Annotated in this window: 45 protein-coding genes, 1 tRNA gene and 1 rRNA gene (1 of these 47 running past the window's edge); 16 read left to right on the top strand and 31 right to left on the bottom strand. The window is 34.6% G+C overall.

Annotated elements, in window-relative coordinates; all coding sequences use genetic code 11:
• Positions 1-163: the 3' portion of an MlaE family ABC transporter permease gene (locus ACNQGX_RS13695; protein ID WP_315211282.1), read on the top strand. 587 nt of this gene lie to the left of the window's left edge; only the last 163 of its 750 coding nucleotides appear in the window; its start codon lies beyond the left edge, outside the window; its stop codon occupies positions 161-163.
• A complete protein-coding gene (locus ACNQGX_RS13690) occupies positions 160-921 on the top strand; it encodes an ABC transporter ATP-binding protein (RefSeq protein WP_417977128.1) in 762 nt (253 codons plus the stop codon). The genes ACNQGX_RS13695 and ACNQGX_RS13690 overlap by 4 nt, the downstream gene beginning before the upstream one ends.
• A 153-nt stretch (positions 922-1,074) precedes the next feature.
• Here ACNQGX_RS13690 and ACNQGX_RS13685 read toward each other — a convergent pair whose 3' ends face one another.
• The 3 genes from ACNQGX_RS13685 to ACNQGX_RS13675 form a co-directional block, all read right to left on the bottom strand.
• On the bottom strand, positions 1,075-1,869 hold the full coding sequence (locus ACNQGX_RS13685; protein WP_417977126.1) for a hypothetical protein: 795 nt from the start codon (positions 1,867-1,869) through the stop codon (positions 1,075-1,077).
• Between the two features lie 264 nt (positions 1,870-2,133).
• On the bottom strand, positions 2,134-2,736 hold the full coding sequence (locus ACNQGX_RS13680) for a SprT-like domain-containing protein (RefSeq protein ID WP_131916970.1): 603 nt from the start codon (positions 2,734-2,736) through the stop codon (positions 2,134-2,136).
• Positions 2,737-2,838: 102 nt separating this feature from the next.
• Complete coding sequence (locus ACNQGX_RS13675) at positions 2,839-3,516, bottom strand: SDR family NAD(P)-dependent oxidoreductase (protein WP_417977124.1); 678 nt, start codon at positions 3,514-3,516, stop codon at positions 2,839-2,841.
• Between the two features lie 133 nt (positions 3,517-3,649).
• On the opposite strand from ACNQGX_RS13675, the gene ACNQGX_RS13670 reads away from it, so the two are divergent.
• On the top strand, positions 3,650-4,219 hold the full coding sequence (locus ACNQGX_RS13670; protein WP_417977122.1) for a GNAT family acetyltransferase: 570 nt from the start codon (positions 3,650-3,652) through the stop codon (positions 4,217-4,219).
• Between the two features lies 1 nt (position 4,220).
• Here ACNQGX_RS13670 and ACNQGX_RS13665 read toward each other — a convergent pair whose 3' ends face one another.
• Genes ACNQGX_RS13665 through ACNQGX_RS13635 form a run of 7 tightly spaced genes read right to left on the bottom strand, consistent with a single transcriptional unit; the run spans position 4,221 to position 9,644 of the window.
• Positions 4,221-5,192, bottom strand: coding sequence for a M28 family peptidase (locus tag ACNQGX_RS13665; protein ID WP_417977120.1), 972 nt, complete (start codon positions 5,190-5,192; stop codon positions 4,221-4,223).
• Positions 5,193-5,244: 52 nt separating this feature from the next.
• The gene (locus ACNQGX_RS13660; protein ID WP_417977118.1) at positions 5,245-5,898 is read right to left on the bottom strand and encodes a hypothetical protein; all 654 of its coding nucleotides are present in this window, start codon (positions 5,896-5,898) and stop codon (positions 5,245-5,247) included.
• Positions 5,899-5,902: 4 nt separating this feature from the next.
• Positions 5,903-6,952, bottom strand: a complete 1,050-nt coding sequence (locus tag ACNQGX_RS13655) for an ATP-grasp domain-containing protein (RefSeq protein ID WP_417977155.1) — start codon at positions 6,950-6,952, stop codon at positions 5,903-5,905.
• A 24-nt stretch (positions 6,953-6,976) separates the two neighbouring features.
• On the bottom strand, positions 6,977-7,687 hold the full coding sequence (locus ACNQGX_RS13650) for an NRDE family protein (RefSeq protein WP_417977116.1): 711 nt from the start codon (positions 7,685-7,687) through the stop codon (positions 6,977-6,979).
• Positions 7,675-8,163, bottom strand: coding sequence for a DinB family protein (locus ACNQGX_RS13645; RefSeq protein WP_417977114.1), 489 nt, complete (start codon positions 8,161-8,163; stop codon positions 7,675-7,677). Before ACNQGX_RS13645 ends, ACNQGX_RS13650 begins: the two co-directional genes overlap by 13 nt.
• 9 nt (positions 8,164-8,172) lie before the next feature.
• Complete coding sequence (locus ACNQGX_RS13640; RefSeq protein ID WP_417977113.1) at positions 8,173-8,463, bottom strand: DoxX family protein; 291 nt, start codon at positions 8,461-8,463, stop codon at positions 8,173-8,175.
• A gap of 41 nt (positions 8,464-8,504) precedes the next feature.
• Positions 8,505-9,644, bottom strand: a complete 1,140-nt coding sequence (locus ACNQGX_RS13635; protein WP_417977111.1) for an acyl-CoA dehydrogenase family protein — start codon at positions 9,642-9,644, stop codon at positions 8,505-8,507.
• A gap of 88 nt (positions 9,645-9,732) precedes the next feature.
• Here ACNQGX_RS13635 and ACNQGX_RS13630 point away from each other — a divergent pair, with 88 nt between their 5' ends.
• The 4 genes from ACNQGX_RS13630 (at position 9,733) to ACNQGX_RS13615 (ending at position 14,048) form a co-directional block, all read left to right on the top strand.
• On the top strand, positions 9,733-10,800 hold the full coding sequence (locus ACNQGX_RS13630; protein WP_417977109.1) for an anhydro-N-acetylmuramic acid kinase: 1,068 nt from the start codon (positions 9,733-9,735) through the stop codon (positions 10,798-10,800).
• 77 nt (positions 10,801-10,877) lie between these two features.
• Positions 10,878-11,456 carry a chalcone isomerase family protein gene (locus ACNQGX_RS13625; protein WP_417977107.1) on the top strand — a complete coding sequence of 193 codons (579 nt, stop codon included), beginning with the start codon at positions 10,878-10,880 and terminating at the stop codon, positions 11,454-11,456.
• Between the two features lie 86 nt (positions 11,457-11,542).
• Positions 11,543-12,769, top strand: a complete 1,227-nt coding sequence (locus ACNQGX_RS13620) for a Glu/Leu/Phe/Val dehydrogenase dimerization domain-containing protein (protein WP_417977105.1) — start codon at positions 11,543-11,545, stop codon at positions 12,767-12,769.
• A 379-nt stretch (positions 12,770-13,148) separates the two neighbouring features.
• Complete coding sequence (locus tag ACNQGX_RS13615) at positions 13,149-14,048, top strand: energy transducer TonB (RefSeq protein ID WP_417977103.1); 900 nt, start codon at positions 13,149-13,151, stop codon at positions 14,046-14,048.
• A 497-nt stretch (positions 14,049-14,545) separates the two neighbouring features.
• On the opposite strand, the gene ACNQGX_RS13610 is transcribed toward ACNQGX_RS13615, so the two are convergent.
• Both ACNQGX_RS13610 and ACNQGX_RS13605 read right to left on the bottom strand, forming a co-directional pair.
• Complete coding sequence (locus tag ACNQGX_RS13610) at positions 14,546-14,941, bottom strand: ExbD/TolR family protein (protein ID WP_417977101.1); 396 nt, start codon at positions 14,939-14,941, stop codon at positions 14,546-14,548.
• Between the two features lies 1 nt (position 14,942).
• Positions 14,943-15,638 (bottom strand): MotA/TolQ/ExbB proton channel family protein, encoded by a 696-nt coding sequence (locus ACNQGX_RS13605; RefSeq protein WP_417977099.1) that lies wholly within the window; start codon positions 15,636-15,638, stop codon positions 14,943-14,945.
• A 129-nt stretch (positions 15,639-15,767) separates the two neighbouring features.
• On the opposite strand from ACNQGX_RS13605, the gene ACNQGX_RS13600 reads away from it, so the two are divergent.
• The gene (locus ACNQGX_RS13600) at positions 15,768-16,988 is read left to right on the top strand and encodes a bifunctional folylpolyglutamate synthase/dihydrofolate synthase (RefSeq protein ID WP_417977097.1); all 1,221 of its coding nucleotides are present in this window, start codon (positions 15,768-15,770) and stop codon (positions 16,986-16,988) included.
• An 86-nt stretch (positions 16,989-17,074) separates the two neighbouring features.
• A tRNA-Val gene (locus tag ACNQGX_RS13595) sits at positions 17,075-17,149 on the top strand.
• A 313-nt stretch (positions 17,150-17,462) separates the two neighbouring features.
• On the opposite strand, the gene ACNQGX_RS13590 is transcribed toward ACNQGX_RS13595, so the two are convergent.
• The 12 genes from ACNQGX_RS13590 to ACNQGX_RS13535 form a co-directional block, all read right to left on the bottom strand.
• Positions 17,463-18,008, bottom strand: a complete 546-nt coding sequence (locus ACNQGX_RS13590) for a DUF3575 domain-containing protein (protein ID WP_417977096.1) — start codon at positions 18,006-18,008, stop codon at positions 17,463-17,465.
• A 26-nt stretch (positions 18,009-18,034) separates the two neighbouring features.
• Positions 18,035-18,589, bottom strand: coding sequence for a porin family protein (locus ACNQGX_RS13585; RefSeq protein WP_417977094.1), 555 nt, complete (start codon positions 18,587-18,589; stop codon positions 18,035-18,037).
• An 88-nt stretch (positions 18,590-18,677) separates the two neighbouring features.
• Complete coding sequence (locus ACNQGX_RS13580) at positions 18,678-19,814, bottom strand: helix-turn-helix domain-containing protein (protein WP_417977092.1); 1,137 nt, start codon at positions 19,812-19,814, stop codon at positions 18,678-18,680.
• A gap of 758 nt (positions 19,815-20,572) precedes the next feature.
• Positions 20,573-21,328 (bottom strand): NUDIX hydrolase, encoded by a 756-nt coding sequence (locus ACNQGX_RS13575; protein WP_417977090.1) that lies wholly within the window; start codon positions 21,326-21,328, stop codon positions 20,573-20,575.
• A 273-nt stretch (positions 21,329-21,601) separates the two neighbouring features.
• Positions 21,602-23,830 carry a glycoside hydrolase family 3 N-terminal domain-containing protein gene (locus ACNQGX_RS13570; RefSeq protein ID WP_417977088.1) on the bottom strand — a complete coding sequence of 743 codons (2,229 nt, stop codon included), beginning with the start codon at positions 23,828-23,830 and terminating at the stop codon, positions 21,602-21,604.
• 2 nt (positions 23,831-23,832) lie between these two features.
• Complete coding sequence (locus ACNQGX_RS13565; protein WP_417977086.1) at positions 23,833-25,290, bottom strand: glycoside hydrolase family 30 protein; 1,458 nt, start codon at positions 25,288-25,290, stop codon at positions 23,833-23,835.
• A gap of 28 nt (positions 25,291-25,318) precedes the next feature.
• Positions 25,319-26,755, bottom strand: coding sequence for a glycoside hydrolase family 30 protein (locus ACNQGX_RS13560; RefSeq protein WP_417977084.1), 1,437 nt, complete (start codon positions 26,753-26,755; stop codon positions 25,319-25,321).
• 24 nt (positions 26,756-26,779) lie between these two features.
• The gene (locus ACNQGX_RS13555; RefSeq protein WP_417977082.1) at positions 26,780-27,625 is read right to left on the bottom strand and encodes an endonuclease/exonuclease/phosphatase family protein; all 846 of its coding nucleotides are present in this window, start codon (positions 27,623-27,625) and stop codon (positions 26,780-26,782) included.
• 97 nt (positions 27,626-27,722) lie between these two features.
• Positions 27,723-28,781: a family 16 glycosylhydrolase gene (locus ACNQGX_RS13550; protein WP_417977080.1), complete on the bottom strand. Its 1,059-nt coding sequence runs from the start codon at positions 28,779-28,781 to the stop codon at positions 27,723-27,725.
• Between the two features lie 70 nt (positions 28,782-28,851).
• Positions 28,852-29,727, bottom strand: a complete 876-nt coding sequence (locus ACNQGX_RS13545) for a hypothetical protein (protein ID WP_417977078.1) — start codon at positions 29,725-29,727, stop codon at positions 28,852-28,854.
• A 14-nt stretch (positions 29,728-29,741) separates the two neighbouring features.
• Positions 29,742-31,250: a RagB/SusD family nutrient uptake outer membrane protein gene (locus ACNQGX_RS13540; RefSeq protein WP_417977076.1), complete on the bottom strand. Its 1,509-nt coding sequence runs from the start codon at positions 31,248-31,250 to the stop codon at positions 29,742-29,744.
• Between the two features lie 14 nt (positions 31,251-31,264).
• Complete coding sequence (locus ACNQGX_RS13535; RefSeq protein WP_417977074.1) at positions 31,265-34,375, bottom strand: SusC/RagA family TonB-linked outer membrane protein; 3,111 nt, start codon at positions 34,373-34,375, stop codon at positions 31,265-31,267.
• Positions 34,376-34,720: 345 nt separating this feature from the next.
• Here ACNQGX_RS13535 and ACNQGX_RS13530 point away from each other — a divergent pair, with 345 nt between their 5' ends.
• Positions 34,721-37,591 carry a triple tyrosine motif-containing protein gene (locus ACNQGX_RS13530; protein WP_417977072.1) on the top strand — a complete coding sequence of 957 codons (2,871 nt, stop codon included), beginning with the start codon at positions 34,721-34,723 and terminating at the stop codon, positions 37,589-37,591.
• A 63-nt stretch (positions 37,592-37,654) separates the two neighbouring features.
• Here ACNQGX_RS13530 and ACNQGX_RS13525 read toward each other — a convergent pair whose 3' ends face one another.
• Positions 37,655-38,941: a UDP-N-acetylmuramoyl-tripeptide--D-alanyl-D-alanine ligase gene (locus tag ACNQGX_RS13525; RefSeq protein WP_417977070.1), complete on the bottom strand. Its 1,287-nt coding sequence runs from the start codon at positions 38,939-38,941 to the stop codon at positions 37,655-37,657.
• A gap of 63 nt (positions 38,942-39,004) precedes the next feature.
• Entirely contained in the window at positions 39,005-40,690 is a 1,686-nt protein-coding gene (gene gldJ, locus ACNQGX_RS13520; protein ID WP_417977069.1) for a gliding motility lipoprotein GldJ, read from the bottom strand.
• Positions 40,691-40,899: 209 nt separating this feature from the next.
• On the opposite strand from gldJ, the gene porU reads away from it, so the two are divergent.
• The 5 genes from porU (at position 40,900) to ACNQGX_RS13495 (ending at position 49,347) form a co-directional block, all read left to right on the top strand.
• Complete coding sequence (porU, locus tag ACNQGX_RS13515) at positions 40,900-44,736, top strand: type IX secretion system sortase PorU (RefSeq protein WP_417977067.1); 3,837 nt, start codon at positions 40,900-40,902, stop codon at positions 44,734-44,736.
• Between the two features lie 39 nt (positions 44,737-44,775).
• Positions 44,776-45,945: a type IX secretion system outer membrane channel protein PorV gene (gene porV, locus ACNQGX_RS13510; protein ID WP_417977065.1), complete on the top strand. Its 1,170-nt coding sequence runs from the start codon at positions 44,776-44,778 to the stop codon at positions 45,943-45,945.
• A gap of 53 nt (positions 45,946-45,998) precedes the next feature.
• The gene (cdd, locus tag ACNQGX_RS13505; protein ID WP_394346062.1) at positions 45,999-46,514 is read left to right on the top strand and encodes a cytidine deaminase; all 516 of its coding nucleotides are present in this window, start codon (positions 45,999-46,001) and stop codon (positions 46,512-46,514) included.
• 156 nt (positions 46,515-46,670) lie between these two features.
• A complete protein-coding gene (gene pdhA / locus ACNQGX_RS13500; protein ID WP_131996060.1) occupies positions 46,671-47,669 on the top strand; it encodes a pyruvate dehydrogenase (acetyl-transferring) E1 component subunit alpha in 999 nt (332 codons plus the stop codon).
• Between the two features lie 7 nt (positions 47,670-47,676).
• Positions 47,677-49,347 carry a pyruvate dehydrogenase complex dihydrolipoamide acetyltransferase gene (locus ACNQGX_RS13495; RefSeq protein WP_417977063.1) on the top strand — a complete coding sequence of 557 codons (1,671 nt, stop codon included), beginning with the start codon at positions 47,677-47,679 and terminating at the stop codon, positions 49,345-49,347.
• A 56-nt stretch (positions 49,348-49,403) separates the two neighbouring features.
• On the opposite strand, the gene ACNQGX_RS13490 is transcribed toward ACNQGX_RS13495, so the two are convergent.
• Positions 49,404-50,645 carry a glycosyltransferase gene (locus ACNQGX_RS13490; protein WP_417977061.1) on the bottom strand — a complete coding sequence of 414 codons (1,242 nt, stop codon included), beginning with the start codon at positions 50,643-50,645 and terminating at the stop codon, positions 49,404-49,406.
• 111 nt (positions 50,646-50,756) lie between these two features.
• On the opposite strand from ACNQGX_RS13490, the gene ACNQGX_RS13485 reads away from it, so the two are divergent.
• Positions 50,757-51,338, top strand: a complete 582-nt coding sequence (locus tag ACNQGX_RS13485) for a MiaE family protein (RefSeq protein WP_417977059.1) — start codon at positions 50,757-50,759, stop codon at positions 51,336-51,338.
• A 73-nt stretch (positions 51,339-51,411) separates the two neighbouring features.
• Here ACNQGX_RS13485 and ACNQGX_RS13480 read toward each other — a convergent pair whose 3' ends face one another.
• The 4 genes from ACNQGX_RS13480 to rrf form a co-directional block, all read right to left on the bottom strand.
• Complete coding sequence (locus tag ACNQGX_RS13480) at positions 51,412-53,541, bottom strand: OmpA family protein (protein WP_417977057.1); 2,130 nt, start codon at positions 53,539-53,541, stop codon at positions 51,412-51,414.
• Positions 53,542-53,551: 10 nt separating this feature from the next.
• Entirely contained in the window at positions 53,552-54,487 is a 936-nt protein-coding gene (locus tag ACNQGX_RS13475; protein WP_417977055.1) for a PorP/SprF family type IX secretion system membrane protein, read from the bottom strand.
• 31 nt (positions 54,488-54,518) lie between these two features.
• The gene (locus ACNQGX_RS13470) at positions 54,519-57,158 is read right to left on the bottom strand and encodes a gliding motility-associated C-terminal domain-containing protein (protein WP_417977053.1); all 2,640 of its coding nucleotides are present in this window, start codon (positions 57,156-57,158) and stop codon (positions 54,519-54,521) included.
• Between the two features lie 399 nt (positions 57,159-57,557).
• Positions 57,558-57,667: ribosomal RNA gene (gene rrf, locus ACNQGX_RS13465) — 5S ribosomal RNA — on the bottom strand.
• Positions 57,668-57,671 lie beyond the last annotated feature (4 nt).

Here is a 57,671-nt window from a genome sequence, read left to right as displayed (position 1 = left end):
GATTTTTGCCATGTTATTAGCAACTATTCCTTCTTTTCACGGATATTATATGAAAGGTGGCGCACTTGAAGTAGGGCGCGCAAGTACCGTATCCTTTGTTTGGACATCAGTTACCATAATTACTTTTAATTACATATTAACTCAATTGTTACTTGGCTCATGATAGAAGTAAAAAACATAGAAAAATCATTTGGCGGTATCAAAATCCTTAAAGGCGTTTCCACTGTTTTTGAAACAGGAAAAACGAATTTAATTATTGGACAAAGTGGATCCGGAAAAACCGTGATGCTAAAAAGTCTTTTAGGAATTCATACTCCTGAATCTGGAACCATTTCATTTGACGGGAGGATATATTCTGAGCTCGCTCCAGATGAAAAACGTGATTTACGAACTGAAATCGGAATGGTTTTTCAAGGAAGTGCCTTGTTTGATTCCATGACAGTTGCCGAGAACGTAGGCTTTCCATTAAGAATGTTCACCAAAGACAATAATTCAAAAATTCAGGAGCGTGTAGACTTTGTATTAAAAAGAGTCAACCTAACTGATGCACATAAAAAACTACCTTCGGAAATTTCAGGAGGAATGCAAAAACGGGTAGCTATTGCGCGCGCGATTGTAAACAATCCAAAATACTTGTTTTGTGATGAACCAAACTCTGGTTTAGATCCAAATACGGCTATTTTGATTGATAATCTTATCAAAGAAATTACCGAAGAATACAATATCACGACAGTAATAAATACGCATGATATGAACTCCGTGATGGAAATTGGAGAGAAAATCTTGTTTCTTAAAGATGGTTTAAAAGCTTGGGAAGGAACTAAAGAAGAAATTTTCAGAACCGATAACGAAGCTGTTGTGGCCTTTGTTTATTCTTCGAATTTATTCAAAAAAGTACGGGAAGCGTATCTGAAAGAGTAAACTAATACGTTTAATGCTATACTCCTTTAAACTACTTTTTTTGATTTGTTTTGTTTTATTGCAAATAAATCATTTCCATAATTTTAAGATTCAGGGTTAAAATTGTAGTTTTCATAAGTTCGGTTTTTAAAAAATAGTTTTTAAAAATATTTTTTACTGCATATTAAATCGATATTGAATTCCAAATCTCAGAATTGGGCTTATAAGATACCCCGAGTTGTAATAGGTAGAATTCCCATTGACTGATTGACTTTCCAGATTATTCAGTGCGGTTGAAACTCCAATTTGTGAGGTTAATACTAAATTCTTTTTAGGCAAAAATTTATAATTGAAATTCAAAGTTGGATCTAATAAAAAGACTGATTTATTGTTAAAGTAATTTTCATTATTATATTCAAAGTGGGTAAACTTTAGATAGGAGAATTTTAAAGAATATCCAAAATCGAAATTTTCTCTACACTTCATCATATTAAATTGAGTAAAAATCTTGAAATATTTTTGCTTCAAATGATCTTTTTCTTCTGGAAGATCGTTGGTGAAAAAATCAAAATTATTTACTTTTTGTGATTCAAAACCCGCCAATAATTCTAAATTTTTGTAATTGCCAATTCTTCCTAATTCTTGAATACCAACCCCTAAACTAAATCCTGAATTTTGTTTTTCAAGAGTGCGATTAGAGCCCAATAGTGGAGTGTAATTTAAACTGGAATTATCAAAGTTATAGGTTCCAAAAGCAAAATACTTTTTAGTCAAATTATAAATCATCTGTGCTTGTACGCTTTGAAACTCATAATTAACTCCCAAATTAAAGGTTCCTTTTTCACTGTCAGCAACAACTATATTGGATACTGCCTTATAATACGATTCTCCGTAATCAAAAAAAAGATCTTGTGCTGCTAACGATTTTGAGAGGAAGATAAATACGAAACAAATGATTGTATTTTTCATATTTCTATTATTTAAAATGATGGAGTTTTAAAGAATGTGAGCAGAGTTGCAAATAGGAATAGTAGGTTTTTCATGATTATATTGTTTTACATGAAGGTGAGACAATATTGTAAATATAAGATAAAATTTACATAAAATTACCGTAAAACACCTGTTCCACATTTACATGCATGAAAAAGCAACTATTAACCAAGTGATTATAGAATATGTTTATTCTTCTAATGTATTCATAAAAGTACGGGAAGCGTATCTGAAAGAGTAAAGCTAGCTTGATTTCAATAACTCCACCTCAGCATTTGGGTTGAATAAATAGGTTCTTCCAGAACTCATTTCGAGGCACTCAAAACGCTTGGTTCTTATCGCTACTTTCTTGAAAATCTTTCCGTTTTGGATTCGAAAAACACTACCATACGGAATTTCGAATACATAGTTTTTATCATTTTGTTGGTCAAATTGTTTCAGTGCCAAAGCCAAAGTAGCATCAGTGTCGCTGCTGGCTGTTGGATTTTTGAAATGTCGAGCCAACAAAGGCAACAAGTGATTCGGGAAAATTTCTGGTCGAATGTAGGGAATCATCAACCTTTGAAAAGAATATTTCCACTCATTCCCATGAGGTTTGATATGTCGCCCAAATTTTTCAAAAGCCACCAAATGAGAAATTTCATGAATCAACGTAATCAAGAACTTGTATTTATTCAGATTTGAATTTACCGTGATTTCATGCTTCCCATTCAACCCTTTTCGATAATCTCCATGACGCGTCTGCCTTTCGTTAACAATCTTAAGATGTACTTGATTGGCAACAATAAGTTCGAAAACGGGTTTTACCGCATGCTCTGGAATGTATCTGGCTAAGGTTTCGCTCAAAGTAGTTGGAGGTTAGGAGTTAGACTTAAAAGTTAAGAGTTCTGTGTTGGAATAGCCGTTTAACGTATAACGTCTAACAAACAACACGTAACGAATAACCTATTACGGATTAGTAGAAGAAACTTGCAGCACTTTGCCATTGAAATATTTATTTCCAGTCAAAGTGAAATCATAAATATAATTGGCCATTTCACCCGCTGATATTGGTGCTTGGTAACCTGGAAAAGCTTCCGCCAGCATTTCTGTTTGAACAGAACCCAAAGCTAAAACATTGAAAGAAATCCCACGCTCTTTGTATTCTTCTGCTAACAACTCTGACAACGTAATAACAGCACCTTTACTGGAACTATAAGCTGCCAATCCGGCAAACTTCAAACTTCCCTGAATCCCGCCCATAGAACTTATCGTTACTACGTGGCTTCCTTTTTGTAAATAAGGAAGGCAAATTCGAGTTAAATTAGCGACTCCAAAAACATTGACTTTATAGATATTTTCAAAATCTTCCTGAGTGGTTTCTGAAAAGGGTTTCAACAATAAACTACCTGCGTTATGAATGACTGCATCTATTTGTTTCCAAGACTTGGAAAGAAAACCGCTTACTTTTTCCAATTCAGATTCATTGGATAAATCAACTGAAAGACACGTGATATTTTCGTTCCCTAATAAAGCTTGAGGGATTTTTCTGGAAATGGCTAATACTTGGTGTCCTGCATTGGCAAATTGCAATGCCAACTCAAATCCTATTCCCCTACTCGTTCCTGTGATGATGATATTTTTCATGAAACAAAAATAAACAAAAACAGTAAAAAAGTAGCGCTTTACGCAAAGGATTGTTGCCACAATAAAAATTAAAAATCCCTATAATTTTACTTATTTTTGACAAAGTAAATTAACATCTGAATTCCAAAAAAAAATGACAGAGAGCATACAATTTGAAACTGCAAAAATGAGTGACATTGATGGCGTATTGGCATTACAGGAATTGTATCTTGTAGCTAATTTATCCGAAGAAGAAAAAGCTTCCGGGTTTGTTACCACGCCATTTACAATACAGCAACTAACCGAAGTTATCAATGAAAACGACTTATTTATTGCCAAAGACAATACCAAAATCATTGCTTACATTTTTGCAGGAAGTTGGGATTTTTTCAAACAATGGCCCATTTTCAATTACATGAGTTCATTGTTTTCCGACCTGACCTTTTTAGATTTTGAAATTACCACAACCAATAGTTTTCAATATGGTCCTATTTGCATTCACAAGGAATATCGAGGAAAAGGATTGATAACGCCACTGTTTGAATTCATGAGAACACACATGGTGCAAAAATACCCATTGAGTTTGACTTTCATCAACAAAATTAATATCCCATCAACCAAGGCGCATACCGAAAAATTAAAATGGACCATTATTGGGGATTTTCAATTCAACAATAATGACTATTTTATTTTGGCGTACGATATGAAACAGGCCGTTTCTTAAACTATTTAAGCATTATGATTTCTTGTGTCGGCGTGTTTACCATTTGCGTTACAGCAGGCAATAATTCCTGAATAAAGGAAGTCATGTGGGGAATATCCATCGCTTTGAAATCATCCGAAACATGATGGTAAAATTCAAAATTTTCAAAATCAAACGTACTCACAGATTGACAAGGCACTTTGAAAACATCATAAAAAGAAAAGTTATCTGATCTGTAAAACAATTGAAATTCAGCTTCTTTTGGAAGAAAACCAATCGTGTTTTTTCCGGTATATTCATTGATTTTACCCGCCATATTGGATTTATCAAAACCAGTAATATAAGCTAGATAATCTCTTTTCATTGGCACACCAATCATTTCAATATTGAACTGGACGTACAATTTAAAATCTTGTGCTTTCAGTTTTTTGGCTAAATGTTTAGACCCTAACAACCCTTTTTCTTCTCCTGCAAAAAACACAAAAAGAATACTTCGCTTATTATTTTTGGCGATGCTAAAATATTTCGCCATTTCAGCAACTGCAGTTGTTCCTGAAGCATCATCATTCGCACCATTGTTTATGAAATCTCCATTTACACCTTTTTTACCCAAACCAATATGATCGTAATGAGCGCTTAGAATTATAAATTCATCTTTAAGAACTGGGTCGCTTCCTTCAATAAAACCTACAATATTAAAAGCTGGTTCCTTGAAAGTTGATAACGTATCGCGATACGACTTGAAATAAGGCTTAACATTGTTATTCTTAAAAAACTGCTCCAAATAATCCGCAGCTTTTACCATTCCTATTGTACCGGTTTCTCTGCCTTCCAATTCATCCGAAGCTAAATATTTCAATGTTTCGGCAACATCATTTTCTTTTACTTTATACGCAATTGACGACGGATAACTTGTTGCGGTCTCATTTACAACCGAAGTAATTGGTTTACAACACAAGAAAAGAAATGGAAGTAACAGAAAAATTTTTTTCATAATTAAAGTGGATTATTGTTGATAAAGACAAATGTGAATTAGCATTAAACTTTTATGTTTCGATTCTTTTTCGATAATATTTCTTGTAGACTTTACCCATTTGGACAAGAGCCAAAACCACAAAAAATGACGGAATTATTACTGGCATTACATATTTAGAAAAGCCGGTTGTGTTTTGAGATAAGGCATTTAATATCAAAACTAAAGTCAGCATTCCAAGAAATGTACCTATTAAAGTCCCTGCAATATAATACTGTTTTAGCTTATTTACAATGGAAATATAATTCCCATTCATCAAATAGAGATTCCAACCTGTCCAAAATGGCAATTGAAGGAAATTGATACAATTCAAAAACACGCCAATCAGGAAAGGAGAATACATCGCATATTTCTCTAAAATTCCTTGTTGCTCTATTGTTTGATTGGAATGAGCATAAAAAGAATAGCCTAAAATCAACAGAAAGAAAACGGAAAAAAAATCAATGATCTTCATTAATTTTTTATTATTGACCAGTTGCTTTGCGAAAATTAAAGTAAAATAAATCACAAACATCTCCACGAAAATCACTCCTAACAAAAAGAAAATCAAACTGTTCATCCCTAGTTTTGAATAAATTTCAAAACCAATAACATTCAAATATCCTAAGGGTATCGAACCGACAAAGCTCACTAAAAAACCAACAAAAATGTTCTTTAATGCCTTCATGATTTTAGAAATTTACAATTTTATTGCTTTGTTCCAAATGCATTCTATATTCCTTCATACCATCTTTATGCAGTAAATACGGAGCTCCATTTTTATGGTTTGCCACACTTATTTCATACATATACGTAATGTGACGCGCGAGTTCTTTCCATGCAAAAAGCAAAGAATGCTTTGGATCATAAATATGTGTGGGTTCACTTGCAGCGCCATTCAACTCCACGACTGAAAAGTTTAATCCTTGTTCTAATTCTTCAATTGTATTGTACATCACATCCAATCTGCCAAAGTAGAAACCAGGAATTTGCAGACACATTTCGTTAATGGTTTGCGTCAATTTTGATGTTATCCAATGGCTTCCGTCAATGAATTTTGCACCTCTTGCATGATTTCCATAAGGCACCAAATTCAATTTTTCTCCTTTTGGAAGAATATCGAGTAGTTTTCTTCCGTATTCCTGTTTCAAAACCTTTAATTGCAGTTCGTATCGAGGATTTTCTTTGATCAATTCTTCTACGGTAGAGAACCCATTTCCGGTAATGATGAGAAATTCTTTAGAAACGATTCCTGTAATTCTGCCGGCTTTTTCATGAGGATAACGCACATAAAAAATTCCAACTTCGTTCTCGTAAGGAATTAAATCCTGCACTACATAATCGAAATTTGCTTTGTCAGCATATCCTTTTAAATCGGCAATCGTATTAATTTTTTTAACCCCCGATCCTCGCAGTCCAATATCTGGCTTTGCAATCAAAGGGTATTTTATTTTTGCTTCTTCAATAGAATTTAAAATTTCTTCAAGAACAGTTCCTTCTTTTATTAATTCCGTTTTTGGATAATATTGTTGTGGAATCAAATCGTAAATTTCTTTTTTGGACTCCATTATAAACCCGCCATTTTTTATGGTTGGATTAGAGGCATTAAAGAAAAAAATGGATTTTGCCTTGATGGAATAATAGGACCATAAAAAATAAATAGGAATATAAACAATCTGGAAGGGCCAATATTCCCAATGCGTAATTTTATGAAAAAATAGTTTGCTTCGCCTGTTCGTCATAACTCGGGTCAATATATTTTTTTTTTAAACGGTGATAAATGAGGTAGAAAAATCCTGCTGTGCAATCAAATCGTAATGCAATATAGCTACTTTATTTTTTTCAATAACCGATTGCGTGATACTTAACGTTTTCATCTCGTCATTTCTATTGATAACCAAACCGTTTTCATCATTCCCCTCTTCGGTATAGCGATGAAAATCGTGCATTTTTGATTCAGAAATTTCAGAATTGTCATCCATAAAAGCATGAAACCAATTGGCACGTTTTTCACGAATCGCTGATGGATACAATGTTGACGAAGACCAAATATGATTTTCACGAATATCCAAAGGAGTTGTTTCTTTTTCTTTTCCGTTCCAGCGCAATTGAAAAAGAGCGTTATTTTGAAATAAAACTAACGTAAAAGGTTCTATGTTTTCCAAATCAATTTCGGTCCAGAAATCCTTTGGCGAAAAGCTGCTGATCATATCTAAAACAATCAAACCACGGCTTTTTCGATAGGGAAGTTGCACTTCATGCTTTTCGTCGGCACCATTTAACAGCACCAAAATTGTTCCGTCTGTATTAGCAACAAACCAAGTCCCTCCCGCTTTTGGATCTTTTGGAAAAATAAGATTTTTTCCGTTTACGGTATAATTTCTTGGAGGTATTGCACTCGGTCTTACTGTTTTTTCATCCCGATTGGAGGTAATGATAATTTTATCATTCGTTGTTACAAAACTTACTGTGCACATTGTTTTCTATATTCTATTGTAGATCGTGCAACACCAAAATTAGAATCAATTGTCACTGTTTCACATTGTAAAATAGCCACTTTTATAAGCGCCTGATGATGAATACAATGTTCTAAATTATACAGTAATTCTCTGAAATAGTTGCTTTCAATTCGAATTTCCTCTCCATCAATAACTTGCAACAACTCGATGTTTTTATTTTTTTTATCTAAATTTTGTTGAATCAACACAATATTTTCAATAGCAAAATCGGTATCCGTTTGAATACAAGTATTTCGTTCTCTTTTATCATAATTCACAAGACCTGAATCATATTGATTTTCTAAACACTGAAACATCTCTATAATATGCCTTGTATGCTCTCCTATAGTTGCATTACTTAATTCTGCACAAGAATTTGAATATTCATTTTGTGACAATTGATTCAGCAAATCAATTAGTTCGTTTAAACTATTATTTATAGAAGGTATTAGCATATTTAAGTTTTAATTCAACAAATTCATTACTTTATTTCTATCCTTAAAAACTAAAGTAGCACAACAAAGAAAGGTAATTAGTGCCAAAATAAAAAGTGTACCACCATCATTTTTCACTTCAATCCCAAGTACGAACAGATGAACAAAAATCGCACCAACCATAACGCCACAACCCATTATAGCTCCAAAAAGTGAAGTTTTTGGTATTAAAATCAAAATTGCCGTAATCAACTCCGCTATTCCAGTACCAATTCTTCCATAAGGCTCTACACCCAAAGCAGAAAAACAAAACCCTTTCAAATCAGAACTTGAAAGGGTTTATAAAATCTTATGAATTTTATTTATGAAACTAATGTTCTTGAAATTACAATTCTTTGTATTTCAGAAGTTCCTTCATAAATTTGAGTAATTTTAGCATCACGCATCATACGTTCCACATGGTATTCAGCTACATATCCATTTCCACCGTGAATTTGAACAGCTTCAATTGTAGTATCCATAGCGGTTTGCGAAGCAAACAACTTAGCCATGGCGCCTGATTGTGAAATATCTTTCCCTTCATCTTTTTCAGAAGCTGCTTTCAAAACTAGCATTTTTGCAGCCATAATTTGAGTAGCCATATCCGCTAATTTGAAAGCGATTGCTTGGTGTTTGAAAATTTCTTTCCCAAAAGCTTTTCTTTCTTGTGAATATTTCAATGCCAATTCAAAAGCTCCGGTTGCAATTCCCAATGCTTGAGATGCAATACCGATTCTTCCGCCATTTAAAACTGACATTGCGAAATTAAACCCAAATCCATCAGCTCCAATTCGGTTTTCTTTTGGAACTTTTACATCAGTGAACATTAAAGAATGCGTATCTGATCCACGGATTCCCATTTTCTTTTCTTTTGGTCCAATATCAAATCCGGCCCAACCTTTTTCAACGATAAAAGCATTGATTCCTTTGTGTCCTTTTTCAATATCCGTTTGAGCAATTATAATATAGGTAGATGCCGAAGAACCATTGGTTATCCAGTTTTTAGTACCATTTAATAAGTAATGATCTCCTTTATCTATTGCAGTTGTTTTTTGAGAAGTGGCATCTGAACCCGCTTCTGGTTCTGATAGACAAAATGCTCCAATCACTTCCCCTTTTGCAAGTGGAACCAAATATTTCATTTTTTGCTCTTCATTGCAATATTTTTCTATACCGGCACAAACTAATGAATTATTTACAGACATAATTACTCCAGCAGAAGCATCAACTTTTGAAATTTCGGTCATAGCCAAAACATACGAAATACTATCTAAACCGGATCCGCCATATTTAGGATCGACCATCATTCCCATGAAACCCAAATCAGCCATCATTTTCACTTGTTCAGTAGGAAACTTTGAATGTTCGTCTCTTTCTATAACTCCAGCTAACAATTCAGCATTTGCGAAATCTCGTGCCGCTTGTTGAATCATTAAATGCTCTTCAGTCAGATTAAAATCCATATTTTTATAGTAAATTAAATGTTCTTAAATTTGTCGACAAAAGTAATTATTAAAAATCAGATTTCAAACGATTTCGTAAATTTAGCCAATGTTTAAAAAAAAGTATACCATTATCGGTGTTATGTCTGAAACTTCTCTCGATGGAGTAGATTTGGCGCATATTGTCTTTACTGTAAAAAATAATAAATGGGAATTTCAAATCTTGGAATCCGAAACCGTTTCGTATAGCATTGATTGGTTAAACAAATTGAAAATAGCGGTAGGTTTTTCTGAAGCTGCTCTCGAAAAATTAAATCAAGACTACACCCAACTTCTGGCTACCATTATTTCTGGTTTTATCGAAAAACACGAAATAAAAAATCTCGATGCCGTTTGTTCCCACGGACATACTATTCTACACCAACCACAAAACGGATTTACTTTACAAATTGGCAACTTACCCGAAATCGCGGCTTTAATTAACCAAACTGTAGTTTGTGATTTCAGAGTTCAGGATGTACAACTTGGCGGTCAGGGCGCTCCTTTGGTTCCTATTGGCGACCGAATTTTATTTTCTGAATACGATTACTGTATGAATTTAGGTGGTTTTTCGAATGTCTCTTTTGAACAAAACAACAAAAGAATCGCCTTTGACATTTCGCCTGTAAATACCGTTTTGAATTTTTATGCGAATCAATTGGGTTTGGACTATGATGACAAAGGCAGTATTTCAAGAACCGGAATTTGTAACGAAGACCTATTGAATGAATTAAATGCTTTGGATTTTTATCAAAAGAAACATCCTAAATCATTGGGTTTTGAATTTGTAAAAGAAACAGTTTTACCAATTATCGGCAGCTATTCCATTCCAATTGAAGATAAATTATGTACTTTTACGGAGCATGTGGCATTGCAAATTGCTTTGGCTTTGCCAAATAAAAACGGAAGCCTTTTTATCACTGGCGGCGGCGCTTACAATGATTTTCTTATGGAGCGCATTCAATTTCATTTACCGGAAATGACAATTATTATTCCGTCAACTAAAATCCTGGAATTCAAAGAAGCGTTGATTTTTGCTTTACTCGGCGTTTTAAAACTTAGAGGTGAAATTAATGTCTTATCAAGCGTTACTGGTGCCAAAACTGATCACAGTTCAGGAGTCGTTTATGATAATTGAAACATTTTAACTAAACTATATTTTCCTCATCGCTTAAAAAGACTAATTTTGCCAAAAATTTTAAACCTACACAACTCATGAGAAAGATCTTATTACCCTTATTTACACTGTTTTTACTTATTCAATCCAATATCACTACAGCGCAAACCCAATTTGATGTTAATGGTGTTATTGTTCCAAGAGAAATAAAATTCCAAAATAAAACGCTTCAGCTTAACGGATTTGGAACCAGATCAAAAATGATGATCGAAGTATACGTTCAAGCATTATACTTAACAACACTTTCTCAAGATGCAAAAGATATTATTGATAGTGATACTGAAATGGCTATCAGAATACAAATCACCTCTTCAATGGTTTCATCAGGTAAATTAACCCGAAATTTAAATAAAGGTTTTGAACTGTCTTCTAAAGATATTCTTGATACATTATTACCAAGAATGGAACAACTTAAAGGTATGTTAAGCGATGAAATTGTAGAGAATGATGTTTTTAATTTGATTTATAATCCTACTGACACTTCTGTTTGGGTTTACAAAAACGATAAATTAAAAGGCAAAATAGCAGGATTTGATTTCAAAAAAGCATTCTTTGGAATTTGGTTGTCGGACAATCCTGTGGGTGAAAATCTTAAAAAGAATTTATTAGGCCAGTAAAAATTATTGTCCGAAATTATTCCAGAAACACATAATTCGCATTATTCTATTTTTTATATTTGTCAAAAATAAACATATCGCAATAAATGAAAGATTTATTAAAGAAATTCGAAAATAAGGAACCTGAGATAGTTTTCCATTGGAAAGATGCCGAAACCGAAGCTGAAGGATGGACTGTCATCAATTCCCTTCGTGGTGGTGCAGCCGGTGGTGGAACTCGTATGAGAAAAGGCTTGGATATGAATGAAGTTTTGTCTTTGGCAAAAACTATGGAAGTGAAATTTTCGGTTTCTGGACCTGCTATTGGCGGTGCTAAATCCGGAATTAATTTTGATCCAAATGATCCAAGAAAAAAAGGCGTTTTACAACGTTGGTATAAAGCCGTTTCTCCTTTATTGAAAAGTTACTACGGAACTGGCGGTGATTTGAATGTAGATGAAATTCACGAAGTGATTCCAATGACGGAAGAATGTGGCGTTTGGCATCCGCAAGAAGGTGTTTTTAACGGTCACTTCAAACCAACCGAAGCGGACAAAATCAACAGAATTGGACAATTGCGTCAAGGTGTGGTGAAAGTGATTGAAAATCCAAAATTCTCTCCTGATGTTTCCAGAAAATATACTATTGCTGACATGATTACCGGTTATGGCGTTGCCGAAGCCGTTCGTAATTATTACACTATTTATGGTGGAGACGTAAAAGGGAAGAAAGCAATCGTACAAGGTTTTGGAAATGTAGGTTCAGCTGCTGCTTTTTACTTAGCCGAAATGGGTGCTAAAGTAATTGGTATCATCGACAGAGATGGTGGATTAATCAACGAAGATGGATTCACTTTTGAAGAAATAAGAGCCTTATTCCTTGCAAAAGACGGAAACAAACTGGTTGCCGAAAATATGATTCCTTTTGAAGAAATCAATCAAAAAATCTGGACAATTGGCGCTGAAATATTCACTCCATGTGCCGCTTCCAGATTAGTAGCTCAATCTCAAATTGACAGCTTAATTGCTAACGGTCTTGAAGTAATTTCTTGTGGTGCGAATGTTCCTTTTGCCGACAAAGAAATCTTTTTTGGTCCAATTATGGAAGATGTAGATCATAAAGTGAGTTTAATTCCTGACTTTATTTCTAATTGTGGTATGGCGCGTGTTTTTGCTTACTTCATGGAAAAGAAAGTACAAATGACAGATGAAGCTATTTTCCAAGACACTTCGGAAATCATTAAAAAAGCAATTGAAAAAGCACATAATTTGAATCCAAGTAAAACAAATATTAGTGCTACTGCTTTTGAAATCGCATTGAAGCAGCTTACTTAAAATAAAATAGCATTCTTTATATTTATCGGAAAAGGGATTAAGCAGATTTTAAAATCTATTTAATCCCTTTTCTCATTTCTAGTTTTAAGCGAAAAGGTAGTTTTTACCGCTAATTCGTTGATTTTAATGAAAATTTCTATCTAAAATTAACCACTTTAAGCGGAATTCCCACACACGAGTGAAGCGAACTGACGAAGTAAATTAGTTTCTCTAAAATCTCAAAATTCAAGTTTTCAAAAAATAAATTTGCGGATCTGCGGTTATTTTAAAAACTCATGTGTTAACCGTGTTATATTACGGCAGTAGCTTTTTACTCTTAACAATTTTTAGTACTTTTCAACGTTTTTTAGTAATACACTTTTTAAAATTTAAAATACAAATGAGTTCCACCATTTCATCAGATCAAAAGAAATCCTTAGCACTATCCATTCTTTTGTATGCGACAATGTTGTTAATTTTATTTTTCATCCGATTTTGGCCACCTGCAAACATGGATGAACTTGCTGGCGGCGGAGGTGGCGGTGGCGTTACCGTAAATTTTGGCGACAGCGATTTCGGTTCTGGAGCAAATTATAAAAGTGAAGTTTTGGAAGTAAAAAATCAAACCAGACAAACGCCTGCAAAATCAACTCCGGAGGAAGCTATTTTATCTCAAGAAAATAGCACTGAAGAAAGTGTTGTGATTCCGCCGAAAGAAAAAACTAAAAAACCAACAGTAGTTGTAAAAGAAGAAACAAAACCAGTGGTTGTAAAACCTAAAGTTTCTAATAATACAAATGATGCTTTATCCAGTATATTAAAAGGTTCTAATAAAGGCGGCGATGGCGATGACAAAGCAGCCGGAAACAAAGGAAAAGCTAACGGAAGCTTGAGTTCTAACGGTTATTATGGAACGGGTGGTTCCGGTGGAGGAACTGGCGGAGGAAACGGAACTGGAACTGGAATAGGAACTGGCAGCGGATATGGCTCCGGAAGCGGTGGAGGAACCGGAAGTGGTTCTGGCGGAGGAGTTGGATATTCGTTAGGAAACAGAAAAGCATTATCTAAACCCGCACCAAAATACACTTGCAACGAACAAGGAAAAGTCGTAGTAGAAGTTTCTGTTGACAGAACCGGAAGGACTGTAAATGCAGTTGCCGGCGTAAAAGGAACAACAAATACTGCAAAATGTTTATTAGATCAAGCCAGAATTGCTGCGATGAACACAAGATGGGATGCGAGCAGTGATGCCCCAGAAAAACAAGTCGGTAAGATTGTTTACAATTTCAATTTGAATTAAAACAATTAGGAGCACCACTTTTTCGTTTTTTAACAACACTTGTCCCGCTGTACGTTCTATCTTTTTATAAGGTGAAGAAAAATCACCTTATAAAAAAGGATGCCACTCCCATCGGGGCTAGGTTACAGCTCTATTTTTCATAACATCTTTCCCTGGGTTGGAACAAATTAGTAATGGATTTTGTCATTGCGAGGAACGGGCGCCATCGCATAACGGGAGCAACAACTGGGATTGCTTCGTTCCTCGCAATGACAGTTAAGGCTATGTGCTTTGCACTATACATTTGGTGGTTTACGAATTTGCGTGAGGGATTACTTCACATTATATTTTTTCTCATAGGAGTTCAGTGAATTTCATTTGGAGCAAGTACCGAAGTACTGCGGATAGCCCGACCGCAATAGAAAAAGGGGCTAATCAGCTTAGTGTTGATTAGCCCCTTTTTCTATTGTGGTCACACCCAAATGATGCGATTGCTTCGTAAAAACTCGCAATGACAGTTACTTGGGACTGGTAGCAATCACAAACTTCAGATTATTCTTCACTCCTATTTGCAGTACGTCAACTAAATCTTGTACTTGCAAGTTAAATGGAATTCTCACAATAACTGTTTGATCTTTCTCTGAATTCATCTTAGACATCAAAGCCGTTTCGAGTTCTTCAAATGAAACCGCTTGCTTGTCTATGTAGAATTTTTTATCCTCAGTAACAGATAAACTGATGTATTGCTTGTTTGTTTTCTCGTTAGATTTGGCTTTTGGCAATGTCATTTTGATAACATTAGGATTGGCCAACGTTGATATAATCAAGAAAAACAACAACAAGAAAAACATAATATCACTTAATGACGAAGTAGCCACCTCGGCATGAAATCTTCTTTTTCGTTTTATAGACATGTTACGATCTTTGAATAATATTTACAAACTCTAATATTTGTTTTTGAATTTTTAAAGCAAAATTATCAATCTTGCCGTTTAATAAATGATATCCGCTATACGCAATAATACCAACGATTAATCCAGCACCACTACTGATCATTTTCTCATACAATCCTCCGGAAATGTTACCAATACTAATATTTTCAGTTACCGAAATACTATAAAATATTTTAATTACTCCTGAAATAGTTCCAATAAATCCAAGTGTAGGCGCAATTCCCGCAATAAGTCCCAAATGACCTAAATGCTTTTCCATCCCTCCTATTTCGATATCTGCAGCACGATCCATATTGGATTCAATCTCAATAATTGGTCTCCCGATAACCAGAATCCCTTCTCTTACAATATTTCCCGAAGCGGTATTGTTTCTTTCTGCAATAGATCGAGCCAAATCAAGATTTCCTGAATTTAGATTATCGCGCACATCGCGCATCAAAAGAGTATCAATTTTTGATGCTTTAATGATATACAAATAGCGTTCAATAATCAGATAAAAAGTGTAAAATAATAGAATCCCGATTGGGATAAGCCACACACCACCTTTTAAAAGGAATCCTAAAGTGGATATTTCGGTATTTGGAGCAATTTTTTCAATAACTACGTTTGAAGCAGCGTTGGTAATGGTGTCGGCCTGTAATTGTATAAAACTAAACATATAATATTATTGTATTTTAATCATTAATTCTAAAAATTATTTCAATTTTGCACTAAAGATACTTTTCGATGTACTATTAAACTAAAAAAATCGAGAAATATTTTAAACAACGACTATTTTATTACAAAAATGAACTATCAGGAAACCATAAATTGGATGTTTAACCAGCTCCCGATGTACCAACTTCAGGGCGCTTCGGCCTATAAAAAAGATTTAACCAACACGCATTTACTCATAGCTCATCTTGACAATCCACAAGAAAAAATAAAGTGTATTCATGTTGCGGGAACCAACGGAAAAGGTTCCACTTCGCACATGTTGGCATCCATACTTCAAGAATCGGGTTATAAAGTTGGGTTATATACTTCACCCCATTTAAAGGATTTCCGGGAACGTATAAAAATTAACGGAAAAGATATTTCTGAAGAATTTGTTACTGATTTCATCAATGAACACAAAAGTTTTTTCGAATCAAACGACATGAGTTTTTTCGAAATGACCGTTGGATTAGCCTTCGATTATTTTGCCAAAGAAAAAGTAGACATCGCCGTTATTGAAGTGGGTATGGGCGGAAGATTAGATGCCACTAATATCATCACTCCATTAGTTTCGGTTATTACCAATATAGGATTGGATCACACGCAATTTTTGGGCAACACACTTGAAGCTGTCGCTTTTGAAAAAGCGGGAATCATAAAGCCAAATATCCCCGTAATTATTGGAGAATACACTCCTGAAACCAAACCTGTTTTTTTGGCAAAAGCCAAAGAATGCAATTCAGAAATCTATTTTGCTTCTAATTTAGTTTCAGAAACCTATCCTTCTGATTTAATTGGCGATTATCAAATACACAATAAAAAGACGGTATTACAAACTGTTTCTGTTTTAAATAGTCAGAACGAATTTAAAATCACTCCGGAAAATACAAAATCCGGTTTATTAAATGTGGTAAAAAACACCGGACTTCAAGGAAGGTGGCAACAATTGAATGAGTTCCCAAAAGTTATTTGCGACACGGCACACAACAAAAACGGACTGGAAATTGTTTTAAAACAAATACAAAAAGAAGATTTTGATACTTTACATATTGTTTTGGGAGTAGTAAATGACAAAGATTTAGATGAAATTTTGCCTTTATTCCCTAAAAAAGCAAATTATTATTTCTGTAAACCCAATATTCCTCGCGGGCTGGATGTTCTAATTCTAAAACAAAAAGCAGCAACTTTCGAACTAAAAGGCGAAGTATATATTTCTGTTTCAGAAGCTTATCAAAAAGCAATTGAAAACGCTGCAAAATCTGATTTTATATACATTGGCGGAAGCACCTTTGTCGTAGCAGAAATTTTATAATTTTTTTGATTTTTACTTGCAAATCTAGAAAAGTGGCGTATATTTGCACACGCAATAACGGAAACGAAAGTAACTAAATTGCATTAGGGCGATTAGCTCAGCTGGTTCAGAGCACCTCGTTTACACCGAGGGGGTCGGGGGTTCGAACCCCTCATCGCCCACATAAAGACAAATAAAGCCACTGGAAGACAGTGGCTTTTTTTTTCAATATACTTTCATATATTAATATTACCTAGCTAAATTTTACTGTCTCAAAAAAACAGATCTCGATTTACCCCAAAAAAAACAATCTTGTATACTTTTTGTGAAGTATTAAAACTTTACCGATAACACAAACAAAGCCACTGAAAGACAGTGGCTTTGTTTTTTTTTAGAGTAGCGGGAAGCATTAAAATATCTAACCAATTTATTGAAGATTTTTATAAAGTTGCAACAAGAATTTGAATTCTTTTTTAGATTGAAACATAAATGGTATTAAAATCTATATCCAGCACTCAGTCCAAATTTAGCACCAATAGTATGGTCTGTTTTATCTGCATTGAATAATATACCGCCATAACCAACATTTGCTTCAAAAAGAAATCCGCTTTTACTGACCCATTTCCAGCCTCCGCCGGCACCGAGAGCAAAATTAATAACGTCGGGATTTTCGGTATATATTGAATGATCTTCTGAAGCGTATATTTTTTTGCCATCTGTTGAAGCCAGCATTCCAAATCCTTCAACAAACCAGCCTGATGCGTATTTTTTACCAAAATATCTTCTGTAATACGGAGATATTGAATAATTTAAATCTTTTTCATTCTTTGTATTGTCAAACACATAATAAAAAGAAAGCCCTAATGACGAATTATGATTTAAATGTCTTTCGTAACCAACCTGAAAAGATTGCCATAAAGGAGCAATCGCATTTAACTTAATTTCATTATTTTTCTGATAAGGATTTGCATCAGTTTCATTTTGAGCATTCACAGAATAAAAGGCAAACAAAAGGATAAGTAGTAAAAAGTTTTTTTTCATAAAAAGTGATTTTTAATTATTAAGTTTTAGAAAAAGAAATAACCAACAGATAATTGAAGTACTCCATTTTTATTTTTACCAGAATAATTATCTAAATTATTAATGTCAGTTAATCCCAGATTATATCTTACACCAAAATTAAGTCCGTTGTCAAGTTTATAGCCTAAGCCAAAATTAACACCAAAATCAAAAGTATTAAACGAATCTTTTACATCTGTCTTTTCATTTTTAGCAGAAAGTAAAAAACCTATTTGCGGTCCGGCCTCAACACTCAATCCTTTTGTTAAATAATATTTTCCCATTAAAGGAATGTTCAGATAACTTAAGGCAATTGTATTATCATTGAAACTATATCCCTGACCGGAATACATTAATTCTGGTTGAAAAGAAAATTTATCTGAAATGGGAATTTCTGATAAAACACCAAAATTAAATGATGTTACGGCACCAATACCTTTGGTATTATCTCCGCTGATAGATGCAAAGTTTAAACCTCCTTTAGCGCCAAATTTAATTTCTTGGGCGTTAACATTTGCAAATCCTAAAACTGTAACAACAGCTAGCAATAAAAATTTTTTCATAAAAAGTGATTTGAATTATTTAAGTGCAAAATTGGCATACGAAAAACTAGAAAAGGTTTCAAAAGCTTAAAAATGGATAAATCGGTACTTATTTGCTGTTGTTTTTATATTCATTTGGTGTCTGACCAGTAACTTTTTTAAAGGCTTTATAAAAAGTCGTTTTTGAAGTAAACCCAGATTCTAATCCCATCGCCAGCAAATTATAGTTTTCATATTCAGAATTTGAGATCATTTCCTTGACAGCTTCAACCCGGTATTGATTGATGTAATGGGCAAAGTTGTCTCCTGTTATCGTGTTTATAATTTGTGAAACATATCCCGCGCTTATGCCTAGTTTTTCAGCGACTTTTTCTCTGTTTAATGTGCTGTCAGTATAAATGTGCTGATCTTTGCAAAGAAGTTCTAGTTTTTGAAAATAAAGATTGTCTGCCGTGATAGATTCCCTATATTCTTCGGGCGTATTATTTTCTACAATTTGCAGATTGGTATGCGAAATAGCTAAATCTTTATTTAGAAAACTGTAGATAGCATCTTTGTTTTTGGCCAGTTTGTATTTGTAAATGCCTATGTAAGCTGTCCAGTGCATTATGAATGTTGCCGATAAAGCCAGACCACTCATAGTAGAGGAAATGTCTGAATGAAAAAACAGACCAACCAAATAAGTAGTTAGCCAGACAAATAATAGCAAATACATGATAGTTAATAAGGTAATAACCCATTTTTTCTCTTGAGGGTCTTTTAAATACCTTATCATAAAATAAGAGTAAAGAGGTAGAAACAGGATGATGGTAACGGCCAGTAAAAGCTGAATCAGCTGAAGTATATTGATTAGGTACATGTAGGACTCAGGAATTTTATAAATTCCTGCTACATTGTCAAGACAGACTGTAATATTAAGAATACTGTTATAGGCAAATGGAATATAACACAAATAAGTTTTTTGTTTGTTTTTTACCGAATCATCAATGCGGTTTATAATAAACAGAAATGTGAAAACAGGTAATAGAAATATCCAATCGATAGCGTCTATAAAGCGTAATAAGGGATAGGATGTAAACACATCTTCAATTTCAAAAACATAATTTAGTAAAACGATTGAAAGTGCAAATAGTAAGCCTGCCAGATATCTATTTGATTTACTATTGAATAAGGAAGACTTTAAAATAATTAAACCTAAGACTATTCCCTGGAAAATCGCAATATTTAAAAGTGTTGTATAAATCAATTTTTTAATATAAAAGTTATTTTTAAGATTTGTTTTGGGATATCATGGTAATTAGTTTTTTTAAAAACATAACTTATTTCATACGAATTGATAAGGCGAATTTATAGTAATACTGATGACTTTCTTAAGGGATTAAGAAATGATTAACTAAATGATTTATTAATTTATATAAAAAAATAACTTAAGGATTTTTTTTAAGAGTCTGATTTGTAAAGGCTGTTACAAAAATATTTTTGGATTTCTACCTGTTGAAATACTACTGTATAAGGACGGATTTGTTCAGTTTTAAGGAATTGAAACTTTAGCTGTTTTTTCTACCTGTTTTTTTGACGATACGAATCAACTTAATCATTTTGAAATTTATATGAAATTAAATTGTTTGCTTTTTACTGCTGAGATTTTGTTTGCGGTATCTGAATCTGAATGAATTTTAGAGTGGTTCTTCTCAGGGAATATGTAGTTTGTTAGAAAGAGTGAAATATATAATAAAAAAAGCTCCAGATTTCTCTGAAGCTTATACTTAGTAGCGGGAACAGGACTCGAACCAATTTTAGTATAATCCATGAAGTCTGGGAAAGACAAACAAGACTAATTATGAACATTACTTTGTTATAATTAGCATTTGAATGTTTAACGGGCTTACTTTAAGGCGTCAAAAAATGTCAAAACAGGTATTAAGTGTTCGATTGCTATCTCTGTCACTCCACAAAAAACTCCATTAGAAATAATGGAGTTTTTTTTATGCCTTTTTCTTTAAATCACCAACCTTGGGTCAATCCGTTCTTGACGACTTCTTCGTATTTTTCTTTATCGAAACTATATAAATTTGGAGCTTTATGGGCTACATTACTTTTCTTCTCGTCCAGCTTGGTCAAAATCCCGATTGCCGTTATTTTGCGCAGAAAATTTCTTCGGTCGAGTTTTCTACCCAATATAGTTTCATATAGTTTTTGTAGTTCCGGGATGGTAAATTTTTTAGGAAGCAAATTAAATCCTACTGGCATTAAATTCAATTCCATACGAAGTGTTTCCAATGCTTTGTCCAGAATTTGCCTGTGATCTAAAACTAATTCCGGCACTGCATTATGGTCAATCCACTCCACAATTTCATTTTTTCCATCTGGTTGCGGAATCGTTTTTAAAAAATCAACTAAGGCATAATAACCAACTGTTACAAAACGGCTAGCAAACCATTTTCCTTGGTCTAAAGGTATTCCGTAAAAGTCCAGAATACCATTACTAAAATCAACATCACACCTTCTAGCAGCTCCGAATGTGGAAAACTGCCTTAGAAAAATTCCTTTTAGTCCTGTTCTACCATGCAAAACGGTAACTGCAGCCTGATCAATATCTTCGTTTACAGATACAAAACCTCCAGGCAAAGCCCATTTATCACTGTACTTTGTTTTGATCAATAACACTTTAAGCTGATTGTCATGAAATCCGAAAATCACACAATCTATTGACAAACCCGGCTGATAATTTTCCTTGTTATCTAAAATGGCTTTTAACATGCGATCTATCTAGTAATTAAATTATACCCTTTGAAAGACGCAATTTAGTTCATTTTTTTAAGAAAATAAAGGAGCATACAATTTTAAAAATTTATCATTTTTTGCTTTCAGTTTAAAACAACTTCTAAACTAAATTCCCTTTTATCAAATTTGTGTTCCTAATTTAAATAGCATAACTACAAGTTCGTTAGAAAACAGATCTGGAGTCAATACTTTTTTCATTTAAAACTCAATCGATAGTACTTCTAAGAATACTGTCGATTGGTTTTTTATTTATTTCACTAATTCGAAAGAGTCTTTCAAACGGATGTCTGCCGAAGATGAACCAATCATTAAATCAAAATCTCCTGGTTCAGTAATCCATTCTAATGCGGCATTGTAAAAAGATAATTTTTCTTTGTCTATGATAAATTTCACCACTTTAGTTTCACCCGCATTCAGTTTTATCTTTTGAAAATCTTTCAACTCAATTATCGGACGAACAACTGAACCTACTTTGTCTCTCAAATACAACTGAACTACTTCTTCACCTGCCACTTTTCCTGAATTTTTCACATTTAACGAAACAACAATCTTTTCAACACTTTTAATTTTATTTTTGGATAATGTCAAATCAGAATATTCGAAAGTAGTATAACTCAATCCATAGCCAAAAGGAAATCTAGGGCTGTTTTTTAAATCGGTATACGCCGAAACATAATTTATTTCCGTTTCATTTTTAGCCGGTCTTCCTGTGTTGAAATGATTGTAGTAAATAGGAATCTGACCTTCCGCTCTAGGAAAAGACATGGGTAATTTCCCCGAAGGATTATAATCCCCAAATAAAACATCAGCAATGGCATTTCCTGCTTCGCTGCCCAACCACCACGTGTAAGCAATTGCAGGAATAGTATCTGCAGTCCAATTAAAAATAAGCGGTCTTCCGGCGTTAATCAAAACTACAACTGGCTTTCCAGTCGCTTGAATCGCTTTTACCAATTCTTCCTGAACGCCAGGTAAATGAATATTGCTGCGGCTTTTAGCTTCACCACTCATATCAGCTCTTTCACCAATACTCAAGATTACAACATCGGCCTGATTGGCAACAGCAATTGCTTCCGCAAAACCATCCTTATTATCACCTTCAATTTCACAACCTTTGGCGTAAAGCAATTTAGTTGAATTCCCTATTTTATTTTGTACACCTTCCCATTGGGAAACAACTTGTTTGTCATAATCCAGCCCTGGCAATTCCACTGCCCAAAAACCCATGTTTTGCTTGTGTTCTTTAACCAAAGGTCCAATAAAAGCTATCTTTTTTGTGTCTTTAGAAAGTGGTAAAATGTTTTTATCATTCTTCAATAAAACGATACTTTTTGCTGCAATATCTCTGGCTACTTTTCTGTGCTCCGGATTGTTCAACGCAGCTTGCTCTCTTTCCGGATTGGAGTATTTATAAGGATTTTCAAAAAGTCCTAATTCAAATTTCTTGCGTAAAATTCTTTTTACGGCATCATCAATCAAGGCAATTGGCACTTTGTTTTCTTTAACTAATTCCGCTAAATGGTATCGATATGCATTGCTTTCCATATCCATATCGCTTCCTGCAGTTATGGCTTGTAATGCAGCTTCTTTATTGTCTTTTGAATATCCGTGATTGACCATTTCTCCTATTGAACCCCAATCGGAAACTACGAAACCTTGAAAATTCCATTTCCCTTTAAGAATGTCTCTTTGCAGGTATTTATTCCCTGTTGCCGGGATTCCGTTGATATCATTAAACGAATTCATAAAAGTAGCCGCTCCTGCATCCAAAGCTGATTTGAAAGGAGGCAAATACGTTTCCCAAAGCATTCTTTCACTCATATCAACTGAGTTGTAATCTCTTCCTCCAACAGCAGCTCCGTAAGCAGCAAAATGTTTCACGCAAGCCATCACAGAATTAACATCGCCCAAATTTCCTTGAAAACCTTTGACTCTGGCGTAGGCAATTTTCGAACCTAAATAGGTATCTTCTCCTGCTCCTTCCATTACTCGTCCCCAACGCGGATCACGAGCAATATCAACCATGGGCGCAAACGTCCAGTGAATTCCACTCGCAGAAGCTTCCACAGCAGCGATTCTTGCCGAAAGTTCCATCGCTTCTAAATCCCAGCTCGCAGCTTCCGCCAATGGAATAGGAAAAGTAGTTTTATAACCGTGAATAACATCCTGACCAAATAACAAAGGGATTTTCAATCGGGATTGCATGGCCAATTCTTGATATTGGCGGGTATATTTAGTCCCTATAACATTCAACATCGAACCAATTAAACCTGTTTTAATTTCGGTTTCTTTATTTGGATTTATGGTTATGGGTCCAGTTGCCTGATTATTTCCCGTATATTGATTGAGTTGTCCAATTTTCTCTTCAAGTGTCATTTGCTTTAGCAAAGCATTCACTTTTTGGTCTACTGTTTTTTGTTGTGAAAAACTTACAAATGAAGAAATAACAAAAAGCAAACTGAACGTTATTTTTTTCATAATTAATATATTAATGTTTGAATAGCGTGAGGCAGGATAGAAACTTCAGTTGCTTTTGTTCCAATACACAAACTATACTTCAGTTTCTTGTCCGTTTTGTTCATAACAACCGTTACTACTTTTCCGTCCTGATTTAAAAAAGAAGTAGTCATTAAATAACTTTGACTGGCAACACTGCTAATTCTTTTTGCACTTTTCCCAATAAATTTAGAGAAATGACCAATAAAATAATAGGAAGGCGTATAGATTAATCCCCCTGTTTTTGTATTGCCATGTATAGGCGAAAAACAAAAATTACCCACATGATTTGGACCTCCATTTTCATCCAAAAGAATATTCCAGTCTGTCCAACCTACTGTTCCGTTATTAAAATCATGAATCATAGATTCCCCATATCGTTCTCCATTTGCCCAAAGTTGCAATTTTTTAGTGTCAAATTTTTCAACACAACCTTCCGTGAAAATCAAGTTTTTGTCAGGATACATTTCGTTTACTTTTCCAACATTTTCAAACATTGAGCTTCCTCCGCTCCAGCTTTCATACCAATGAAAACCAATTCCCCAAACATATTTATTAGCTTCCGGGTCATCTAAAATTGTACTCGCTCTTTGAGCCAGTAAATCTCTGTTATGATCCCAAACTATTATTTTCTTATCACCAAACCCTGCTTTTTTCAATGTTGGTCCCAGGTATTTTTTCAGGAAATCACGTTCTTCTTCAGCCGTATAAATACAAGACTCCCAGGTTTGAGTAGCCATTGGCTCATTTTGAATCGTTAATCCCCAAACTGGAATTCCTTCTTTCTGGTAGCTATTAATAAATTTTACATAATAATTTGCCCAAGACTGATAAAATTCCGGTAATAATCTACCGCCTCTCAGCATGTTTTTTGTATCCTTCATGAAAGCTGGCGGACTCCATGGACTTACATATACTGTAGCCTTACCTCCTGTCGTTGCAATTGCTTTTTTTATTAATGGAATTCTGAATTCTTTATCATGCTCAATATTGAAACTTTTTAGCGCTGCGTCACCTTCATCTACATAAGTGTAACTTCCCGAACTAAAATCACAACTGTGAATATTAGTTCTTATTATTGAATACCCAATTCCTTTTTCTTTGTCGTAATATGCATTTAAGAATTCTTGTTGACTTTCTTTGGTTAATTTCGCAAAAACCTCAGCACTCGCATCCGTTATTGCTCCACCAATACCCAAAAATGTCTGAAAGGTTTTGCTTGGATTCACAAAAACACACAGTTGCGTTTCAAGAGGTTGCTTTAAATCCGTGAATTGCAGATTATCAGTTTTTGACAATCTTAAATTCGTACCATCAGCAGAAGTATAAACAGTAACTGTCTTATCTTTTGTAGAAAAAGACACTGGTTTTGTTTTGTTTTTTTGTTGTGCTATGGCAAAAAAAGATACTGCCAAAAGTGCTGTTGTTATTATTTTTTTCATGATGTAAGTAGTATGTATAGATGTTATTTTACCAGATATAGGTTCCTACCGAACCCGCTTCCAATGATGTTGTAACCCAAGTTCCATTGTATTTAATATTAAAAATTTCGGATGTGTTTCCATCATTTTCAACAATTAAAACCTTTTTTCCGTTAGGTGTTTTAAAAGCCACATTGTTCAAGTTGCCACTAAGGTTACTAGCAATTCTCACAGAACTTGCAGGGACAAATTTAGAAGCATGAGCAATAATATAATATCCTACATTTCTTGTAAAACTATCACTGCTGTTTATTGTTAGTGCGCCTTTACAAGTAGTGCAACCGCCTGGAGTGTTTGGTCCAAAAGAAGCGTTATTCGCTAAATTCCATTCTAATGCTGTTTTACTCCAATTTCGCATCGAACCGATAATTACATTTTTGACATGCCATTTCAAATCACCATCAAAACTTCCTGTAGAAGACGTGTATTGCTCCGTAAAATAGATGTTTTTATTAGGAAAAGCATTATGAACTGTTGACAAAGCACTTATATCCCCTTCGTACAAATGAAATGCAGAACCGTCAACATAAGGATTCGCTGCTGGATCATTCAGCACTGCAATTGGATACTCGGGTTTGTTGCAATTATGGTCATACGCCACAATTTTGGTTGACAAATTTGCAGCCTTGAAAGCAGGACCTAAATGATTTTTTATAAAATCAGCCTGATGCAATGCAATCATCAACATACTTGGATTATTGCCCGGATGCAACGGTTCGTTTTGAGGTGTAATGGCATCAATGGTGATTCCTTCGGCTTTCATTGTTTGAATGTATTTTACAAAATATTTTGCATAAACTGCGTAATACTCTGGTTTCAAACTTCCACCTACAAAACCATTATTGTCTTTCATCCAAACTGGTGGTGACCATGGAGTTGCCATGATTTTAATATTTGGATTAATTGCCACAATTTCTTTTAGCATTGGAATCAAATCCGTTTTATCTGGTGCCAAACTAAAATTGTCCAGATTTACATCCGTTTGTCCGCTTGGTAAATCGTCATAAGTAAATGGCGTTGCATTCAAATCTGAAGCACCAATACTAATTCTTAGATAGCTTATTGCAATGGAATTGTCATTGGCACCAAACAATTCTTTTAATAATTCTTGTCTCTTTTGTGCGTTTAATTGATTTATAACCTGGGCACTTCCTCCCGTTAAAGTATATCCGAAACCATCGATTGTTTGAAACGTTTTAGCATCATCAACCTCGATATTAGCATAATTATTATAGGTTGTACCAAATGCTAAAATTGATGTTTGCTTTTGAAGCGCCACACTTTGATTGCCTTTTGTCAACCAAAAATCCATTTCATTTGTTACTGCTACCGGCGGAGTCGGCGTTGGAACTGGGCCAACAGTGTCTCCAGACGGAGAGCATTTTGACATAAGCAGCGTGAGGGTTAGTACAACTAAAAATTTCATAGTGTGTTTTATAGTGTTCATAATTTATTTCAAGTTTATTTCAACATAAACCGGCAAATGATCTGATGGGTATTTCAAGTCTTTTGAATCGCTCAAAACGGCATATTTTTTTACTTTCAAAATACTATTCTTCGAAATAAAAATATAGTCTATCAATTTAGTTACGGGTTCGTTGTGTTTAAAATTGTTGAATGTTCCATAAGGACCAAAAGGTTTTTCATGTGTAACATCTCGGCAATCATCCATTGCTTTTTTAAGCATTATCATTCTGTCTTCTTTAGGCTCTGAGTTTAAATCGCCCATAAGAATCACGGGATAATTTTTAGTGTTTAATCCCTTAATTTTCGAAAGAATTAATTGTATTCCTTTGGTTCTGGCGGCTACACCAATGTGATCCAAATGTGTATTAAAAACCCAAAATAGTTGTTTTGTTTTCAAATCCTTGAACAGCGCATATGTACAAACTCTATTGTAAGCAGCGTCCCAACCTTTTGAAATTTTATCCGGCGTTTCAGAAAGCCAGAACGTATTGCTTTCTTTAACCGTAAACCTTTCTTTTTTATAAAAAATATTGGACGATTCTCCTTGCCCTATTCCGTCTCTTCCAATACCTACATTATTATATTCCAAAAGTGAAGTTGAAATATCAACAACTTGATTGGGTCTTGCTTCTTGGACACCAAAAATATCAGGATTGTAAAATTGAATTTGTGAAGTGAAATAATCTTTACGATGATTCCAATCATTCTCTCCATCACTGGCTACATCTAAACGAATATTATACGTCATCACTTTCAATGTTTGCGCATTGGAAAAAGCCCCCATTAGAATGAAAACTATCGAAATAATTATTTTCTTTGACTGCTTCATTTTTTTATTTTAAATTCATATTCTTCATTAGAGCTTCTATCCAACTTACAAATAGAAGCCCCCAATGAAGACCTAACAAAACCTAACAAAAACATAATTAATTATAAACCCTAATATAATCTACCTCAAAAGTGGAAGCCGAAAAGTTAGGATCTATTGCTCCACCAAAATTTCCTCCCATTGCACAATTTATGATTAAGAAAAAATTTTGATTAAAAGGAAAACTAGCCGAATTTGAAAACGTATAAAACAACTGATTATCAACGTAAAACTTAATTGATGCTGCTGACCAATCTATAGCATAAACGTGAAACTCTGTGGAAGCATTAGGAACCATAACCGTACTGGTATCTGGTGTGTTTCCTGAACGTCCCGGAGAATGCAAGGATCCATGAACTCTGTTTTGGCTGTTGCCAACATGTTCCATAATATCAACTTCTCCACAAGCAGGCCAACTGGCAGTATTTATATTGCTACCTAACATCCATAAAGCGGACCAAGTCCCAGCACCCAAAGCCAATTTTGCTCTAATTTCTACTCTTCCGTATTTGAAAGAAAATTTATCTTTTGTAAGAATTCGAGCCGAAGTATAATTGCTTCCGCTGAAACTTTCTTTTAGCGTTTTAATTTTCAACAAACCATCTTGAACAATTACGTTTTCCGGTCTGTTCGTGTAATACTGGGATTCGTCATTTCCCCAGCCACCAGCACCTAAATCATAACCCCATTTTGAACTATCGGGTGCTCCATTGACATTAAACTCATCCGACCAAACTAAAACAGAGCCCACGAAAACCGTTACTGAAATAGTGGAAGAAACAAATTGTCCTGAATTATATGCTGACACATATATAACATAGGTATTAGTCCCCGCTGTTGTATAGGTGTAAGTAAAACTTCCATTTGTTAGCTCTTTAGTTTCTCCATTACCAAGTAAAATTTTATAGGAAGTGGCATTAGTTGCACTGATGTTAAAATTAACTGTCCCGCTACCATCTCCATTTGGATTTTGTGCCGTTGCACCAGCTACTGTTGCTGAAACCGAAAGATTTGAAGGTTTTATCACTTCCCCGTCCCCGTCATTGCGATCAATATTACTGCAAGAAAGCAATAAAAAAATCCCAACCAAAGCCGTAAAATCTATGAAAATTTTCATTCTTGTTTACTATGTAAGGATTAAAAATTTAAGCTTCTATAAAATTACAGAAGCTTAAATTAGGCTTGTTTTATATTCCTCTTAACTCAATATTATCTACAGAGATTCCATCCTTAAGATTCTCACCTCCACATTTAATAACCAAATAAACTGTTCCTGTAGCAGTTGCCTTATAGGTCCCAACATTATCTGTTCCTCCACATCCTACACTTGAAATTTTTCCAGAAAATGCCGATCCGCCACAACCTGCCCAAGTATTTATTGAACGTATTTTGCCTCCGGCAGAATAATCGTTGTTTTGAATTGGAATTGTTGGAGATACAAAAACTTCAAACCATGTATTTGACACACCACTTGTAGAAGAAGCCACCATATCAACTTTATATGTCCTGCCAGAAACTACACTGATAGCTTGATAAAACCCTTGCTGATTCCAACCGCCTCCTGTAACTGTTGCTTTTCCATTTGCAAAAGCCCAAGAAGTTCCAGACGCACTAATATTTAAAACCGTCCATTTACTTATATCGGAATTTGTATCCAATTTACCCCCTTCAACTAAATTTCCTGAAACAGGATCCGGAGTGGTAACAGTAATCATTTGAGTTGTTGGGGTCGCCGCACTACCGCCTTTACCATAAACATTATGTGTAATATTATAAACACCTACATCTGGTAGAAATAAAGATTTATCTGCAGTTCCTGCAACTGAACCAGCTCCGTCATCAAAATTCCAAAAATGAAACACAAAATCCGTTGAATTCGGGCTAGAGGCTAAATTAAAAGTATTAGCATTTGAACCTGGAGTTATTGTAAATCCAGAATTTAACCCTTCTGTCCTTAGACCATTACCATCACCTATATCTTCCGTTTGACAACCTGAAAATATAATTAATGAAACTACTATTATTGCGATTTTATCTAAAAATCTCCTACTTATCTTTTTCATAATTTTATCTTTTATTAATTATAGCCAGGGTTTTGTTTCAATTTGGTACCTTGAAGTTCTCTAGTCGGAATTGGGAAAATCTCATCTACTCCCGCATCAAAACCTCTATTGGCTAATTTAGTGGCAGCATCACCCCATCGAACTAGATCGAAAAATCTATGTCCTTCCCCTGCAAGTTCCATTCTTCTTTCATTTTTAATCGTGGCAAGTGTAACCGGAATAGAAGGCAAACCAACTCTTGATCTAACAGCATCAAGTAAAGCCTGTGCTCTTGTTCCTGTCCCTAATGCTTCGGCTTCCATCAAATAAGTATCCGCTAATCTGATGACATAAGAATTTTGTTTGTAATTTAATTCCGCCGCTCCGCCACCAGTTCTCACATCCGTTTTTCTAGGAAGAAATTTATTTAAAAAATATCCTGTATCTTGATATCCTCCAATATAATCTGCTTGACCAGCTGCCTTCAAGGCTTTAAGATCAAATACAGTAGCTCCAAATCTAGGATCTAACTTTATTGCATCATATAAATCTTGCGTGATTACATTAAAACTCCATCCCGATGGTAAATCAGGTGCTGTAGAACCTGTTGGTCTTGAGTAACTTCTAGGTCCCACCATAACATTCAATGAATTTCCTTCATCTCTTCCGCTTCCCCAAAAATCCCAATCAGAATTACCGGCACTGGTATGAGAAACTTCTATAAGGGACTCTGTATTGAATTTATTAGAAACTACCCATAAATCATTAAAATTAGTCAACAATTTATTGCCATATTGATTTGTTCCACCCGGCGTACCATTTACCAAGGCTAGAATAGCTGCGGCTTCAGTTTTTTTACCTTCTTGTAAATATACTTTCCCAAGTATAGCTTGAGCTGCCCCTTTTGTAAGACGTCCAGATTCTGTATCGGCAGGAACGGTTGCCGGTAAAATGGCTATAGCTTCAATCAAATCTTTTTCTATTTGAGCATATACTGCTTCAGGAGTAGCTTGCTCTACATCATACATAGTTGAAGCTGTTAAAGGATTTAAAACCAAAGGTACATTTTTGAACATCCTTACTAGATTGAAATAGTATATGGCACGCAATGCTTTTGACTCTGCTGCAAATCTGGATTTTACATCATCCGACATAGCAACACCGGGTAATTTCATCAACAATGTATTTGCTCTAAAAATCCCTTGATAGTGATCGTTCCAAAAACTACCCTGCACATTTGTTGCTGTTAGCGTATGCGTAGAAAAGGCGTGAATACCTTCTCCATCTGTTGCTCCGCCACCGCCAGCATAAAAATCATCTGAGCCGGAATTCATCATAGCAATTATGTTGTCAAATCCTCCTGAATTTTTTCTAATTGGATCATATACTCCTACCAGAGCGGCTGTTGCTTGTCCTTCATTAGCATAATAATTCTCGGAAAGAAAGGAACCCTTAGGTGTTACATCTACAAATTCCTCCGAACAGGAACCAAATGAAACCACCGCTGCTGCAATAAATAAATATTTAAATTTTATCGTTTTCATAATTCTTAATTTTATTAAAATTGTAAATTGGCTCCAAACATAAATGTTCTTGCTTGTGGATAAATCCCTTTGTCTATTCCAAACACACCTCCACCAATTTCAGGATCGTAACCCGTGTATTTAGTTATAGTTAACAAGTTCTCGGCAGTTAAATAAAAACGTACTTTATTGGCTCCAATTTTACTTACTACACTACTAGGCAATGAATATCCTAATTGAACTAATTTCAGCCTTAGATAATCTCCTTTTTCCAAATAAAAATCTGACATTTTGCTGAAATTACCATTGGCATCATTATTCGTAAGTCTAGGATAATCATTAGACGTCCCTTCTCCTGTCCAACGGTTTAAAGCAATAGTTTGATAGTTGGCATTTCCAACATCTAACCTACGTAATCCTTGGAAAATTTTATTCCCTGCCGCTCCTTGAGCAAATGCCATAAAATCGAAGTTTTTATAATCTAAATTCAACGTCAGTCCAAATGTATATTTTGGAATATTACTTCCTAAAAATTGTTTGTCATCATCTCCAATTGAACCATTACCATCAGTATCAACCCAACGGAAGTCTCCAGGACGTGCACTTGGTTGAATTAAACCTCCTGATGAATTAGTATAAGCATCTATTTCAGCTTGATTTTGAAAAATACCTGCTGTTCTAAATCCGTAAAATGAATTATACGATTGTCCTACTTGCGTTCTTGTAACTGCACCCATAGATTGAAAAGAAGCATCACCAACTAAATAATTAGAATCAGCTGCCACATAAGTAACTTTATTTTCTAAATAAGCAACGTTACCATTAACTGAAAAATTAAAGTCTCCAAAATTCTTTTTGTACCCTAATTCAACCTCAATCCCTTTATTGTCCATATCAGCTACATTCCCAATTGGGCTTGAAGTAACGCCAACATAGCCTGGTATATTTATAGGACGTAAAATCCCTTTGGTTGATTTCTTGTATAAGTCTACAGTAAGGTTTATGTCATTAAAAAATTTCGATTCAAAACCAACATTTGCCTGAGAAGTTTCCTCCCATCTCAAATCCGGATTATCAAGTGTAAGATTCGCATAACCCGTAGTAATTGCTCCTGAATTACCAAAAGAATAGTTATAACCTCCTGCAACTAAAGAAAGATATCTAAAATCTGGTATGGCATCATTCCCAACCACTCCATATCCACCTCTAATTTTAAAAGTATTAAGTACTTTGCTTTCTTTCCAAAAATCTTCTTTGGTTAAAACCCATCCTAAATTAAACGATGGAAATACCCCAAATTTATTATTGGCTCCAAAACGGCTTGAACCATCACGACGAATAATTCCAGTAAACAAATATTTTTCTTTGTAATCGTAATTTACACGTGAAAACAAAGATGTCAATTTATGTTCTGTCAAATCGAATGTATAACTGCTTCTATCAGACTGCGGTATATCAAAGTTGAAAGAGGCATCTTGATAATTAGTTACCGGTAATCCAAACATTGTAGCTCCAAGACCTCCACCAATATTATCAACATAAGATCCCTGACCTAATAACACCGTTAAATTATGATCCCCAAATTGATTTGAGTACGTCAATATGTTTTCAATATTCCACGCAAAATTTTTATTTTCATATTTACTGTAATTGTTTTTAAGCACATTTGAAGTAGCACTTAAATAGAAAACAGGTGTAAATCCCTGACCTCCCCATGTAGATAATTTTGCACCAAGAGTTGATCTCACTTTGATATGTTTAGTTATTGCCGCTTCCAAATAGGCATTTCCAACTAAATCATCTGAAGTACCATAACTTCCTAATCTTGTTTTAGCATAAGCCAAAGGATTAGACATCTCTTGACCAACTAGGCTGGAGATTCCATAAGGATTTCCATTTGCATCACGAATTACAGGATTTGTACTGTAAGGTGCGGCATTCGCTTTTACAGGATCTGTTTCTATCAAAGGAGTCGTTGGATCCAAGTTGATCGCTGAACTTAATGGCCCACCAAATTCACTGTTTGTATTTCCAATACCAATTGTTTTTTGTCTCGAAAAACCTAAAGTTTGTCCGAAAGTAAATACTTTAGATAATTTATGCGTAGAGTTTAAACGAAAATTCTTTTTGGTATAGTTTGAAATTTCTGTGGAAACGATTCCTTCTTGATCTTGAATTCCAAAAGAAGCATAAAAATTTGAAACATCACTTCCTCCACTGATACTTAACTCATGAGAATAACGGAAAGCACTGGTATTAAAAATCGCTTTCTGCCAATCCGTACCAACACCTAAAGCAGATACATTAGGAAAAATAACGGGTCCACCGGCAGCAACTGATTTTTCATTTAACAAAGCACCGTATTGAGTGGCATTAAGTAAATTTAAAGTCTTTTCTGGTGATGAAATCCCTGCAAACCCATTATAGTTAACAGTAATTTTTCCTGATTTTCCTTTTTTGGTTGTAACCAAAATTACTCCTGTTGCCGCACGAGTTCCATAGATTGCAGCAGAAGCGGCATCTTTCAGCACTTCAATTGATTCTATATCGGATTGATTAAGAAATCCAATTCCTCCACCTTCAACAACCACACCGTCAACAACCCAAAGAGGATTATTACCGCCATCGCCAAAAGTAGTTACCCCTCTGACACGGATTGTTGATGCAGAACCTGGTTGACCAGAACTGGCAGCAATAGTAACACCGGAAACTCTACCCTGCAGAGCTTGCTCGATACGACCATTTGGCACTTTCTCAAGATCTTTTGCTTTTACACTGGATATTGCACCAGTAACAACACTTTTCTTTTGAGTTCCGTAACCCACAACTACAACTTCTTGTAAGGTCTCTGTTGAAGGTTTAAGTTTAACATCTATTCGATTTCTTCCGTTAATAGGTTCCTTGGCTGTAATATAACCTAAATAACTAAACTCTAAAATACCTTTTGAATCGGCCTTAATTTGATAATTCCCATCAAAATCCGTAGCCGAAGCTTTGGAAGTTCCTTTGATTAAAACGCTTACTCCTGGGATGGGCACCCCGTTTTCGTCATATACTTTTCCGTTTACAGTAACATCTTGCGCCTGTGCATAAACTGAGAATAGAATAGATAAAAGACAAAAAATGAATAGTTTTGTAAATTTCATATTTCTAAAAATTTTGGTTAATTAATTAGTAATTTGAAGCAATATTAGGACTATTTTTTCTATATTCATTTTAAATTTTTATTACAAAAACACATCAAACACTTTTTTAATACTTAACAAAAACACATCAAAAAATACTTAAAATACTAATAAATAATATTTTACATTATATTTTACATTGTTATTAAAAAGTTAAATTAAAAAACTAACACTACATATATTAAAAACGGCTATTTTAGCTGTTAACATGAGTTTAACCCAAAACAATATGCCGTTAAAAGCGTGTATTGTAGCAGAAAAGGCATTTTCAAACAACAACCAAGTCATTAGGTTTACAATTTAATTATGAGAACTACAAAATTCCATATTCTATTTTTTTTGTTTTTGTTATCAACAATACTGTTTGGACAGGTAAAAAACATTGGAGTCCCTGACATCCGAAATTATAAAAGAACCGACTATAAAGGCGGAACTCAAAACTGGAGTATTGATCAGGATAAAAATGGAAATCTATACTTTGCCAACAACAATGGCCTTTATCAATTTGACGGTTCCTCATGGACTAAGTATGCCCTGCCTAATTCCACATCCGTTCGCTGTGTAAAGATTGACGAATCCGGTAAAATATATGTTGGAGGTTATAAAGAATTAGGCTATTTCAAAGCCGATTCAAAAGGCAAGCTAAAATACACTTCCTTATCTAGAATAATTAAATCAAAAAATAACAAAGAGCTGGATTTTGTCTGGAAGATTCATATTATTAAAGGTGAAGTAATTTTTCAATCTTTCGCTAGAGCATATCTATTTAAAAACAATAAACTTAAAATACTCAAAGCCCCAAAACGATTTCAATTTTCATTTCAAATAAACAACACGCTTTATTTTCAGGATACCGCAGCTGGGTTATTAGAATTCAAAAACGGACAACTGCACCCTCTAAAAGGCACAACTGCATTAAACAACACCGAAGTTTGGGCGATTTTTAAAATGCCTGACAACAAACTTCTTATAGCGACTTTAGAAAAAGGACTTTTTATATATAGTAATGAAAAAATAACCCCTTGGAATACCGAAGCCGATATTTTCATTAAAAAAAATGGTTCTCTTGGAGGTGTTGTTATTAAAGACAAATTCATAGTCCTAAACTCTGTTTTAAATGGTATCATTATTTCAGACCTTAATGGTAAAATAACCCAACACATCAACCGAAAAAAAGGAATCCAAAACAACACTGTACTTACTTCTTTTGTTGACAATAAAAACAATCTTTGGCTTGGCCTAGACAACGGAATCGCATTTATTAACGAAAACTCTCCATTTACCTATTTTGGATTCAGTTATGACATTAGTACTGTATATGCATCAGTAATACATGACGGCAATTTATATGTTGCCACAAATCAAGGCGTATTTTATCATTCGTGGAACGGGACAGTTAAAGAAGATGCCTTTACTCTTGTTGAAGGCACAACTGCCCAAGCATGGAACATCCAAGTAATTAACAACGAATTGATTTGTGCAAATAACATAGGAGCACTAATAATCAAAGGAGGCAAGACCATAAAAGTATTGGATAAAAACGGCTATTTTGGATTCAAAACAATCCCCAACCACCCCAATTTTGTTATAGGATCCAATTACAATGGGTTTGCAATATTCGAAAAAACAGCTAATGGTTTAAAATTCAAAAATCAAATTGCGGGTTTTGATAAATCCTCAATATCTATTGAACTAGACAACGATTATTTATGGCTGAAAAAAGACGAATTCCTGTATCAAATGGCGTTATCTGATGATTTGAAAAAATTCAAATCCATAAAAACCATACAGAACTTATCCGCTACCGAAAAAGGGTTTGGAAGCATTCAAAAAATAAACAACAGCATTTACTTTCAAACAAACAATCATTTTTACAAATATTCAAAAGAGCAAGACTTATTTTATGAAGATAAAAAAATGAGTTCCGTATTTAAAAACATTCCCAAAATCAACACACTAACCGAAGATGCCAATGGAAATCTCTGGTATGTTTTTAATGAATCATTAGGCGAACTTATAAAAAACAGCGATGGCAGCTATACAAACATTGTTGCCCCATTTTCAAACTTAACGGGTAATTTAGTCACCAATTATCTTTCGGTCAATACGATTAATCCACAAAACATATTTATAGGACTAACAGACGGATTAGCTCATTATGATTGCAAATTACGAAACAACATCGTAACTAAACCAAACGTTTTTATTCGAAGTTTTTCTTATCCGGGAGACACCATAATTTTAGGAAATGGGCAAAATAAGATTGAGAAGCTAAAAATACCTTACACAGCAAATCATGTAAAATTCACATTCTCGTCTCCAACCTATGAGAATCTTGAAAATGTAGAATTCTCTTATCAACTGGAAGGTTTTGATGACCGATGGAGCGCTTGGTCTTCCATTTCAATTAAAGAATACACCAATTTAAGAGAAGGTGATTATAAGATGAAATTAAAAGTACGAAATAGTCATGGCATTCAATCGAAAGAAGCAATTGCTACTTTTACCGTTTCTCCACCATGGTACAGACATTTTCTGGCGTACTTATTTTATATTTTACTAATTGTCGCCTCTGTATTTTTCATTCGCAACAGAGTAAAAATGAAAATCAGAAAAAACAAATATTACGAAACTGTTGAACAACGAAGGCTTTATTTGGAGAAAGAGTCTAAAATAAGGCATGAGCAATATGAACTGGAAAAAGAGATTGAAAAATTAAAAAGTGACAAGCTTCAAATTAAGATTTTAGCAAAGGATAAAGAATTAGTCAACAACTCTTTGCAAGTAGTTAAGAAAAATAAAATCCTAAATGGCATCATTTACAAATTAAAAGACATCAACGTTGAATCCTTTGATGATTCTACCAAATTCCAATTCACAAAGTTGAATAAAAGCATCACCAAAGAAGTTAATGCGGACAAAAGCTGGAAAGACTTGGAAAAACACATTAAGAATGTCCATTTTGATTTCCTCAAGAGATTAAAAGAAAAATATCCTACAATATCTCCCCGAGAATTGGATTTATCAACCTATTTATTAATGAATATGTCAACGAAAGAGATTGCCGAAATCATGAATATTTCAAACGGAGGAGTAGAATTAGCACGTTACCGATTGAGAAAAAAACTAGGGCTTAACAAGAAAGAGAATCTGATTGGATTTCTAATGAGCATTTAACAGAACCAAAAATGCCATCATAATAATTCATGATGGCATTTCTATTTAAAAAAAATTGGTTCTTTACGACAGGAAATCTAAAGTTCGCTCCAATGCCATTCCTCTGGATCCTTTTATCAAAATAGTACTATTATTGAATTCAGCCATTGGCAAATCATTAGAAAACTCTTCAAATGTAGTATAAAACCAAAAGTTACTTTTCTCCATTTTATTGGCATAAAATGCCGAACCTATAAAATAACATTTCACTTTATCTTCATTCGAAAGCATTGCAACTATTGCTTTATGTTCTTGCTGACTTTCTTGTCCCAACTCAAACATATCTCCCAAAATCATTGCCTTATTTGAACTCTCTAACTGCAGGAAATTCTCAATAGCAACCGTCATGCTGCTCGGATTTGCATTATAGGCGTCCAGAATAATTTGGTTTGTTCCTTTTGTCAATAACTGCGACCTGTTATTTTCAGGCACAAAACTCTCTAAAGCCTCTTTTATTGCCGCATCATCGATTTCAAAATACTTCCCAATAGTTAGAGCTGCATTAATATTATTGGCATTGTATAAACCTATTAAATGCGTTGAAATGGTTAGATTAGAATAATTTACTGCTACAAATGGATTTGCTTTAACAGATGTAATATTTACATCCGCATTTGTTTTATTTACGCCAAAAGAATATGATTTTAACGACATTGATTTTTCAACTTGAATTGGGTCTTCCAAATTTATGAAAGCAAGTTTATCATTTACCGAAAGGTAGTGATACATTTCACTTTTTCCCTCAATAACTCCTTCAACACCACCAAAACCTTCTAAATGAGCTTTACCAAAATTAGTGATATAGCCATAATCCGGCTTTGCCAATTCACATAGAAATTCAATTTCTTTTTTGTGATTCGCCCCCATCTCAACTATTCCTATTTCTGTTTCTGAAGTAAACGAAAGCAATGTCAATGGCACACCAATGTGATTATTCAGGTTTCCAACTGTTGCTTTGGTATTGAATTTTTTAGAAAGAACAACATGAATTAGTTCTTTGGTAGTTGTTTTTCCATTACTTCCCGTAAGCGCTATTATAGGTAGTTTTAAATACTCCCGATGAAACTTAGCCAGTTTCTGCAAGGCTATTAAACTGTCATCGACTAAGATGGTTCTTTGATCAATAAAATAAGATTCATCATCAATTATGACATAAGAAGCCCCTTTATCTAGTGCTTCTTTCGTAAATGTATTCGCATCAAAACGCTCCCCTTTTATAGCAACAAATAAGGAATTTATCTCAATCTTGCGTGTGTCTATCGAAACCGATTTACATTTTAAAAATAAACTATGAATGTAATTAATATCCATTTGAAACGATTTAAAAAAATAAAAGCCCTAATCAAAGGGCTTTTATTTTTATTTTATAAAAATTTAATTTCTAGCTGATTTTTTCTTGTCTGCTTTAGGACCTACTCGAGACATAGCACATCTAAAACCAATGTAATCTGTAGCCATATCCTGCGGAAAATATCTTCTTTGCGCTGGATCTAACCAATACGCTCTATCTCTCCAAGAACCACCTTTATAAACTCTAACTTCATCATTTATAAAAGTTGTTCTCTTGCTTGATTTATCATATTTTCTAACCATCTTACCTAAACTATCCGTTGTAACGTTGTGTTTAGGAGAATTATACATGATTTTCTCCTCTTTTTCTTTTTCAGTATCAGATTCTGAAGATCCAAAATTATAGTATCTGGTAGATTGTTTATCACCATCTCTGTAATTGACATTATCACTTTTGTCAAAATTTTGTCTCAAATACGTTTCTTTTTCATCAACTGGAACTTGAGCAATCTGACCTGGATATCTTCTGGCAACTATTTTCCCATTACTTAAAGTGTCAAATTTCATATTGGCTGCAGTAACAATTTCAACTTTACCGTCAGCTCCGATTTTATTTTTAGTATATTGATTTCCTCTATAATAATTAAAATCATTTCCTTCGTTATCAATTATAGGTCTGTAAACATCTTGCACCCATTCAGCAACATTTCCAGCCATATCATACAATCCAAAATCATTTGCAGGATATTTCTTAACCTCATTTGTAATATCTGCACCGTCATCAGACCAACCTGCAATTCCACCGTAATCTCCGTTACCTTGTTTGAAATTGGCTAACTGATCCCCTTTACTTTGTCTTTTCCCAGAGCGAGTGTAACCACCAGACCAAGGGTATTTTTTCTGACCTTTGTAGATGTTGTATTCTCTTTGACCTACATCAGCAGCTGCTGCATATTCCCATTCAGCTTCTGTTGGAAGTCTGTATTCAGGAAGAAGAATTCCTGAAGAACGTTGTGCATAAACATTTTTCGGTTCTATAACTTTACCGTCTTTTCCTGCTTTAGGAGTTTTTCTACCTCCATTTTTTCCTTTTAATACAATCTCTTCATTTCCTCCGTAAGCCAAAGTTGGTGAATTCAAATAGGTTTCTGTATCAAAGTTACTATCAGCCGTTACATCTAGTGTTTTTGCATTCTTTTTAAGATACCCGTTTTTTTCCAGAAGCGCTTCATTCACACGTTGTGTTCTCCAATTACTGAATTCAACTGCTTGAATCCAATTTACTCCCACAACAGGATAATCAGCATAAGAAGGATGTCTTAAATAGTTATTAGTCATCGTTTCATTGTAACCCAATCTATTTCTCCAAACTAATGTATCAGGTGAGGCTCCTTCATATATGTTTTTATAGTTTTCTTCAGTGGGCGGATAAACGCTTTTCAACCAATCTAGGTAATCTAAATACATTGAATTAGTAACTTCAGTTTCATCCATGTAAAAAGATTGTACGTGTTGTTGTGTTGGGGTATTATTCCAATCATGCATAACGTCATCTGCTACTTTTCCCATAGTAAATGTACCACCTTCAACAAAAACCAAACCTGGTCCTGCTTGTTGTTTTTTACTTGAACCTGCTTTTTTGCTGTCCATATTCCAACCGGTTGCTCTTGAGGTGTTTTTGGAGCTGGACTTTTTACTGCAACTGGAAAAACCAATCACCAACAGGATTGATATCAACAATCGTAAGCCCATAATTTTGTTTGCTTTCATACTCTTTAGTAGGTAATAATTTAAGTGCCGCAATATAATAATTAACCCGTAATCAACATCAAACTTTTTAATAATTTTAGCCGATGTAATTTTAACAATAAATTATATATCAAAACGCAAATTTATAATATTTATTATTTACAATCACACGAAATGGTTTATTTTTACTGATAAATAATAACTACCCATTAACCACGTTAAAAAAAACAATGAGAAAAATACTTTTGGTTTATTTAAGTCTAATTCCTTTTGTTTTTTTTGCTCAAATTAAAGGCGACACAACCATTGAATGGATAGAAAAAAAAGAAATGTCCTATGGTGCTTACAAAGTTATTATTCCGCAATTTACAGGAAATAATTTCCATTATGATGCTTCGCAAAAAACACTTTTTTATACTTTAAAAATAAAAGAACCGGTCTCTTTTGACGAAGGAAAAATCGTAATCACAAATGTAATCTACGAAGCAATCACAACTGCTCAATTGGGTGATTTAGCTCCCGAAAATATTCCTAAAACAACAAATGCATCCCTGAAAGTCAACATTTCAAGAGACATCAGAGAAGCTTTTATTAATCTGTCGCCCATAATTAAGGACGATTTCGGCTTTAAACGCATCAAATCTTTTTCCTATGAAGTGGAAACTAATACTGCCCGAATTTCGCAATCCAGCAAAAGCACAAGTACAAATAGTATCGTTAATTCTGTTTTAGCAACAGGTAATTGGCATCCCTTTTATATTGAAAAATCTGGCGTATATAAAATCTCTAAAAGTTTTTTACAACAATTAGGATTAGATGTAAGCGCTATAGATCCCCGAAAAATAAAAATATATGGTAATGGCGGACGAATGCTTCCGCTATCAAACAGTATTTTCTATCCAAATGACTTGATTGAAAACGCAATTCAAATCAATGGCGAAGCAGATGGCATTTTCAATAATGAGGACTATATTCTTTTTTATGGTGAAGGAGTTGACACTTGGAATCCCGAAAGTCTGACCTTTACCAATTTGTATGATACAAAATCCTATTATTACATTACTATTCAAGGTGCCGATGGAAAAAGAATTGCTCCCATGGCGCAACCTTCCGGAAACAGCACTTTAACAGTAACTTCTTTTGACGATCATCAATACCACGAAGTAGACCTTATTAATATAGCGCGATTGGGTCGCCAATGGTTTGGAGAATCATTCGAAGTCAAAGACGAACAGGAATTCGATTTTAATTTCCCGAATTTTGATTCTTCAACTCCTGTAAAACTATTGCTAACCGCCGCTTCCGCTGCATTTACTCCAACTTCTTTGAATGTGACTGCGAACGGAACTGCAGTTGGAACCATTTCTTTTCCTGCTTTAAACAATAATTCCGGAACGGAGTTTTATTTAGGGGTTTTACCAAATAACACCAGTTTCAGCGGTGCTGAAAACATAAAAATAAAACTGAAATACAACAACAATGGTGTTCCGGGTTCCAAAGGTTTTCTTGACAATATCAGGCTTATCGCCAAGCGAAAACTGCAAGGCTATGGAAAACAATTTCATTTTCAATACGACCAATCCAACTCAAATTTTGGAATTGTAAATTACAACATTTCAAACACAACAGATATTCCCCAAATTTGGGATGTTACTGATATTTACAATGCAACCAAAATCGAGAACTCAAATCAGAGCACATTAAATTTTAAAGCAAACTTAGGAGAACTCAGAAAATATATTGCTTTGAATGCCTCGGATTATTACACTCCTTTAAAAGACACCAAATCAAGAGTCGCGAATCAAAACCTAAAAGGAACATTGTTCAAAAACGAACAAGGTCAATTTCAAGACATCGATTACGTGATTATCACACCAACTTTTTTAGCCACACAAGCTGAAAAATTAGCCGCTTTTCATCGTACCCATTCCAATTTAAATGTAAAAGTAATTCCTTTGGAGTCCATCTATCAAGAATTTTCTTCTGGAAAACAAGATGTTGCAGCAATACGAAATTGCATTAAATACATCTATGAAAATGCATCAGTACCTGAAAAAAGAGTGAAATTTGTCAATCTTTTCGGTGATGCTTCTTATGATTTTAAAAATAGAATTTCAAACAACACCAATGTTATACCCATTTACCATGCCTTAAACAGCAGCACAACAGGCGAATCATCCTTTGCCTCCGATGATTTTTTTGGATTAATGGATTCCTCAGAAGGAAATGTGGTGTCGTTTTTTGGAGGAATCGATATTGCTTTAGGAAGAATGTTGGTTACTGATGCCAAACAGGCCGGCGAAATGGTAAATAAAGTAATCGAATACCACGACCTAAAATCATACGGAAGCTGGAGAAATAACTTCGTATTGGTTTCTGATGATTCAGATATAGTATCCGATGCCAGTTTACAAAACAGGCAAAATATCCTTGCAAACACAATTGCTTCCGAAAAACCTTTTCTAAATGTGAATAAAATCTTTTTAGATTCTTATGTCCAAGAAGCATCGGCAGGAGGTTCCAGATATCCAAAAGCCCGAACGGATTTTTTCAATGCTTTCGAAAAAGGAGCTTTGGTATTTAATTATTTAGGACATGGTGGTGAAGATGGTTTATCAAGTGAACGCATTTGGGAAAAATCAGATGGACAAAACTTAAGCAATCAATACAAGTATCCTTTATTTATAACCATCACTTGTGAATTTTCCCGTTTTGATAATCCTTTAAGACCAACCGCCGGAGAATATACGTATTGGAACCCAAAAGGCGGAGCAATTGCAATGATTACTACCATTCGATCAATTGGACAATTCAGTGCAGAGAACTTCAACGACACTTTAACGCAACATTTATTATCCTACAATTCGAATCAATATACTTCAATTGCAGAAGCGCTCAGAATTTCAAAAAATAACAATCCAAATTCAGCCACCAATGTTGTTTTTTATATCGGAGATCCCGCATTAATGCTTGCCATACCAAAACCAAAAATTAGATTGACAAAAGTAAATGACATTCCCGTTACCCAACCCATTGACGACTTCAAATCATTGGCAAAAATGAAACTGACGGGAGAAGTTACTGATGAAAACAACAATCCGCTAACAAACTATAACGGAGAAGTTTCCACTACTATTTTTGACAAAACAATTTCAAGAACAACTTATAATAATGATGGAAACAGTCCAGCTATCAATTTCAATGTTTTAGGAGAGACAATATTCCGAGGAAATGCATCAGTCACTAATGGTCAATTTGAATTTAGTTTTGTTGTCCCAAGAGACATCAGAGTCCCATTGGCCAACGGAAGAATTAGTTTTTATTCCAAAAAAAATCAATTATTACAGAACGAAACCGGGTATGATTCCAATATAAAAATAGGAGGAATAAATGAAAATGCAATCGCAGACAATATTAGTCCAAGAGTTAAGTTATATATGAATGACGAGACTTTTGTTTCCGGCGGAACAACCAATGAATCCCCATTTTTTGTTGCACTGCTTGAAGATGAAAACGGAATAAATACGGCAAGCGGAATAGGTCATGATATTGTTGCTATTCTTGATGGAGATGTAAGTAATCCCTTTGTTCTAAATGATTATTATCAAACAACGTTAGATGATTTTACAAGTGGAACACTTCGATTTCCGTTGCGCAATTTAGCTCCTGGATTACACACTATAACATTCAAAGCGTGGGATGTATACAACAATCCGATAACCGCCGAGATTCAGTTTATTGTTGTAGGTGACGAAACGATAACATTGACACATGTGTTGAATTATCCTAATCCGTTCGTTAATTATACTGAATTTTGGTTTACACACAACAGACCATTTGAACCTCTGGACGTTCAGGTTCAAGTAATGACAATAACGGGAAAAGTGGTTTGGACGAAAAATCAAATTATCACAACTGAAGGATTTTTATCAAAAGAAATCACTTGGGATGGCAAAGATGATTTTGGAGATAAAATAGGAAAAGGCGTTTATGTTTACAAGCTAACCGTCAAATCAAGCGTAACAAGTACGAAAACTGAAAAATTTGAAAAACTTGTTATACTTTAATAAAATACTATATTTGTTTAACAAAAACTTCCTGTAATAATGAAAAAAATAACATTACTTTTCATCTTTTTATTTGTGATTTCTTTTACAAAAGCACAAGATAGAGTTATAAATCCGGGGGTTCCCTTTTTATTAGTCGCAGCTGATGCAAGAGTTGCAGGTATGGCAGACGCAGGAGTTGCAACATCAGCGGATGCTTTTTCCCAGCAATGGAATCCGGCTAAATATGCTTTTGCAACAGACCAAAAAGGATTTTCTGTAAGCTACACACCTTACCTTACTGATTTAGTAAATGACATATCATTAGGGCAATTGACCTATTATCAAAAACTGAATGAAAGAAGCGCATTTGCGGGAAGCCTTCGTTACTTTGGTTTAGGGGAGATCGAATTACGCGAAACAGGTGATCCTAACGAAGCACCAAGATTAGTTTCTCCAAACGAGTTTGCCATTGACGGCTCGTATTCCTTGAAGTTAAGCGAGAAATTCTCTATGGCTATCGCGGGACGATTTATAAATTCGAATCTAAAGGTGGCTTCAGATAACAACGATGCTTCATCCGCAAGTACGTTTGCTGTTGATGTAGCCGGTTTTTACCAATCTGAAGAAATAGCGTACAACGAATTCAACGGAAGATGGAGAGCGGGATTTAATATTCAAAATTTAGGTCCAAAAATCAGTTATGACAATGATGATTTTAACAATAACTTTTTACCCGCTAATTTAAAAATAGGAACTGGTTTTGATTTTATTTTAGACGACTATAATAAGGTGGCCGTTAATGTTGAATTTAATAAATTATTAGTTCCAACGCCACAAGATCCAGATTTAAACGGCGACGGAACAGTAACAAGTGAAGAACGCAATCAAAACAATCAGAATTACCGCGCTATTGGATGGACTTCCGGTGTTTTCAAATCATTTGGTGACGCTCCTGATGGATTCAGCGAAGAGATAAAAGAAGTTACGTATGCTGTAGGTGCCGAATATTTGTATCAAGATTCCTTTGCAATGCGTTTGGGTTACTTTCACGAAAGTCCTGTAAAAGGAGCTCGACAGTTTTTCTCGCTTGGAGCAGGCTTCAAATACAATGTAGTCAAAGTAGATGTTTCTTATTTATTCTCGGCATCAAAAGTAAAAAACCCTTTAGAAAACACGCTGCGTTTTTCACTTACCTTCAATTTTGGAGATAAATATGAAGAATATTAAACTTAAATAAAATCCACAAATAACAATCCAAATTTCAATCCCGAAGCTTCGGGATGAAGTTTGGATTTTTTTTCCTTAAAAAAAACATGAAAGAAATAACAATTACCACTCAATTCAAAGTATTCGATTCCATTCAGGATTTACCAAATGACATTCAGGACTTAATGACACAAGCCGTTGAAGTCCGAAAAAATGCTTATGCACCTTATTCAAAATTTAGAGTTGGAGTTGCACTTGTTTTAGACAACGGTAAAATTGTAGTAGGTTCAAACCAAGAAAATGCCGCTTATCCTTCAGGACTTTGTGCGGAACGTGTCGCTATTTTTTATGCCGGCGCAGTCTATCCAGAAGCCAAAATTTTGAAAATGGCAATTACCGCTGCTTCGGATACGAACCAAACTACAGCTCCAATTCCTCCTTGTGGCTCTTGCAGACAATCCATAGCAGAATACGAAATCCGACAAGAGACCCCAATTGAAATCTATTTCATGGGAGAAATTGGCGCTATTTACAAGTCGGAATCCCTAAAAAATTTGCTTCCCTTTATGTTCGATAAAAAATTCCTGTAAAAATTCCAAAAATTGCCTATTAAATTTTAGTTCTTACTTGGAATGTCTTATTTTTGCATCCCGACCCTTCGGGGCGCAAATTTGTGGGAGGAAACTATTTTGCGTTATAGGTACAAATTGATAATACAATAACACTTTAGCAAAAGAAAAATTCAGATGAAAGAAGTTACAAAAGAAGTATATTTAAAGTGGTATGAAGATATGCTGCTTTGGAGAAAGTTTGAGGACAAACTTGCAGCATTATACATCCAACAAAAAGTTAGAGGTTTTCTACATTTATACAATGGTCAAGAAGCAGTATTAGCTGGTGCATTGCACGCAATGGACTTGACAAAAGACAAAATGATTACTGCTTACAGAAATCACGTTCAACCAATAGGAATGGGAGTTGATCCTAGACGCGTGATGGCAGAACTTTTAGGAAAAGTTACCGGAACTTCAAAAGGTATGGGTGGTTCCATGCACATCTTTTCAAAAGAGCACCGTTTTTACGGTGGACACGGAATTGTAGGAGGACAAATTCCTGTAGGTGCTGGATTAGCTTTTGCCGATAAATATTTTGAAACAGGTGGTGTTACTATGACCTATTTTGGTGATGGTGCAGCACGTCAAGGATCTTTACACGAAGCTTTTAATATGGCGATGTTATGGAAACTTCCAGTCGTATTTATTGTTGAAAACAATGGTTATGCAATGGGAACTTCTGTAGAAAGAACAGCCAATCATACTGATATTTGGAAATTAGGTTTAGGATATGAAATGCCTTGTGGACCAGTTGACGGAATGAACCCAATAAAAGTTGCCGAAGCAATGACAGAAGCTATTGACAGAGCACGTCGTGGCGATGGCCCAACTTTTCTTGAAATGAAAACATACCGCTACAGAGGACACTCTATGTCGGATGCACAATTATACCGTTCGAAAGAAGAAGTAGAAGAATACAAAAAAATTGATCCAATTACACAAGTTTTGGATGTGATTCTAGATCAAAAATATGCAACCGAAGAAGAGATTGAAGTAATTGATCAAAGGGTAAAAGATTTAGTGGAAGAATGTGTGAAATTCGCTGAAGAATCTCCTTACCCGGAAATTCAACAACTATACGATGTAGTATACGACCAAGAGAACTATCCATTTTTACCTCATAAACTATAAATCAATTATGGCAACAATAATTACAATGCCTCGTTTGAGCGATACGATGACGGAAGGAACGGTAGCAACTTGGCTAAAAAAAGTAGGTGATAAAGTAAGCGAAGGTGATATCCTTGCGGAAATTGAAACCGACAAAGCAACAATGGAATTTGAGTCTTTCAACGAAGGAACACTTTTACATATAGGAATACCTGCAGGTGAAACTGCACCGGTAGACTCTTTATTAGCAATTATAGGAACAGAAGGCGAGGATATTTCAGCATTATTAGCAGGAAAACCAGCTGATGCAGCTCCAGTTAAAGAAGAAACAAAAGTTACTGAAGAAACAGCAACTACTCCCGAAGTTACAAAAACCGCAGCACCTGCAACAGCTTCATTACCAAAAGGAGTTGTAGTCATCACCATGCCACGTTTAAGCGATACCATGACCGAAGGAACAGTAGCGACTTGGTTGAAAAAAGTAGGTGACACAGTTGCCGAAGGTGACATCCTTGCTGAAATCGAAACAGACAAAGCAACAATGGAATTCGAATCTTTCAACGAAGGAACTTTATTATACGTAGGAATCGAAGAAGGCAATACTGCACCTGTTGATAGCCTTTTGGCAATCATTGGACCCGCAGGAACCGATATTAGCGGAATTGCTGAAAATTATAAAACTGGCGGAGCGCCACAATCGGCTCCTGCTGTTGCAGAAGAAAAAGAAGTAGCATCAACTGAGAAAGCTACAGAACCAATTGTTCAAGAACCATCAACTGACGGTCAGCGAATTTTAGCATCACCATTGGCAAAGAAAATTGCAAGTGATAAAGGAATTCAATTGACACAAGTAAAAGGTTCTGGTGAAAACGGACGTATTGTGAAAAGCGATATCGAAAACTTCACACCAACTACTACTGTCATCCCGAACGCAGTCGAGGGACAAGCGTCAATAACTGCGGTTCCAGCGAAAACAGAAACTGTAGCTGCTGCAAAACCATTTGTTCCGGCAGGAGAAGTTTTCACAGAAGAAATCAAGAATTCGCAAATGCGAAAAATCATTGCGAAACGTTTAGCAGAATCTTTATTCACTGCACCACATTACAACTTAGTAATAGAGGTAACTATGGATGAGGCAATGAAATCAAGAGCCATCATTAACAGCGTTCCGGATACAAAAGTATCTTTTAACGATATGGTAATAAAAGCGTGTGCAATGGCTTTGAAAAAACATCCAAAAATAAATTCTCAATGGAGAGAAGAATCAATTCTTATCAACCATCATGTGAATATTGGAGTTGCTGTAGCTGTTGAAGACGGATTAGTGGTTCCTGTATTACGCTTTACAGATGCTATGAGTTTATCTCAAATTGGCGGAAGCGTTAGAGATCTTGCAGGAAGAGCTAAAAACAAAAAATTATTACCTACAGAAATGGAAGGAAGTACTTTTACAGTTTCTAATCTTGGAATGTTTGGTATTACAGAATTCAATTCTATCATTAACCAACCAAATTCTGCTATCCTATCCGTAGGAGCTATTGTAGAAAAACCGGTGGTGAAAAATGGTCAGATTGTAGTAGGAAATACGATGATGTTATCTTTAGCTTGCGATCACAGAACAATTGATGGCGCAACTGGAGCACAGTTTTTACAAACATTGAAACAATTTATAGAAAATCCAGTTACGATGCTTGCGTAATAACTCGGTTCTTAAAATACAAATCCCGTCTTGTTTATAAAACTTGACGGGATTTTTTATTTATTTTTCTCCTCAATCCAGCGCGACATATATTTAGTACTTTTTAAAGTATGGTGTTGCAACATGGCTCCCATAAAATTATGCAATCGATGTTGCTGCAGATTTGAGCGTAAAAATTCTATTTTAGTTCTAAAGTCAGTCTCAAATAAACCTTTCGTATAGCGTTGATTGATTATCTCAATTCCATTTTGTTGGGCTCTACCCCAAATTACTTTGTCTTGATACAATCGTACTGCTTCATCGACAAAATCAGTTACTACATCCGTAATAAAACCGTTCCAAGGCAAATCTCCATGCATGGATTCAGAACCGATAGAAGTCGTAATACTTGGCGTTCCACATTGCATTGCTTCTAATAATTTTCCTTTAATACCTGCGCCAAAACGCAAAGGAGCCAAAACAACTCGTGCTTTCTTGACCACTTCTTGTGCGTCATTAGCACGTCCCATGATTAAAAACCCATCTTTACTATTATGCAATTGTACTACTTTTTGCGAGGGATAAGCGCCATAAACATTCAAAACAGCTTCCGGCTCTTGTTTTTTAATTAAAGGCCAAATCGTTTCTTTTAAATACTGAACGGCATTCCAATTGGGCTCATGAAGAAAATTCCCGATAAAAATAAAGTCTTTCCGATCATCGAAAGAAGGCAGTTCCTGTATTTCGGCATCGTCAATTGGTTCCAATAAAAAAGGCAAATAATACAACAAGGTCTTATCTATCTTAAATGCAGATTCCAAAAGTTCCATCTCAAATTCGGAAATCATCAAAGACAAATCACAACGCAAAATACTGGCAATTTCCCTTTTTGCTACCTCTTCAACAAACAAATCAGTGGTCTTAAAGGAACGGTTTTCTTTGAATGCTTTCTGGCGAGCCAATCTCAGACAATGTAAATCTTCAGTATCTAACAATCGTAACGCATCAGGACAATTTTCGGCAACACGCCAACCAAATTGTTCTTCCATCATGAAACGATCAAACAAAACTACAGCCGGATTCAGTTCTTTTATATAAATATCAAAACTGGAATTATTAAGGGCAATTGATTTTTTATCAACTCCATATTCTTGTAGATCAACCATGAAATCACTGTTTTGTGCAGGACTGGCAAACGTAATGCTAAAACCTTGCGCTTTAAAAAGTGAAATCAGCTGCATCATCCTTCCTCCCGCCGCAGACGAATTGGGTTCTGGCCAAACAAAACCAATAATTAAAAGCTTTTGAACTTGATTCATACTATTATAAAATTTCAATTGCAAAATAATGCTATTTTGACTTCAATCCAGTCATTTGAACCAAAAATAGATTATAAAACACTAATTTTGTACTAAATAAATTCCATTATCATGTTAGGATTAAAATTAGCCACAGACCCGCGTTGGGTGAAAATAGTTGAATCGAATATAGAAGAAATCTTGACAGATCACGCTTGGTGCGAACAAAAGGCAGCTTCAAATGCGATAAGTTTAATCACTTACAATTCGGAATTAGAAGAATTAGTAACCGAAATGCTAATCATTGCAAAAGAAGAATTAGACCATTTGCAATTGGTTCATAATTTAATAAAAAGCAAAGGATTGACTTTAGGCAGAGAAAGGAAGGATCATTATGTAAATGAACTTTTTAAATTCATGAAAAAAGATGGCAGCCGAAAAGATGCTCTTTGTGATCGATTGTTGTTTTCAGCAATGATTGAAGCCAGAAGTTGTGAACGATTTAAAGTTTTATCAGAAAACATAAAAGATGTTGAACTGGCTACTTTTTACAGAGATCTAATGATTTCTGAAGCGGGACATTATACTACTTTTTTGGGTTTCGCACGAAAATATGCTGACAATATAGATGTAGACAAACGTTGGAAGGAATGGATAGAATTTGAAACTTCTATTATTACTAATTACGGAAAACAAGAAACCATACACGGATAAAATGAGAAAGCCAATTTTAACAAAATTGGCTTTCTCATTTTTAAAAACTTATATAATTATTTTTCCTCGACAGTTACAAACTTTTAATTACAAATTCACTTCGTCTATTCAATTCATGTTGCTCTTCGGCACAAGACTCACTCGGTTCACATTTTATGATTTGAACCGTTTCTCCATACCCTTTTGCAATGATTCTTTTTTTACCAATTCCTTGGTTTATAAAATACGCTCTTGTTGATTCTGCTCTATTTGAAGAAAGATCCATGTTGTACTTGCTGTTCCCTCTATTATCGGTATGTGAACCAATTTCTACAACCATATCAGGATATTTTTTCATGAGTTCAATAACACGATTCAAAATCGGTTTTGATTCTTTACGGATGTACCACAAATCATAATCGAAATAGATTGGATCTGTTTTGATTATCAATCGATCTTTGTCTTTTACAACATCTTTCTCCGCAGCAATAATGTTATCTAATTTTTCTTTTTTCTTAACTTGAGCAAGCTCTACTTCTTTTTTTGCTGCAATTTGCTTGTCTTTTTTTCCTTTTTCAACTAAAGCCAGTTCTTCTTTTTTCTTTTGTTCCAGCAAAGCCAATTCCTCATTTTTCTTTTGCTGAAGTGCTACTTGCTCTTCATTTTTGATTGTTGTCAGAGATCTCAAAGACATGGAGGCATCACTGCTTTTATTTCTTTCTTTTTTAAGTTTAAATGATTTCGAATCCTTTGTATAATCCTCTTTGGATGCTAAAACAGAATAACCTGTTTCGCAAGCAACGGCGAAACTAAATTTCCCGTCTTCTGAAGTTATGATTTTTTGGATTTCGACTTTATCTGAACTTTGCAAACTAACCAAAGCATTGCCTAAAGGAAGCTTTGTATCTACATCAGTTATGACTCCAGCAATAAATTGCATGCAATCTTCAATTATTAAAGGTTTCGTTTCCTTTAGTTCGTAAATATCATCATTCCCTTTTCCTCCAACTCTATTCGATGCAAAATAACCCAGTTTAGAATCCGAATCAATGTTAAAAGAAAAATCATCAAAACCAGAATTTACTGGAAGTCCAACATTTAATGGTTCCGAAAAAGTATTGCTTTGTATGTCCGAAACAAAAACATCCAGTGATCCATAACCTGCATGCCCATTAGAAGAGAAATACAATTTGTTATCCTTTGAAACGAAAGGAAATTGTTCTTTTTTAGTCGTATTTATTTTATCCTCCAAATTTTTTGGAGTCCCATATCCTGTACCAATTATAGAAACAGAAAAAATATCAAATGAACCTAAAGTACCCGGCATATCCGATGCAAAATACAATGTTTTCTCATCACTGCTCAACGCAGGGTGCTCTGCGGAATAATCATCCCCATTGAAAGGAAGCGACACTATTTTGGTCCATTTACCATCAACAAATTCGGCTCTGAAAATTTGTAGGTTTGAAATCTTATCTTTGTTTTTGTTTCTTTTCCCTTTTTTATAATTATTTCTAGTGAAATAAACTGTTTTACCATCCTTTGTAAATACGGCATTTGCCTCATGCATTGCCGTGTTTAATTCTTTAGAAAAAGAATTTACAATAGAATCGTTAAAATTGGCATTTTTTAAAGGAATTGTCACTAGATCAAGATAAAGTTCATTGTTCCATTTGTACATTTTGTCAAACAAACCAGCCTTCTTTTTCACTCCTGAAAAAACCAAGTTTTGCCCTTGTTTCACAGCACCAAATTCTGAATTCGCAGTGTTTATTGCCAGATTTTTTATCTCGAATCTGTTTCCTAATGCGGATACATTTTCAAGCACCTCATTTTCTTTTTCAAAATCAACTAAGGCTTGCTTATTGTTTGAACTGATGAGATAATCACGGATAACAGCATTTGATTCTTCATAATTACCAGTTGCCTTCAATGTTTGCGAATATCTAAAGTAATATTCTTCTTCAAGCCCAGCATTGAATCTCGTAATCAAAAAGCGATACTGCTTTTGAGCATTGGCATAATCATTCGTATAATAATAGGAATCTGCTAAGTTTTTTACTACTGCAACAGAACGATTTTCTTGAATACTATTTTCATACAAAGGAATCGCTTCGCTATAAAAAGTTCTATCAAAAAAGCGTTTGGCTCTTTGCAAATCTTGCCCTTGGGCATTTATAAGTTGTATTGAAAATACGACTATAATGAGAAATACTCTTTTCATGTTTACTTTTTTAGAAGAATCTTGGTGATTTATCATATCCTTTGCTTAATAAATCTAAATTAAATAGAACAAAAATTTCATGCGTTCCAGAATTAAACTGACCTAGATTAGAAATGGTATAATCATAAGCATAGCCCACTCTGATATTTGGAGTAACTTTTACGTTCATCAAAGCACTTACGGCATCCCCAAACCTATAGGATGCACCGAATTCAAATTTGTCATTATACAGTACATTGGCAGAAAGGTCTAAAGTAACAGGCGCTCCTGCAATAAATTTCGACATAAAAGCCGGTTTTAATTTGAATGAATCACTTAAAGTAAACACATAACCTCCGGTAAAAAAGGCATGAATTTTTTCTGAACCAAAAGCATTAATTCCAGAACGCTCTTCAATGTGTTTTGAAGAAAACAAGTTGGGAGCAGATAAACCCAGATAATATTTATCCGTAAAATAGAATGCTCCAACACCAATATTTGGCATCAATTTATTAACGTCTTCGGAAAAAGCAAGATCCGTACTGGCATCACCACTTTCAAAAACAAACCCATTAAAATTAGTTTTAAATGAAGTAAATCCAGCTTTTAATCCAAAAGAAAGATTGTGATTATTATTAAATTGAAGCAGGTATGCGAAATCTGCAAAGAAATTATCCTCTTTTTTTGCCCCATCTCCAATATCATCAGAAATCAAGGAAAATCCCACTTCAACTTTTTTATTTACTGGCATGTGTCCGAAAAGAGTCATTGTTTTTGGAGCTCCAACCGCACCAACCCATTGCGTCCTATATAATATCCCTACATCTAACATCGATTGTGTTCCAGTTGCATAAGCAGGATTTATCACATTCATATTATACATGTATTGTGTAAATTGTGGATCTTGCTGAGCCGAGGCATTTATTATAAAAAATAAAAAACTTACAAACAGTATTGTTTTTTTCATTTGAAATTTAGTTTAAAGTAATAAAAAACGATTATCGATTTAAATAAAGTCGACCTTGTTTAGGAGATTTGTTCCCTTTATTATAATTGATAATATAAAAATAAACCCCGTTTGGCGCAAATCCATCAATCCCAATTTTAGAATCAGAATTTCTCCCATCCCATTCTGGTTTGTTTTTATTACCGCTGAACATACGATTTCCGTATCTATTGTAGATTTCTAAGGAATAATTTGGATATATAAATTCGATATCCGGAATTTTGAAAGTGTCATTTACAGCATCTCCGTTTGGCGAAAATCCGTCAGGAATAAAAAACCCAGGAGTTGCATCACAATTTGAAAGAGATACAGTCACAGCCAAAGCATCCGAATAACAATTTGTGCTATTTGAATAATCGAAGCCATAATAAGTAAAACCATCTTTAAGCAATTCTGTCGATACTATTTGATTTCCATTTGTGGGTGCATCAAACCAGGTTAAGGTTCCGTTTGAAGTTACATTGGCGGTCAAACTTTGCAAAGTGGGATTGTCTAATCCGCAAAAAATTTGTCCGTCTTGGTTTAATGTTGGAGCTTGCACCTCGTTTATTACAACGATAGCTGGTGCTCTTCCTGATTCACATCCTGTAGTAACATTTACCTCTTTTACGTAATAAGTCCTAGAAACTAAAAGGGTACTGGCACTTAAAACAGTGGTACTTGTTACTGAATCAAACCATTGGTATTGAGTTCCGCTTGGAGTTAAATCAGCAATTGTTTTTTTATCGTTTTTGCAAAAGTTAGGGTTGTTTGTTATTGGATTACTCGGAATGCCATTCATCGCAAAACTTTTGATATTGTTAGGTATAGATGATCTACAACCACCTGTATTATCAATAATATCAGTAATAACCAGAGAAGTGCTTCCAGTATTGACGAGTGAACCCGCTGGGATAATAAAACTGGCATTGCCTGAACTAACAGGTACTATTACCGTTTGATTCATGGCACTATTTACTCCCGTCAAATTATAATTTAAGGTAATATTAGTCAAAGCCCCTAATCCCGTGAGCGATACTGTAACGGGCTGATTTTGACAAACATCTTTTATATCTATCTTAAGGTTAGTAAGATCGGTTAATGGTTTTACTACAAAAACTTGGGTCAGTGTTGCTGTATTAGTACAACCAGTAGTTAAATTTGTGATACTTGTAATTGAAATTGTCGTGTTGCCATCATTAGGAATCAAACTCGACGGAACAAGAAAAGTAGCCGTTCCTCCAGAAACTGTAAAAAATGCTTGTTGTCCAACAGCTGTGTTTTTATCTGATAAATTATAAAGAATACTATAATTCCCATCCGTTAAATTAGTGTTACCAGAAATTCCGACCGTCGCACTGGAACCTTTACAAACAGGATTGATAATTAGCGTAGCAGTATTGATTTTTGGTAAAGGATTAACATGAAGAACATTTGAAATAATACCAATTATATTCGTACAAGCACCTAAACTAGTAACGCTTACAATATCCGTTATACTGATGGTGTAATCTGCAACTTGTTGAAAATTACTTGACGCAATGGGAAAAGTCAAAACTCCATTGCTGAAATTTGCAATTATATTATTTGTCGTAGTTCCTAATGGACCCAAAATATTATACGCCACATGATAACTTCCATTTGGGATATTTTTAATTCCTTTATTTAGAACAACGCTATAGGTTGCTGTGGCAATTTCATTTTCACAAATATCCGAATTTACGACAAGTTTTGCCCCTGTAAAATCAAGCTGTTCTTCTATGATGATAGTCACAACTGTTTTTTTTATGGTGCAAATAGGATTAGTTGGTAAAACAGAATACGTAAAACTATAGACACCAGCACCAAAAGAATTGTATAAGTTCTGAACATTTACTTTAGAATCAAAGGAACTTGATAATTCCGAAGTGCCGATCTCTGTCCAAAAACCACCCGGATCTGCTCCTGCCAATTTATCATTTAAATCAAAATTATTACTTAATGCCAAATTATCGGAACTACATAACAATAAAATGCCCCCCATCCCAGGCACGGGAGCTCTAAATACGGTTACATTAACTGTAGAAGATTGCGATGGGCACGTTCCTATTGCAGGCATAGTATAAGTAAACGAATGTGTTCCTAACCCAGCTATATTAGCATTGAGTAGACTACCCGTCAATGCACCTGTTCCATCATTATCTGACCAAATCCCATTAATTTGTGGGCCAAGAAAATTTCCATTAAAACCTTGAAACAAATTAAAACTAAGATCATCATTACAAGCAGAAACATTAGGACTGGATATTCCTGAATACCCTCCAATTGTAACCGTTATTGTTGCCGTGTTATCTCCACAACCAATATTACTCGTGTAGGTATAGGTATAAACGCCGCTTTTATTGATGATTTGGGCATTCAATATTCCGGTAGTTGTGTTCAATCCCCCAGAAAAAAGATCGTCCGTCCAAGTTCCTCCTGGAACAGCTCCCCCTCCTAAAAGGCTAAAAAGATCAATGGATTGACTACTGGGATTTGGAATATCACATACAGTTATGCTATTATCATTTCCTGCACATTGTGCATTCGTATTTGTGGTAGAAAAAAATAATACAAGGATAATGGCAAAATGCAAAAAACTCAACTTTGGTGGGGTAAGTATTTTTAAACTCATAAATATTACTTTAGTTTAACTCAAAATTAAACTAATTATTAGATTAATGATTTTTTTTAGGCAAAAAAATCTCACAGCCGTCTAAATATTATCTTTGAGACAAATGAAAAGTTATTTAGATCAAGTAATACATCCTTTTTTCGATGAATAGTAGTCTTGAATTATTTTTTAGAAAATAAAAAAGTGTTTTTAAAAGCATTTAGAAGTCAATTTAGAGGTGTGAGAAAGATAGATTTCTTCTTATTCAGATTATCCAACCTTTTTGCGTAATCCTCAACTTTTGAACTTGATTCGATTCATCCATTATATATACATAAGTTACAAAACCAATAAACGCAAAAAATCCTCATCAAATTCATGATGAGGATTTAATAGAATCTGAAACGAGTTCAGATTAAAGAAAGGCGACGACATACTCTCCCACATAACTGCAGTACCATCTGCGCAGGCGGGCTTAACTACTCTGTTCGGGATGGGAAGAGGTGAGCCCCGCCGCAATAACCACCTTAAGAG

The sequence above is a fragment of the Flavobacterium glycogeni genome (assembly GCF_048286775.1).
Classification (GTDB): Bacteria; Bacteroidota; Bacteroidia; order Flavobacteriales; family Flavobacteriaceae; genus Flavobacterium.
This window is presented reverse-complemented; position numbering and strand designations above follow the sequence as displayed.

Bases quoted from the DNA above. Each gene is read 5' to 3' on its own strand.
- ACNQGX_RS13690 (WP_417977128.1), top strand. From the start codon at position 160: ATGATAGAAGTAAAAAACATAGAAAAATCATTTGGCGGTATCAAAATC.
- ACNQGX_RS13685 (WP_417977126.1), bottom strand. From the start codon at position 1,869: ATGAAAAATACAATCATTTGTTTCGTATTTATCTTCCTCTCAAAATCG.
- ACNQGX_RS13675 (WP_417977124.1), bottom strand. From the start codon at position 3,516: ATGAAAAATATCATCATCACAGGAACGAGTAGGGGAATAGGATTTGAG.
- ACNQGX_RS13670 (WP_417977122.1), top strand. From the start codon at position 3,650: ATGACAGAGAGCATACAATTTGAAACTGCAAAAATGAGTGACATTGAT.
- ACNQGX_RS13665 (WP_417977120.1), bottom strand. From the start codon at position 5,192: ATGAAAAAAATTTTTCTGTTACTTCCATTTCTTTTCTTGTGTTGTAAA.
- ACNQGX_RS13660 (WP_417977118.1), bottom strand. From the start codon at position 5,898: ATGAAGGCATTAAAGAACATTTTTGTTGGTTTTTTAGTGAGCTTTGTC.
- ACNQGX_RS13655 (WP_417977155.1), bottom strand. From the start codon at position 6,952: ATGACGAACAGGCGAAGCAAACTATTTTTTCATAAAATTACGCATTGG.
- ACNQGX_RS13650 (WP_417977116.1), bottom strand. From the start codon at position 7,687: ATGTGCACAGTAAGTTTTGTAACAACGAATGATAAAATTATCATTACC.
- ACNQGX_RS13645 (WP_417977114.1), bottom strand. From the start codon at position 8,163: ATGCTAATACCTTCTATAAATAATAGTTTAAACGAACTAATTGATTTG.
- ACNQGX_RS13635 (WP_417977111.1), bottom strand. From the start codon at position 9,644: ATGGATTTTAATCTGACTGAAGAGCATTTAATGATTCAACAAGCGGCA.
- ACNQGX_RS13630 (WP_417977109.1), top strand. From the start codon at position 9,733: ATGTTTAAAAAAAAGTATACCATTATCGGTGTTATGTCTGAAACTTCT.
- ACNQGX_RS13625 (WP_417977107.1), top strand. From the start codon at position 10,878: ATGAGAAAGATCTTATTACCCTTATTTACACTGTTTTTACTTATTCAA.
- ACNQGX_RS13620 (WP_417977105.1), top strand. From the start codon at position 11,543: ATGAAAGATTTATTAAAGAAATTCGAAAATAAGGAACCTGAGATAGTT.
- ACNQGX_RS13615 (WP_417977103.1), top strand. From the start codon at position 13,149: ATGAGTTCCACCATTTCATCAGATCAAAAGAAATCCTTAGCACTATCC.
- ACNQGX_RS13610 (WP_417977101.1), bottom strand. From the start codon at position 14,941: ATGTCTATAAAACGAAAAAGAAGATTTCATGCCGAGGTGGCTACTTCG.
- ACNQGX_RS13605 (WP_417977099.1), bottom strand. From the start codon at position 15,638: ATGTTTAGTTTTATACAATTACAGGCCGACACCATTACCAACGCTGCT.
- ACNQGX_RS13600 (WP_417977097.1), top strand. From the start codon at position 15,768: ATGAACTATCAGGAAACCATAAATTGGATGTTTAACCAGCTCCCGATG.
- ACNQGX_RS13590 (WP_417977096.1), bottom strand. From the start codon at position 18,008: ATGAAAAAAAACTTTTTACTACTTATCCTTTTGTTTGCCTTTTATTCT.
- ACNQGX_RS13585 (WP_417977094.1), bottom strand. From the start codon at position 18,589: ATGAAAAAATTTTTATTGCTAGCTGTTGTTACAGTTTTAGGATTTGCA.
- ACNQGX_RS13575 (WP_417977090.1), bottom strand. From the start codon at position 21,328: ATGTTAAAAGCCATTTTAGATAACAAGGAAAATTATCAGCCGGGTTTG.
- ACNQGX_RS13570 (WP_417977088.1), bottom strand. From the start codon at position 23,830: ATGAAAAAAATAACGTTCAGTTTGCTTTTTGTTATTTCTTCATTTGTA.
- ACNQGX_RS13565 (WP_417977086.1), bottom strand. From the start codon at position 25,290: ATGAAAAAAATAATAACAACAGCACTTTTGGCAGTATCTTTTTTTGCC.
- ACNQGX_RS13560 (WP_417977084.1), bottom strand. From the start codon at position 26,755: ATGAAATTTTTAGTTGTACTAACCCTCACGCTGCTTATGTCAAAATGC.
- ACNQGX_RS13555 (WP_417977082.1), bottom strand. From the start codon at position 27,625: ATGAAGCAGTCAAAGAAAATAATTATTTCGATAGTTTTCATTCTAATG.
- ACNQGX_RS13550 (WP_417977080.1), bottom strand. From the start codon at position 28,781: ATGAAAATTTTCATAGATTTTACGGCTTTGGTTGGGATTTTTTTATTG.
- ACNQGX_RS13545 (WP_417977078.1), bottom strand. From the start codon at position 29,727: ATGAAAAAGATAAGTAGGAGATTTTTAGATAAAATCGCAATAATAGTA.
- ACNQGX_RS13540 (WP_417977076.1), bottom strand. From the start codon at position 31,250: ATGAAAACGATAAAATTTAAATATTTATTTATTGCAGCAGCGGTGGTT.
- ACNQGX_RS13535 (WP_417977074.1), bottom strand. From the start codon at position 34,375: ATGAAATTTACAAAACTATTCATTTTTTGTCTTTTATCTATTCTATTC.
- ACNQGX_RS13530 (WP_417977072.1), top strand. From the start codon at position 34,721: ATGAGAACTACAAAATTCCATATTCTATTTTTTTTGTTTTTGTTATCA.
- ACNQGX_RS13525 (WP_417977070.1), bottom strand. From the start codon at position 38,941: ATGGATATTAATTACATTCATAGTTTATTTTTAAAATGTAAATCGGTT.
- gldJ (WP_417977069.1), bottom strand. From the start codon at position 40,690: ATGAAAGCAAACAAAATTATGGGCTTACGATTGTTGATATCAATCCTG.
- porU (WP_417977067.1), top strand. From the start codon at position 40,900: ATGAGAAAAATACTTTTGGTTTATTTAAGTCTAATTCCTTTTGTTTTT.
- porV (WP_417977065.1), top strand. From the start codon at position 44,776: ATGAAAAAAATAACATTACTTTTCATCTTTTTATTTGTGATTTCTTTT.
- cdd (WP_394346062.1), top strand. From the start codon at position 45,999: ATGAAGTTTGGATTTTTTTTCCTTAAAAAAAACATGAAAGAAATAACA.
- pdhA (WP_131996060.1), top strand. From the start codon at position 46,671: ATGAAAGAAGTTACAAAAGAAGTATATTTAAAGTGGTATGAAGATATG.
- ACNQGX_RS13495 (WP_417977063.1), top strand. From the start codon at position 47,677: ATGGCAACAATAATTACAATGCCTCGTTTGAGCGATACGATGACGGAA.
- ACNQGX_RS13490 (WP_417977061.1), bottom strand. From the start codon at position 50,645: ATGAATCAAGTTCAAAAGCTTTTAATTATTGGTTTTGTTTGGCCAGAA.
- ACNQGX_RS13485 (WP_417977059.1), top strand. From the start codon at position 50,757: ATGTTAGGATTAAAATTAGCCACAGACCCGCGTTGGGTGAAAATAGTT.
- ACNQGX_RS13480 (WP_417977057.1), bottom strand. From the start codon at position 53,541: ATGAAAAGAGTATTTCTCATTATAGTCGTATTTTCAATACAACTTATA.
- ACNQGX_RS13475 (WP_417977055.1), bottom strand. From the start codon at position 54,487: ATGAAAAAAACAATACTGTTTGTAAGTTTTTTATTTTTTATAATAAAT.
- ACNQGX_RS13470 (WP_417977053.1), bottom strand. From the start codon at position 57,158: ATGAGTTTAAAAATACTTACCCCACCAAAGTTGAGTTTTTTGCATTTT.